Below are 57,671 nucleotides of genomic sequence, written 5' to 3' on the forward strand. Positions count from 1 at the left end.
CGTGAATTCATTTTTCACCTCATCAGTTATGTAATATATAACCTCTGAGCGTGTCTAAAACTATTAAACCACTTCAGTGAGACCCGAACCTGCTGCAGGTTCGAATCGTCTAAATCGTAGATAGCAAAAAGGCGCCTTTAGGGCGCCTTTTTACACTGGTGGGGCGTGCAGGATTCGAACCTGCGACCAATTGATTAAAAGTCAACTGCTCTACCAACTGAGCTAACGCCCCCATATGGGGTTTACTACTTTAATTCTTTTTCAGGAACCCACCTCGATATTGGTGGGGCGTGCAGGATTCGAACCTGCGACCAATTGATTAAAAGTCAACTGCTCTACCAACTGAGCTAACGCCCCATTCGGGTGTTACCTGAAATATTTTACTCGGTTACCAATTTAAAATTGGTGGGTCGTGCAGGATGACTCGGCTTCGCCTCGCCCTACGGGCCGTTGCTGATGCAACGTTATCCTTCACGCTTAACATCTGAGTTCGATGTTAAAATTGGTGGGTCGTGCAGGATTCGAACCTGCGACCAATTGATTAAAAGTCAACTGCTCTACCAACTGAGCTAACGACCCGAGTGGTGGGTGATGACGGGATCGAACCGCCGACCCCCTCCTTGTAAGGGAGGTGCTCTCCCAGCTGAGCTAATCACCCGATACTACGCTGGATACTGCTTACTAACTGATTTAGTGGTGGGTCGTGCAGGATTCGAACCTGCGACCAATTGATTAAAAGTCAACTGCTCTACCAACTGAGCTAACGACCCACTTTTGCGCTGCTTTTGGTTTGTTTGATATCCCGTGGCAACGGCGGCATATATTACTGATTTCAGATTTCAGCGCAACAAAAATTTCGATATAGATCACTCAACTGCTTAGGAATCACACGACACGACCAGAAATAACGCGATTTCTGGTCGCATGGTGTGCATTACATCGCGCTGAGACGTTTTTGCGCTTGTTTCGCGCCATCGGTACCAGGGTATTTCGTGATGACCTGCTGGTAAACGGCTTTGGCTTTTGCTGTATCGCCTTTGTCCTGCATGATGACGCCGACTTTAAACATCGCATCAGCAGCCTTCGGAGACTTCGGATAGTTTTTCACTACCGAGGCAAAATAGAACGCTGCATCATCTTTTTTACCCTTGTTGTAATTCAACTGCCCCAGCCAGTAATTGGCATTCGGCTGGTACGTTGAGTCCGGGTATTGTTTGATGAAGTTCTGAAACGCCACAATCGCGTCGTCCTGACGCGCGTTATCATGCACCAGGGCAATTGCTGCGTTGTAATCCGTATTCGCGTCTCCGCTTGACGCGGGCGCGCCTGACGTTGCTGCTCCAGCATCAGGAGCTGGTGCTGGCGTAGTCGTTGCCGCACCACTTTGATCGCCAGCTGCAGGCTGCGCTGCGGCGCTACCGCTGCTCAGACTGTCTATCTGTAACAGGATCTGCTTCTGACGCTCAACGACCTGATTCAGTTGATACTGGCTTTCCTGAATTTGGCCACGCAGGGAATCAATATCAGTCTGATTATCGGAAAGTTGTTGCTGGAGTTGGGTTAAAAGCTGGCTATGAGCATTAGAAATACGCTCGAGTTGAGTGACGCGGTCTTCGACCGAGCCAGAGCCGACACTACTGATTGGCGCCTGAGCAAAAGCGGCCCAGGGGGCCGCTATGCCAACCAGTAACGACAGACTCAACAGGTGATGTCTGAAGTTACTGCTCATGTCATTCTCTTAGTAAACCAGTACGGCACGACGGTTTTTGGAGTAAGCCGCTTCGTCATGACCCAGTACTGCAGGTTTTTCTTTACCGTAAGAAACGATGGAGATCTGGTCAGCAGAAACGCCTTTACCCTGCAGGTACATTTTCACGGCGTTAGCACGACGTTCGCCCAGGGAGATGTTGTACTCAGGAGTACCACGTTCGTCCGCGTGACCTTCTACGGTGACTTTGTAAGACGGGTTGCTACGCAGGAAGTTTGCGTGCGCATCCAGCATTGCAGCGAAATCAGAACGGATATCGTACTTGTCCAGATCGAAGTAAACGATGTTGTTCTGCTGCAGCTGTTGCATCTGCAGACGCGCTTGCTCTTCGGAGGACATGTTGCCGCTGCCATTAGCATCCATACCAGTGCCAGCACCCATCATGCCTTCGCTGCCGTCATTGCTGGCGTTCTTGTTAGAAGAACATGCCGCGATTGCCATAACAGGCAGAGCGATCATCAGCCCCTTCAGCACTTTGTTCAGTTGCATTTCAATGATTCCTTTATTAATCAATTATTTATTATCACAGATACGGCGACCAGGCAGGGAATTTAACCTGACCATCAGTTGCCGGAAGACGCGCCTTGAAACGCCCATCTGTAGAAACCAAATTCAGCACGGATCCCATCCCCTGAGAAGAGCTGTAGATTACCATAGTGCCGTTAGGTGCCAGACTTGGCGTTTCATCCAGGAACGTTGACGACAGAACTTGTACGCCACCCGCTACCAGATCTTGTTTGGCAATGTGTTGTTGCCCACTATTTGAGCTTACCATTACCATAAATTTACCGTCGCTGCTCACATCAGAATCCTGGTTTTGCGATCCTTCCCAGGTAATACGTTGCGGAGCACCGCCGTTGACATTGACTTTATACACCTGCGGACGACCGGCCTGGTCAGAGGTAAATGCCAGATTCTGGCTGTCCGGGAACCAGGTTGGTTCAGTGTTGTTGCTGCGACCGTCCGTCACCTGGCGGATCTGGCCAGAGCCAATGTCCATTACATACAGGTTCAGACTACCGGTTTTAGACAAAGCAAACGCCAGTTTGCTGCCGTCCGGAGAGAATGCCGGCGCACCGTTGTGACGCGGGAAAGAGGCAACCTGGCGAACCGCACCGTTAGACAGCGTCTGGATGACCAGCGCAGAACGGCCGCTTTCAAAGGTAACGTATGCCAGTTTGGAACCGTCCGGAGACCATGCCGGAGACATCAACGGTTGCGGAGAACGGTGAACCACGAACTGGTTGTAGCCATCGTAGTCCGATACGCGCAGTTCATACGGGAACTGACCGCCATTGGTCTGAACCACATAAGCGATACGGGTACGGAACGCGCCCTTAATACCGGTCAGTTTTTCGAACACTTCGTCACTTGCAGTATGACCAGCATAACGCAGCCACTGCTTGTTCACTTTGTAAGAGTTCTGAGCCAGAACGGTACCCGGTGCACCGCCGGTATCAACCAGTTGATACGCAACGTTGTAAGAACCGTCCGGATTCGGCGTTACCTGGCCGACCACGACAGCGTCAATACCCAGAGCAGACCATGCCGCAGGCTGAACTTCCTGAGCGGTACCCGGCTGCTGAGGCAGACGAGAACGGTCTAGCGGATTAAATTTACCGCTGTTGCGCAGGTCAGCGCCCACGATACCACCGATATCTTCAGGAGCCGCGCCCGGCCCCGCCCACTGGAACGGAACAACGCCAATAGGACGACCGGAATCTACACCACTGTCGATCACAATGCGGACTTCAGCGTGCAGAACCGACGCCCACAGTATGAGAAAACCAAATGCTACTCGTAATGCCTGCTTCATCATATCTCCCTTATCTGGACAGATAGCCCACGATAATTTAGCAGAATGTTAACAAACTCAAATACACAAAACTACCAGAACCCAGCGACAACCGGTGTCTGATGTTGACCGATGTGACGGCCAACATCGCGATTACGGTTTGAAGTCCAATGGTGCGTTTTTGAACACTTCATATACTGCCTGGCTTGGCGGTTTCGGGATCTTCGCAAGTTTAGCTGCTGCAAGCGCAGCCTGACAAAGCGCGGGATCGCCACCTTCAGACTGAATATCCAGTAACATGCCGTCGGAAGCCAGTTTTATGCGCAGCGTACAGGTTTTCCCTGCATAGGACGAAGCGTCATAAAACTTACTTTCAATGGCAGTTTTAATCTGCCCGGCATAGTTGCTGATATCCGCACCTGATGCGCCATTATTTTTAGTATTACCACTTCCGGCAGGGGAAGCATTGCTGCCTTTCGCCCCGCCGCCGGATTTCGGCGCATTCTTACCAGAGCTTAAATCGCCCAGCAGATCGTCGACACCGGAAGCTGCTGCAGCTTTTTCAGCCGCCGCTTTTTTAGCGGCAGCGGCTTTATCTGCTGCTGCTTTCTTATCGGCTGCAGCTTTTTTATCTGCGGCAGCCTTCTCAGCCGCGGCTTTTTTGTCCGCTGCGGCTTTTTCTGCAGCCGCTTTCTTATCGGCTGCGGCTTTTTCAGCCGCGGCAGCTTTCGCAGCAGCTGCTTTTTCAGCTTTCTCAGCGGCAGCCTTCTCTGCCTGTGCTTGCTTAGCAGCTTCTGCCTGTGCTTTTTTCGCAGCATCAGCGGCAGCTTTAGCCGCCATCACCTCGGCGACTTTCTTCGCATCAGCAGCGGCTTTTGCGGCGGCTTCAGCCTCCGCTTTTTTCTGTGCGTCAGCGGCCGCTTTCTTCGCTGCTTCTGCGGCTTGTTTCGCCTGAGCATCCGCCTTGGCCTTCGCGTCGGCAGCTGCTTTCGCCGCCGCTTCCTCAGCCTGCTTCTGTTGCTCCTGCGCTTTCGCCGCTGCGGCTTCAGCCTGTTTTTGCTGCTCCGTCTGCTCACGCACTTTTTCCTGCGCAGCTAAACGTTCTTTCTCAAGTTGCTTCAAACGCTCTTGTTCAGCAGCCTGTTTCTCACGAAGCTCCTCGGCTTGCTGCTGCGCTTGTTTTTCACGCTGTTGCTCAGCACGTTTCGCACTCGCCTGTTGCTGCTGCTGACGATCGTACTGTTGAACAATAGCGCCAGGATCTACCATGACGGCGTCAATGGAAGATCCACCGCCGCCCCCTGCTGATGCCTCAATGTGCTCATCGAACGAACTCCAGATCAGTACCGCAAATAAAATGACATGCAGCACCGCTGAAATAATTATCGCCCGTTTGAGCTTGTCGTTTTGTTCGGTTGCCTTTGACACTCTCGGTTCCCAAAAAACTGTTCGCCTGTTACTCGCTATATTGCAAGCCAGAGGGGCGCAGACTTCAGATTGGCTGCGTCATTAAGCCAACCGATTTCACGCCCGCACTGTGTAACAAGTTCAGCGCTTTAATTATTTCATCGTAAGGCACATCTTTCGCGCCACCGATTAAGAAGACCGTTTTCGGATTGGACTCCAGGCGACTCTTCGCCTCGGCAATAACCTGTTCTGGCGGTAACTGATCCATACGATCTTTTTCAACCACCACGCTGTATTGCCCAATACCGGAAACTTCAATAATGACCGGAGGTTCGTCATTGCTGCTAACGGCCTGCGACTCGGTCGCATCCGGCAGATCGACTTCCACACTCTGGGTAATGATGGGCGCTGTCGCCATAAAGATCAGCAACAGCACCAGCAGAACGTCGAGCAACGGTACAATATTGATTTCGGACTTAAGTTCGCGACGACCTCGTCCACGCGTTCTGGCCATGGCTTACCCCTTGTTGCTTTCGCTACTGGTAAATGCCTGGCGGTGCAGGATCGCGGTGAACTCTTCCATAAAGTTGTCGTAATTCAGTTCCAGTTTGTTCACGCGCTGATTCAGGCGGTTGTAGGCCATAACGGCTGGAATAGCAGCAAACAGACCGATGGCCGTTGCAATCAATGCTTCCGCGATACCTGGTGCAACCATCTGCAGGGTAGCCTGTTTTACCGCGCCCAGCGCGATAAAGGCGTGCATAATCCCCCAGACCGTACCAAACAGACCGATATACGGACTGATGGACCCTACCGTACCGAGGAAGGGAATATGCGTCTCTAATGTTTCCAGTTCACGGTTCATCGAGATACGCATCGCACGTGATGCCCCTTCAACCACCGCTTCTGGCGCATGATTGTTCGCACGATGCAGTCGCACAAACTCTTTGAACCCGCTGTAAAAGATTTGCTCCGAACCGGCCAGGCTATCACGGCGCCCCTGACTTTCCTGGTACAGGCGAGACAGTTCGATTCCGGACCAGAATTTATCTTCGAACGCTTCAGCTTCACGCCCAGCCGCGTTAAGAATACGAGTTCGCTGGATAATGATAGCCCAGGATGCGATCGAAAAACCAATCAAAATCAACATGATAAGTTTAACCAGAAGGCTTGCCTTCAGGAACAAATCAAGGATATTCATGTCAGTCACTGCTTAAACTCCGCGACAATAGACTTGGGAAGCGCACGAGGCTTCATTTTGAGTGGATCAACGCAAACAATCAGAACTTCTGCTTCATTCAGCACAGTGTTCTCTGCGTTGACAATGCGTTGCGTGAATACCAAAGAGGTGCCACGCATTGACGTAATTTCTGTTTGGATTTCGAGCATATCGTCAAGTCGCGCTGGCGCAAAATATTCCAGGGTCATTTTGCGAACCACAAAGGCGACTCGTTCAGCCAGCAACACCTGTTGGCTGAAGTGATGATGGCGCAGCATCTCTGTGCGTGCTCTTTCATAAAAAGCGACGTAACTGGCGTGGTAAACCACACCACCGGCATCGGTGTCTTCATAGTAGACACGAACCGGCCATCGAAATATATACTTATTCATTCCTGCTGCCTCTTTGTTGGCTCTGTCCACTCACTCCAGCCACTGACTCCAGTCAGCGCCTGGTGATTCGCGCACTTGCCGCCACGATGCATCGAGAATGCTGTTGTATATAGCGTTGTATTCACTTTACATCCCGGTAATGCAACAAAAGTTAGAGATTTTAAACGTTGCTACTATACGCGCGCTATTGAGGCTTGGGAATGGGGGGAAGTTAAGGGAGAGTAAAAAATTATGGGCTTATGCAAGCCCATAAATATTTAAGGATGTTTCTTATTCAAATGAAGAAGAAAAACAGACCGGTGATAAGCACAATATCGGCAATCAATGGCGAGAAAAGCCCCTGCCAGTGAACCGCGCGGGGACGGAATCCCACACCGTGAATCACGCCTGCACAGACCGCCCACATCAACAGAAAACCATGCCAGATTTCCAGCTCACTGGTTTTTGCTGCGAAGCGTGATGGGTCCCAGAATATGCAGCCAGCCAACACGATTGCCAGCACAAAGGAAAGCGCCCGCAAGGGGCGCTTATCCATTACCGCATATAACATCGCGATAATGTTGGTCATCAGCTTTCTTCTTGTCCGGCTTTGCCTGCTTCAACGTGCTCAAGCGCCAGCGCTGTGATTATCCCAAATGCACAGGCAAGAAGCGTTCCCAAAATCCATGCGAAATACCACATTTTAAGCTCCTTACTTAGTACAGAGAGTGGCTGTTGCGTTCAATATCTTCTTTGGTGATGCGACCGAACATCTTCCAGTAACACCAGCCGGTGTAGAGCAGGATGATCGGTACAAACACCGCCGCAACCCAGGTCATCAGATTCAATGTTCTCTGGCTGGAGGTGGCATCCCACATCGTCAGACTTGCGTTCATCATCGTGCTGGACGGCATCACAAACGGGAACATTGCAATACCGGCGGTCAGGATGATGCAGGCCAACGTCAGTGAGGAGAAGACGAACGCCCAGGCCCCTTTCTCCATACGAGACGTCAGGATGGTCAACAGTGGCAGAACCACGCCGAGCGCCGGAACCAACCACAGGATAGGTGCATTGTTAAAGTTCACCATCCATGCGCCAGCTTCTCGAGCCACTTCTTTGATCATCGGGTTAGAGGCGGCATGGTGATCCAGTGCGGAAGTCACAACATAACCGTCAATACCGTATATCACCCAGACACCCGCCAGAGCGAAGCAGACCAGAGTCACCAGAGCCGCAACCTGCGATGTTGCACGTGCACGCAGATGGAGTTCACCCACGGTACGCATCTGCAGATAGGTCGCGCCCTGAGTAATGATCATCCCCACGCTCACGATACCTGCCAGCAGACCAAACGGATTCAGCAACTGGAAGAAGTTACCGGTGTAGTACAAACGCATGTACTCATCCATGTGGAACGGAACCCCTTGCAGCAGGTTGCCGAACGCCACGCCAATTACCAGCGGCGGAACGAAGCTACCGATGAAGATGCCCCAGTCCCACATGTTGCGCCAGCGCATGTCTTCGATCTTCGAGCGGTAATCAAAACCGACCGGACGGAAGAACAATGACGCCAGTACAAGGATCATCGCCACATAGAAACCGGAGAACGCAGCGGCATACACCATCGGCCATGCAGCGAATAATGCGCCACCCGCGGTGATCAGCCAAACCTGGTTACCGTCCCAGTGTGGGGCGATGGAGTTAATCATAATTCGACGCTCGGTATCATTACGACCGAGGAAACGGGTGAGCATGCCCACCCCCATGTCGAAGCCATCAGTGACCGCAAAACCAATCAGCAGAATGCCAACCAGCAGCCACCAGATAAAACGCAATACTTCATAATCGATCATTTGACGACTCCTGTCTTAGCGTGCCGGCTGAGAAGTCACAGTGGACTGCTCGTAGTGATAACGACCGGTTTTCAGGCTGCTCGGGCCACGGCGTGCGAACTTGAACATCAGGTACAGTTCAGCCACCAGGAACAGGGTGTACAGGCCGCAAATCAACAGCATCGAGAAGATGAGATCGCCGGCAGTCAGCGAAGAGTTCGCCACGGCTGTCGGTAACACTTCACCAATTGCCCACGGTTGACGACCGTACTCAGCGACGAACCAACCGGACTCAATGGCAATCCACGGCAGCGGAATTGCATACAGCGCCGTGCGCAGCAGCCATTTTTTCTCGCCGATACGGTTGCGAATAACAGTCCAGAAGGAGACCGCGATAATCGCCAGCATCAGAATGCCGCACGCCACCATGATACGGAACGCAAAGTACAGTGGAGCAACGCGAGGTATAGAATCTTTCGTTGCCTGCTGAATTTGCGATTCGGTCGCATCGGTGACCTTATCGGTATAGCGTTTCAGCAACAGACCATATCCCAGGTCTTTCTTCATGCTGTTGAACTGGTCACGAACGGCCTGATCGGTTGAGCCAGCACGCAGTTCTTCCAGCAACTGATACGCTTTCATCCCGTTACGGATACGTTCTTCGTGCTGCACCATCAGGTCTTTCAGACCAATGACCTGCGTATCAACAGAACGGGTGGCAATGATGCCCAGCGCGTAAGGAATTTGAATCGCAAAATGGTTTTCCTGCGCATCCTGGTCCGGAATACCGAACAGCGTAAAGGATGCCGGTGCAGGCTGGGTTTCCCACTCTGCTTCAATAGCGGCGAGTTTGGTTTTCTGCACATCACCCATTTCGTAACCGGATTCATCACCCAGAACGATAACAGAGAGAATGGCAGCCATACCGAAGCTGGCAGCAATGGCAAAAGAGCGTTTAGCGAACGCGAAATCACGGCCGCGCAGCATGTAGTAGGAGCTGATACCCAGAACGAACATCGCGCCACAAACATAACCAGAGGCGACAGTGTGAACAAATTTCACCTGTGCAACCGGGTTAAGCACCAGCTCAGAGAAGCTCAGCATCTCCATGCGCATGGTTTCAAAGTTGAAATCCGCTGCAATTGGGTTCTGCATCCAGCCGTTCGCAACCAGAATCCACAACGCGGAAAGGTTTGAACCCAACGCCACCAACCAGGTGACGCACATATGCTGGACTTTACCCAGGCGGTCCCAACCAAAGAAGAACAGACCTACAAAGGTAGATTCGAGGAAGAAGGCCATCAGACCTTCGATCGCCAGCGGCGCACCGAAGATATCCCCTACATAGTGAGAATAGTAAGACCAGTTAGTCCCGAACTGGAACTCCATGGTCAGACCGGTTGCCACACCCAGAGCGAAGTTGATCCCAAACAACTTGCCCCAGAACTTGGTCATATCTTTATAAATCTGTTTGCCGGAAAGGACGTAGACCGTTTCCATAATGGCCAGCAAAAACGCCATACCGAGCGTCAGTGGCACAAACAGGAAGTGGTACATCGCGGTCAAGGCAAACTGTAAGCGCGACAGTTCGACTATATCTAACATCATGACTCCTTGCTCATCGCATGAAGACTCCGAGAGTGAACCCCGTTAGAAAGGGTCACACGCATGCCCCAATACAAATTTATTTGCGCGCTTTCTTCGTTACTGTTTTGTCGTGAGAGGAAACAGCAACGATGAAAGGTTACAAACATGTTAATAAAAAATTCAAATTGATCCCGCAATTATATTACGCCGCAAAATCCTTACAATAAACAGGTTTTTATTGAGTTAGATTTACGTTTTTCGACAGTGATCAATTTATAGCGAACTTATCACTTTTTCACCAATTTGATCATGGACAATTTATCGCGTTTTAGTGTGCTTTTCCAAGTATTAAACTTTGATTTATATCAAAATCCATAAAATCTGTTAACAATGTGTATTGCTGGTAACTTCAGTAAATTCAATGTTACGCGCATGTATCAAAATTGAAACGCGCGATTACCTAATAGGCGCGCACGCATAAAAAAACCGTAATTTAATTAACGTATCCGTGGGATTAACCCGTTCCCGGACTTAACTTTTTAGCGTAGTCAATTGACGGTTATTTTCCATAACGGAAATTCATTACAAAAAACAATCACAATAATTTTACTTTTGCGCTCATTTTAATTAACACTGAGCCGTTATTATTCTGTTAACAACAAATCTGCACCCGGTATCGCTTTTGTCTGATTGCTTGCTATTCATGCAAGTTATTGGTTGAACACTCATGACTGAGCAGGCAGAAACGCCTCTGCTTCACTTCCCCTCCTCCACTGACGGAACAAATCTGTCCATCCATACGTGTTTCCACACGGCCGATTATCGCTCTGGCAAAAGGAGCCATAGCGTCACAGACCGATTTCAGAAGGACGATACAGACGCAGGAGACGTTCTTCCCTACCCTCCGCCATTTTTAATGCACAGCGCAGGTCACCCTCAGGCGGCGAAGGCAGACGCTTTCCAGGGGCAATCTGCCCGACGACGTCGATGCCGAAGAACGTCTCCCGTGGATTAAAAAAAATGGCAGGGCAATTAGCGATTGCCGTAACGCGTTTAAAACGGACGACGATAAATTTGCTTTGATCACACGCAGAAAACAGCATTAAGTTGTCTCTCACGTGATTATTATCATTGGAGAATGATACATAGCTCGCAAATATAAAATGACAGTGACCACAAACAGTATAATCGATCACAAATCAGATAAAACAAATTATTATCATTTTTATCTTTTTATTAACAATAATCAAAACGCTTAACGCCTCATTGTATTATATTCCGTTATGCACCTCACAATTTCATCTTCACTCATATTTAAGCAACGAAATAATCTCATACACCTCAAATAAGATTTTGATCACAAAGATGACATCCGAGTTAATTAATGGTTTTTGTAATTAAATAAAAACCACATTGAAAAAACAACCATAACACACTGATATTAAACGCTTTATTTAATAACGAAATTCTAAACAATCGTTTTCAGAAGGATATTTTGAAAATAGATCAATTGCTTCATTTTTAGCTTAAACAGACACTCCTGGGCTATTAACAGGTTACGACAACCTGCGTTCTAAATATTAAAAACGAATCTTACTTTTTTACCAACAGCCCTACAGAGGATTACTCATGAAAAAATCTACACTTGTTATTGGCGTCATTGGTGCTGACTGCCATGCGGTAGGCAATAAAGTTTTGGATCGCGTTTTTACTAACCATGATTTTCGCGTAATCAATCTGGGGGTGATGGTAAGCCAGGATGAATATATCGACGCCGCGATCGAAACCGGTGCCGATGCAATTGTGGTGTCATCTATTTACGGTCACGGCGATATCGACTGCCTCGGTTTACGTGAGCGCTGCATCGAACGTGGCATCGGCGAAATTCTGCTCTATGTCGGCGGTAACCTGGTCGTCGGTAAGCACGATTTCTCCGAGGTAGAAGCGAAGTTTAAAGATATGGGCTTTAACCGTGTCTTCGCACCAAGCCACGATCTGGAAGATGTCTGCCAACTGATCACCAATGATATTCAACAGCGCAATGGTGTTGAACAACGTTGTCTCGAAGAGGCTATCTGATGCAAACAGTCTCTGTCGATATCGGATCGACGTGGACCAAGGCCGCCCTCTTCGATTACGAAGGGGACGCGTTAACCCTGGTAAATCACGTCCTGACGCCAACCACCACGCATCATCTGGCAGAAGGTTTTTTTGCCAGCCTGAATCAGGTGCTAAATGTTACCGATGCTCGCCCGTTACTGAAAAGTGGTGAAGTGCAGTTGAAGTATTCCTCATCGGCCAAAGGTGGACTCGCCGTTGCCGCAATGGGGCTTGTACCGTCTATTACGCTGGAATCTGCGAAAGTCACCGCTCACTCTGCGGGGGCAAAAATCGCGCAGTATTACTCGTACAAACTCAACCGGCATGACATCCAGGCACTGGAATCGTCGCCGCCGGACATCCTGCTGTTTTCTGGCGGCACGGATGGTGGCGAAGAAAGCTACGGCCTGGCGAATGCGCGTGCGCTGGCTGAGTCGAATGTCAACTGCGCCATTATTTACGCCGGAAACCGGGATATTCAGGACGAAGTACAGTCTATTTTGGCGCAGAAGGATCTGACCATCGTAGACAACATTCTGCCAGATCTCGATCACCCAAATCCGTATGCCGCCCGTCAGGCCATTTGCGATCTGTTTCTATCACGCATCGTGAAAGGCAAAGGACTGGACGTCATTGTGGACGCGACCGGTGAAGAGCCGATGCCCACGCCCTGGACTGTCTTTGAGTTGGTGAAAGCGATAAGCGATTACGACAGCGCGTGGAAAGAGTTCATGTTGATCGACATGGGCGGCGCCACGACGGATGTCTACTCAGCCAGCGCCAACACGCTCTCCCCTGACACCGTACTGCATGGCGTACCGGAACCTTTCGTCAAGCGTACCGTTGAAGGCGATCTGGGTATGCGCGTCTCTGCCGTCGTGGTGGGTGAAAGTACCCAGGAAATGGTGAATGTCGTATTTGCGCAACAACCGGCACGTCAGGAAGCCTTTTATGGCTATCTGCGTCACCTGGTGGCACACCCGGATTACCTGCCGCACAACGAAGAAGAAAAATACTTCGACACCCTGCTGGCGGGACTCTGTGTAGGTTACGCCGCCGAGCGACACGCCGGAACCAAAAAACAGGTCTGTACCTGCGTGGGAAACGTCGACTTACAGATGGGTCGCGATCTCACCACCGTACGCAAAATCGTCGGTTCTGGCGGATGGCTCTCACGCGCCAGCCAGTTCGATATTCACAACTGGCTTAAATACCGGGAACTGGATGACGACGGCAGAAGGATCCTGTTGCCGAACCAGTTCGAATATTACCGCGATTCCTATGGCCTGCTTCCACTACTGGCTAACGTTGCCAGGTTGTACCCGCAAGCCGCTGCTCGCACCAGCATTCAATGTTTAACCCTATAAAACATAAGGCTACAAAGAATGGAACTCCGAAATAAAAAGTTAACCCATGATGAATTCATGACCGAGCGCGCCGAGGTTATCAAGACCTGGCATACCGGCAAGGACGTCGAAAATTTTGAAGATGGCGTTAAATACCAACAGACTATTCCAGAGAGTAAACGCTTTTCTCACGCACTGCTGAAAGCCGATCAGGAAGGTAAAACCCTGAGTCAGCCGCGCGCGGGCGTTGCGTTAATGGATGAGCACATTGAACTGCTCAAAACATTGCAGCAAGAGTGCGACCTTCTGCCGACCACTATCGATGCGTATACCCGTTTGAATCGCTATGAAGAAGCGGCGATCGGGATTCAAAAATCCATTGAAGCGGGTACGTCAAAACTGAACGGATTACCGGTTGTTAACCACGGGGTTGCAGCCTGCCGTCGTCTGACCGAAACGCTGGAAAAACCACTGCAGATTCGTCACGGTACGCCGGATGCGCGTCTGCTGGGTGAAATCTCCATGGCCAGTGGATTCACCAGCTATGAAGGCGGCGGTATTTCCTACAACATCCCTTACGCCAAGCGCGTCACGCTGGAAAAATCCATCCGCGACTGGCAGTACTGCGACCGCATGATGGGGATGTATGAAGAACACGGTATTCGTATCAACCGTGAACCGTTCGGCCCGCTGACCGGCACCCTGATCCCGCCGTTTATGTCCCACTCAGTGGCGATTATCGAAGGCCTGCTGGCGCTGGAACAGGGCGTTAAATCGATTACCGTCGGTTACGGCCAGGTGGGTAGCCTGACGCAGGATATCGCAGCGATTCAGGCCCTGCGCGAACTGTCCCACGAATACTTCCAGAATTATGGTTTCGACGATTACGAACTGAGTACGGTATTCCACCAGTGGATGGGCGGCTTCCCGGAAGATGAATCCAAAGCGTTCGCCATCATCTCCTGGGGTGCAGCGGTCGCAGGTATGTCCGGTGCCACTAAAGTGATCACCAAGAGCCCGCACGAAGCATGGGGTATCCCGACAGCTGCGGCAAACGCGCAAGGGCTTAAAGCCTCTCGCCAGATGCTCAACATGGTCTACGACCAGAAATTCCCGCAGTGCGCTGCCGTGGAACAGGAAGTGGATCTGATCAAGAGCGAAGTCCGCGCTGTGCTGAAAAAAGTCTTCGAACTGGGCAACGGCGACATAGCGCGCGGCACAGTGCTGGCCTTTGAAGCAGGTGTTCTGGACGTGCCTTTCGCGCCGGCCTCCTGTAACGCAGGCAAAATCCTGCCGGTACGCGATAACTCAGGCGCTATTCGTATCCTCGAAGCCGGTGCGGTTCCGCTGCCGAAAGACATTCTCGCCCTGCACCACGACTACGTCGCAGAGCGTGCGAATTTCGAAGGACGTAAACCTTCCTTCCAGATGGTTATCGATGACATTAACGCCGTATCCCACAGCAAATTAATAGGAAGACCATAATGAAAATTAAACAGGCCCTTTTCACCGCTGGCTACTCCTCATTTTATTTTGACGATCAGCAGGCGATCAAAGATGGTGCAGGTCATGATGGGTTCATTTACACCGGCGATCCGGTAACGCCTGGCTTTACTTCCGTCCGTCAGGCCGGTGAGTGTGTCTCCGTACAGCTGATTCTGGAAAACGGTACAGTCGCCGTCGGTGACTGCGCTGCGGTGCAGTACTCTGGTGCGGGCGGTCGTGACCCTCTGTTCCTGGCGGAAAATTTCATTCCATTCCTGAATGACCACATTAAACCGCTGCTGGAAGGCCGCGATGTGGATGCGTTCCTGCCGAACGCCCGCTTCTTCGACCAGTTACGCATTGACGGCCAACTGCTGCATACCGCAGTACGTTACGGTCTGTCTCAGGCACTGCTGGACGCCACCGCGCTGGCATCCGGTCGCCTGAAAACAGAAGTCGTTTGCGACGAATGGCAGCTGCCATGTGTTCCGGAAGCGATTCCTTTATTTGGTCAGAGCGGCGACGACCGTTATATCGCCGTCGACAAAATGATCCTCAAAGGTGTTGATGTTCTGCCTCATGCGCTGATCAACAACGTCGAAGAGAAACTGGGTCTTGAAGGCGAAAAACTGCGTGAGTACGTGCGCTGGTTGTCTGACCGCATCCTGAGCCTGCGTACCAGCCCGAACTACCACCCGACGCTGCATATCGATGTGTACGGCACGATTGGCCTGATTTTCGATATGGACCCGGTACGCTGCGCTGCGTATATCGCTAGCCTGGAGCAAGAAGCACAGGGCCTGCCGCTGTACATTGAAGGTCCGGTCGATGCGGGTAACAAACCGGATCAGATCCGTCTGTTGACCGAAATCACCAAAGAGCTGACCCGTCTGGGTTCCGGCGTGAAAATTGTGGCCGACGAATGGTGTAACACCTACCAGGATATCGTGGACTTCACCGATGCAGGCAGCTGCCACATGGTGCAGATTAAAACCCCGGATCTGGGCGGTATTCACAACATCGTTGATGCAGTGCTGTACTGCAACAAGCACGGAATGGAAGCCTATCAGGGCGGTACCTGCAACGAAACCGAGATCAGCGCCCGCACCTGTGTGCATGTCGCACTGGCCGCACGCCCAATGCGTATGCTGATCAAACCGGGTATGGGCTTCGATGAAGGTCTCAATATCGTGTTCAACGAAATGAACCGTACCATCGCGTTGTTGCAGACAAAGGATTAAGAAATGGCTCGCACATTTAAGATCTTATCGCCGACGGCTATTCTGGGTTATGGCTTCCCGGAAGAGAGTTTTCGCAAAGCCATGGAAGAGTCACCGGATCTTATTGCTGTTGACGCGGGATCCTCCGATCCAGGCCCTCACTACCTGGGCGCCGGTAAACCGTTTACCGATCGGGCAGGCGTTAAACGCGATCTGCGGTATATGATCACCGCTGGCGTGAAAAACAATATTCCTGTGGTGATTGGTACTGCCGGTGGATCCGGCGCGGCACCGCATCTGGAATGGTGTCGCCAGATAATCCTGGAGATTGCGCAGGAAGAGAAGCTGTCCTTCTCGATGGCGTTAATCCCATCGGATGTTGAAAAAGACGTCGTTCATCAGGCGTTGGATAACGGGAAAATTACCGCCCTCGACTTCGTGCCGGAACTCACTCACGAAGCCATTGACGCGAGCACCTACATCGTCGCGCAAATGGGTGTCGAACCTTTCCAGCGTGCGCTGGAAGCCGGTGCGCAGGTTGTTCTTGGTGGACGGGCATATGACCCGGTCTGCTTCGCCGCCCTGCCCATCATGCAAGGTTTCGATGAAGGGTTGGCTCTGCACTGCGGGAAGATCCTTGAATGTGCTGCCATTGCTGCAACGCCTGGCTCCGGCTCAGACTGTGCGATGGGAATTATCGATGACAACGGTTTCACGCTGAAGACATTTAATCCGAAGCGTAAATTTACCGAAACCTCGGCCGCTGCCCATACCCTGTATGAGAAGTCAGATCCCTACTTCCTGCCAGGTCCCGGCGGCGTGCTGAACCTGAAAGGCTGTAGCTTTAAGGCTGTGAACGAGGGCGAAGTCTACGTCAGCGGCTCACGCCATGAAGAGACACCTTACGCACTGAAACTGGAAGGCGCGCGTCAGGTCGGATTCCGTTGCATGACCATCGCCGGAACACGCGATCCGATCATGATCGCGGGCATTGACACCATTCTTGAAGAAGTGAAAGCCAGCGTGGCGAGCAACCTCTCTCTGAATGATGACAGCATCCGCATCACGTTCCATCTGTACGGTAAAAACGGTGTCATGGGTCTCCATGAACCCATGCAGTCAGCCGGACACGAACTGGGGATCTTGTTGGATGTGGTTGCGCCGACGCAGGACATTGCCAACAGCGTTTGCTCGCTGGTGCGCTCTACCCTGCTGCATTACGGTTATGAAAACCGCATTGCAACGGCGGGCAACCTCGCCTTCCCGTTCTCACCGTCGGATATTCCAAGTGGGCCGGTGTATGAGTTCTCAATTTACCATCTGATTGAGGCAAGCGACGCACTGCGTTTTGATTTCCACATCGAACAGGTGACGCCAGAAGGAATCCAGGCATGAAACAGTCAATTTGTTCACTGGCGCAGGTAATCCGTTCCAAAAACGCCGGACCGTACGAACTGGTTTTAGATATTTTATTTAAAACTCGTGAAGATTATCAGCGTGTAAAAGAATCGGGGCAATTAACACCACAGCTTATCGCTGAGTTATATCACGTTGAGCCTGACTTTATTCATCGCATTGTCTGGTTTGATCCAGCTAACGCGGTAAAAATCGTCATGCCGCGCGATATTATCTCCGGAAATGTGGGGGACAATGATGTTTATGGTGCTCAGCAACATGCGCCATTACTCAGTATCCATTTTGATTTTTAATAAATAACACAACAACAACCATTGAAGTGCTGGATTCTGCTGTATCGCGGCACTTCGCATAATTCATGCGGTTGGTCATAACAGGCGAGCACCTGAGCGTTTTTATGCACTCGGGTGTTTGCTAACCCTACACATTAATTACCAGCCATTTTCCGATGGAGTAAACATGAAGAAAATTAGTTTAACAAAGATGATCATATTAGGCCTGATACTCGGGATGATTACCGGGGTGGCTATAAATAATATGGCATCTGTTGACACAGCAAAGTCGTATTCACAACACATTTCCATTTTCACCACCATATTTTTACGTATGGTGAAAATGATTATCGCTCCTCTGGTTATTTCTACCCTCGTGGTAGGTATTGCCAAAATGGGCGATGCGAAAACACTGGGACGTATATTCTCAAAAACGTTTTTCCTCTTCATTCTCGCGTCCCTGATCTCTATTGCCCTGGGTCTGGTCATTGTTAACATCTTCCAACCCGGTGTCGGCATTAACTTTGTGCCTCATGACGTTGGTGCTGTGGCCGCCGTTAAGTCTGAGCCGTTCACGCTGAAAGTCTTCATCTCACACGCAGTACCTACCAGTATTGTGGATGCGATGGCGCGTAACGAAATCCTGCAGATTGTCGTGTTCTCCATCTTCCTCGGTTGCAGCCTGGCAGCGATCGGAGAAAAAGGTGAGCCGATCGTCAAAGTGCTCGATTCTCTGGTACACGTAATGCTGAAACTGACCGGTTATGTGATGCTGTTTGCGCCACTGACCGTGTTTGCCGCCATCTCCGGACTGATCGCTGAACGCGGTCTGGGCGTGATGGTCAGCGCCGGTATCTTTATGGGTGAGTTCTACCTGACGTTGAGTATGCTGTGGGCGATTCTGATTGGTATGTCGACGATGATTGTTGGTCCGTGCATCGGCCGTCTGACCAAATCTATCCTCGAACCTGCCCTGCTGGCCTTCACCACTTCCAGCTCTGAAGCGGCCTTCCCTGGCACGCTGGATAAACTGGAAAAATTCGGCGTCTCTTCCAAGATTGCCAGTTTCGTTCTGCCTATCGGTTACTCCTTTAACCTGGTCGGCTCCATGGCCTACTGCTCGTTTGCAACCGTATTCATCGCGCAGGCCTGTAACATCGAGCTGAGCATAGGTGAGCAGATCACCATGCTGTTAATCCTGATGCTGACGTCAAAAGGCATGGCTGGCGTACCGCGTGCGTCAATGGTGGTTATTGCCGCAACCCTCAACCAGTTCAACATTCCTGAAGCAGGTTTGATCTTGCTGATGGGTGTCGATCCGTTCCTCGACATGGGCCGTTCCGCGACCAACGTCATGAGTAACGCCATGGGTTCTGCAATCATCAGCCGCTGGGAAGGTGAACACTTCGGTGAAGGTTGCCGTGGTAAAGCCCCAGAACAACGTCCGGTTACTGAACCTGCTCTTTCCTAATTTTTTATAACCAGATGCACTGGGCCGACTCCGGTCGGCCTTTTTTCCAACAACAACACCAACACTAACTTCACCAGGATCCTTTATGAATCTAAAACTTCTTAGCGTCAGTGTGTTTTCGGCAAGCTTACTCTGCAGTGCTGCCGTTTGGGCTCAACCCGCTCCGGATTACGCCCAAATCATAGAGCAAGCGCATCAAAAATATAAAAACAATAACGACGGAAAAGTCGCTGACTACATCCCGGCACTGGCAACCTACAGCCCGAAATTTTACGGTATCGCGATCGCGACCGTAGATGGAAAAATCTACAAAGTCGGTGATTCCAGCAAAGCGTTTCCAATGGAGTCGCTGAGCAAGGTCTTCACAATGGCGTTGGCGATGGAGCAGCATGGAACGCAGGTTGTACTGGATAAACTCGGCGCCAATGCCACCGGTTTACCGTTCAACTCCGGTCTGGCAGTTGAGCTGACGCAGGGCGCACCGGAAAACCCGCTGGTGAACGCGGGCGCCATGAGTACCGTTAGTCTGATTGAAGCAAAAGACAAAACGGAACGCTGGAACAAAATTCTCAATTACATGAATGACTGGGCAGATGCGAAGCTGGTCGTCAACCAACCGGTATTCAAATCGGAAATGGACACCAACCAGCATAACCAGGCGCTGGCGAAATTGATGGAGTCGTACAACAGCTTCTACGGTAACACCGATGAAGCTGTCGAGATTTATACCCGTCAGTGTTCAGTCGATCTCAACGTCGAGCAGCTCGCCAAAATGGGTGCCGTACTTGCTAACAACGGTAAATCACCTTTCAACGGCAAACAGTTGCTGAACGAGAAGTATGTTCCGCAGGTGCTGGCAGAAATGGCCATTGCCGGTCTCTATGATGGCAGCGGCAAGTGGCTGTACACCGTAGGTATTCCGGCGAAAAGCGGTGTCGGCGGCGGTATGGTCGCCGTTGTCCCTGGTGAGTACGCGATTGCCGTTTACTCTCCGCCGCTGGATCAAGCCGGTAACAGCGTTCGCGCACAGAAAACGATCGAAGATGTCGCTCACGCGACGCAGGCCAACGTCTTTTTAGGCCAGTAAGAAAATGCCGGATGGCGACGCTTCGGCGTCTTATCCGGCCTACAACGGATAGCGAACACGTAGGCCGGATAAGGTGCATGCACCGCCATCCGGCAAAATAACCACAAGGTGAGAAGTTAACATGTCTAAACCATTTGTCTGGCAAGAACCGTTTCTTCAACAAAAAGATAATACAGAATACGAATTGCTGAGTAATCAATACATTTCAGTAACGGAGTTAGACGGTGAAGAGGTCATCAAAGTCGCACCAGAGGCGCTAACATTGCTGGCTCAGCAGGCGTTTTATGAAGCCTCTTTTTTCCTGCGCGCCGGACATCTGAAACAAATCGCCAGTATTCTGCATGACCCACAGGCCAGCAGTAATGATAAATACGTTGCTCTGCAGCTGTTACGTAATGCTGAGGTTTCCGCCAAAGGCGTACTGCCTAACTGCCAGGATACTGGCACGGCAACCGTGGTGGCGAGCAAAGGACAAAATGTCTGGACGGGCTGCAATGACGCCGAAGCGTTAAGCAAAGGGGTCTATACCACTTTCACAGAGAATAATTTGCGCTACTCGCAAAATGCCCCGCTGGACATGTACACCGAGGTGAATACCCAGACCAACCTGCCAGCACAAATCGATATTAGCGCGACGCCGGGCAGCGAATACCGTTTCCTTTTCGTCAACAAAGGCGGTGGTTCAGCCAACAAAGCGGCGCTGTACCAAGAAACCAAATCTATTCTGCAACCCGAAAAACTGAAGAACTTCCTGATCGAAAAAATGAAGTCGCTGGGAACGGCTGCTTGCCCGCCGTACCACATCGCGTTTGTGGTGGGTGGATTATCTGCCGACCAGGCGCTGAAGGTCGCGAAACTGGCCTCGACAAAATACTACGATAACCTGCCCACCAGCGGAAACGAGCTGGGTCAGGCATTCCGCGACACCGCGCTGGAAACCACACTGCTCAACGCCAGCCGCGAGTTTGGCATCGGCGCACAGTTTGGCGGCAAATATTTCGCGCATGATATCCGCGTCATTCGTCTTCCACGTCACGGCGGTTCCTGCCCTATCGCAATGGCGCTCTCCTGCTCGGCCGATCGCAACATTAAAGCGAAAATTAACAAACACGGCATCTGGCTGGAAAAACTGGAGCACAATCCGGGCAAATACATTCCTGACTCTCAGCGCGTAGAAAATAGCGCTCAGACCGTTCGCCTTGATCTTAATCGCCCTCTGCGTGAGATCCTGCATGACCTCTCTGCGTTGCCGATTGGTACACGAGTGACCCTGAATGGCCCAATCGTCGTTGCCCGCGATATCGCGCATGCCAAAATTAAAGAACGCCTGGACAACGGCGAACCCATGCCGGAGTACATGAAACACCATATCGTCTACTACGCAGGCCCGGCAAAAACACCAGAGAACAAGGCCTGCGGCTCACTCGGCCCGACGACCGGCGGTCGTATGGATGGCTACGTGGACGCGTTCCAGGCCGCAGGCGGCAGTTTGATTATGTTGTCCAAAGGCAACCGCAGCAAGCAGGTGACTGATGCCTGTCATAAGCATGGCGGATTCAACCTCGGCAGCATCGGCGGCGCGGCAGCCCTGTTGGCGCAGCAGTATGTGAAGAGCTTACGTTGCCTCGAGTATCCTGAACTGGGAATGGAAGCCGTCTGGATGATGGAAGTCGAAAATCTGCCTGCGTTTGTACTGGTAGACGACAAAGGCAATAACTTCTTCAGCCAGTTTGAGCAGCAGCATCGCTGCACAACCTGCCCTGCAGGGCATTAAGGAGCAATAATGGAAGCGCGATCCAATACTGAAAGGCACCGTCAGCGGCAGCAGAAACTGAAAGAACAGGTTGATACCCGCGTGGCAGCAGCAACCGAACAGAAAGGCATCCTGATCGTCTTCACCGGCAACGGCAAAGGCAAATCGACGGCGGCTTTTGGTACGGCAACACGCGCTGTCGGCCATGGAAAAACGGTTGGCATCGCGCAATTTATTAAAGGCCAGTGGGATAATGGCGAATACAACACCCTGCAACCCCTTGGCGTTGAATTCCATATTATGGGTACCGGATTCACCTGGGAAACGCAAAACCGGGAATCTGATATTCAGGCGGCGCAGGGTGTCTGGCAGGAGAGCAAGCGCATGCTGGCCGATGCGCACTACGATCTGGTCGTGCTGGATGAGTTGACCTATATGCTGGCTTATCATTACCTGGATACGCAGGAGGTGATCGCCGCGATTGTGAATCGTCCTGCTCACCAGACCGTCATTGTCACCGGACGCGGCTGCCATAGCCAGTTACTGGAGCTTGCCGATACGGTCAGTGAAGTTCGCCCGGTAAAACACGCGTTCGACAGCGGCATTCAGGCACAAGCTGGAATCGATTGGTAAATGCAGGGGCGGTGCTAGCGCGCCGCCCTTCCAGTGTAGCTACAACGGCGTCAAACTCCCCTCGAAACTACCGACTTTTCTAACAACCAATTGCGGAAGGCCTGCAAATGGCGGGATTCCGCTTTTTCTTCACGCCAGGTCATGATGAAACGGTTCCCCGTGCGCATCGGCACATCACAAGGAATGACCATCTCGCCATTATCGAGGTCGCGCTGAATGGCAAAACGCGGGAGTAGCGCAACACCAAGATTAGAGCGCACCGCGGCGATCAGCATCGACAATAAATCAAAACGTGGACCTTTGTTCACCTGCGCGTTGCTGACATCAGACAGTGCAAACCACTCCTGCCAGCCTTTGATGCGCGTACTTTGGTGCAATAAGGGAAACTCATTAAGCAGGTCGTTCACCGACACTTTTTGGCCTGGCTCCATGAGCAAATGTCGGCTACACACCGGCAAAATTTCCTCTTCAAAAAGATACTCTACCGCAGACCACGGCGAGCAAAAGTCTTCCCGCATGATGGCGGCGTCATACTCGCGGTTGAGAAAATCACCAATATTCGCCAAAGAGTGAATATTTACGATGATATCAGGATTAAGCTTATTGAACTCACGCAAATTCGGGATCAGCCAATGCGTGCTAAATGTCGGGTTTACCGCTAACTCGATAACTTGTACGGTCGGCTGCCAGGTCATTATTGTTGTCGTATCGCGTTCCAGTTTGTTCAGCGTTTCTTTTACGATACTTAAATAGTGTTTACCCGCTGCATTTAAAAAAATACGCTTTTTAGCGTGATTAAAAAGTGAGGTGTTGAGAAAATCCTCCAGTGCGTTCACTTGTCGAAACACGGCGCTCTGGGTTAATGCCAACTCTTCTGCTGCCCGGGTATAACTTTCATGACGTGCCACCACTTCAAAAGTCACCAGTAGCTCAGTTTTCGGTATTTTTCCTCTCATAACGTCTTCCATATGCAGCGTGCAAAAAAAGTTTAAGTTATTAAAACAATGTAATCGCTCCAGATTAATCCCGAGAGTTATATTTTATTTCCATCATTGTTGTCTTTGATCCATTCCATGATTTACTCACACAAATAGCGAATAAATATTCACCAATAATACTCAAGCATACCCATAAACACAATTTAAATGCGGTTAATTCCAGGCAAATAGTGCCAATAACTTCTTAATAATTTTTCAAGACAACTTGTTTATTGAAGAAAAAACTTTGCGAGTTTAATCAATATTATCTCCGCATTAATTCAGGAAAATTGGGCACTATGACTTACAGGCAAACGGCGACTTTTTATCATTCTGCCATTTTAGTCTCCGCCATTTTCTACGTTAGACGTGATAAAGGACACAGTGTGAAAACTTCCGGAAAAGTTTGGCTCGTTGGGGCTGGCCCTGGTGATATATCGTTGCTTACCCTCAAAGCGATGCAGTGCATTCAACACGCCGATGTGGTGATCTACGATCGACTGGTTAACCCAAAAATACTGGAATGGGTCTCTCCTGATTGCCTGCTCATAAATGTTGGCAAAAATCCAGGCTTCCATTGCGTTCCACAGCATGAAATCAATGCGCTGCTTGTCCAGCATGCTGAAACACATGAAAACATTGTCCGTCTTAAGGGCGGCGATCCTTACGTCTTTGGTCGCGGCGCCGAAGAGGTTGAATGTCTGGTCGATGCTGGCATTCCTTTTGAAGTCGTCCCCGGCATCAGCTCGGCGATTGGGGGGCTTGCCTGCGCAGGTATTCCAGTCACGCATCGTGACATGGCTTCCGGTTTTCATGTTGTGACCGGCCACACCCGTGAAGGAAATCAACAGCAAGACTGGCGGCAGCTTGCCAAACTCAACGGAACGTTGGTCATCGTTATGGGCATTGCCAATTTGCCGTTTATTTGTGAAGAATTACTTATGGGTGGCAAATCCCCGGAGACGCCAGCCGCCATTGTGATGTCAGCGACAAGAGAGAATCAGCGTCGGTTAACCTGCACACTGGGTACGTTGCTTAACAAAGCGCAGGAGGCCAATATTGTTCCCCCTGCGCTGATTGTTATTGGCGATGTCGTCACGCTGAGCGATCGATTATCGTTCATTCCCAACAACGTTAAACTGCCGAAAAATCTCTATTGAGAAAACTGCTCGTAACGAAAAGATTGCGGTGAACGTTGATGTACAGCCCGGAAAACACGACAAAAGTAACTGGTTTGCGCGTATTGAAGTTTCCGGGCAATGCTCTCAATTGAATGGCCAGGGTCGCGAAGCAGTTCACTGGCGCGCTGCATTTTCTTCTGATTAACCCAGGTTTTGAAATTAACCCCCTGCTGCTTCTTAAAAAAGCGACTAAAATAATTTGCGCTTAAGCAGACCTGGGAAGCCACAGACTCTAACGTTAGCTCACCATAGAGATTTTCATCAATATAACGCAACGCCGCCGCCAGTTTCCTTTCATGACGTGAAAGCTCAGAGTAAGAAAAAGGAGATTCGCCACAGTGCGATTCGAGAGTCGATGAATATTTACTTTCTGTTAAAGTAATATTATTAACAATGAAATTAAGTAAATTCGCTGATGCAACCAGGTGATTATTATCCATAATAGCAACCTGCCGCCAGGCCTCATTTATTTCAGCATTTTGCGCCCACAACCTTTCATCCTGAATGACAATTGTTTTATATTCCTGAAATTTCGCCCGTACCTGCCCACAAATGATAAAGCCGAGCAAGCTCCCTTCACGAATGAGCGGCATCGAAAATAAGCTCAATCCCGCGTGGCAGCTGAGTATTTTTGGCTTTGATTCCTTAAGCCCTTCATAGGCGCAATATTTTTCGCACTGTTGGCAACCTACCCGGTATTGCTCATGGGCGCGCATCAACGAACAAAAGGAATTAAAATGATGACAACTTGAAAGCGCATTGCCGTGTATATCAACGACCACAGCAGCCAGCCCAGTTGCACTGGAGAAGACATCAGCGAGTGAGTAAAAACGATCTAAGTATTCATCCTGATTATGCACAGTCATGCATTTCCCCAATAGTTATTCTCTGTAAGTGGGTAATATGCAGAATTTGGCGTAATGAAAAAATGATGCTAACCGCAAAAAAATATCTCGTTTACTCAGGAAATTATGATTAAAACGCAAGAAGTTCAATAACGAAAAAGAACAAAAAAGGCCATCATCAGATGGCCAACCATGTCGAAATGGACCAACCCTTCGCCATCCACCTACGGGAAATGAATGGCTTGGGTTGTTTTACTCTTTTAATACTTTACTTAATAACGCTTTTCAGTGCTTCGCCGATATCGGCCAGGCTACGAACGGTTTTCACGCCTGCCGCTTCCAGAGCTGCGAACTTCTCGTCCGCCGTTCCTTTACCGCCTGCGATGATCGCGCCTGCGTGACCCATACGTTTGCCTTTCGGCGCGGTCACACCGGCAATGTAGCCGACAACCGGTTTGGTCACATGATCTTTAATGTACGCTGCGGCTTCTTCTTCCGCGCTACCACCGATTTCACCGATCATCACGATCGCTTCAGTCTGCGGATCTTCCTGGAACAGTTTCAGGATGTCGATAAAGTTAGAGCCTGGGATCGGGTCGCCGCCAATGCCCACACAGGTGGACTGACCGAAACCGTAGTCAGTAGTCTGCTTAACGGCTTCATAAGTCAGCGTACCGGAACGGGAAACGATACCCACTTTACCCGGCTTGTGAATATGACCCGGCATGATGCCGATTTTGCATTCGCCCGGAGTGATAACGCCTGGGCAGTTCGGGCCAATCATGCGTACGCCAGCTTCATCAAGCGCCACTTTCACAGTCAGCATATCCAGTGTCGGGATGCCTTCAGTGATGGTGATTACCAGTTTGATGCCTGCGTCGATTGCTTCCAGAATGGAGTCTTTGCAGAACGGCGCCGGAACATAGATAACCGATGCGGTCGCACCTGTCGCTTCTACAGCTTCACGCACGGTGTTAAAGACCGGCAGACCCAGATGTTCAGTACCGCCTTTACCTGGCGTAACGCCGCCAACCATCTGCGTACCGTAAGCCATTGCCTGCTCAGAGTGGAAAGTCCCCTGGCTACCGGTAAAGCCCTGACAGATAACCTTGGTGTTTTTATCGATTAAAACAGACATTATTTCCCCTCCACTGCGGCAACAACCTGCTGAGCTGCATCCGTCAGACTTTTCGCTGCAATAATATTCAGGCCGCTGTCAGCCAGTTTCTTCGCGCCGAGTTCGGCGTTGTTACCTTCCAGACGCACTACCACCGGAACGTTTACACCCACTTCCGCCACGGCGCCGATGATGCCGTCAGCGATCAGGTCGCAGCGCACGATACCACCGAAGATGTTAACCAGAACGGCTTTTACATTGTCGTCGGAAAGGATGATTTTGAACGCTTCGGTCACGCGCTCTTTGGTTGCGCCGCCGCCAACATCAAGGAAGTTAGCCGGTTCACCGCCGTGCAGTTTAACGATGTCCATGGTGCCCATTGCCAGGCCCGCACCGTTCACCATACAACCGATGTTGCCATCCAGCGCAACGTAGTTCAGTTCCCACTGTGCCGCCTGCGCTTCACGCGGATCTTCCTGAGACTGGTCGCGCATTTCGCGCAGGTCAGCCTGGCGGAACAGTGCGTTACCGTCAGCGCCCAGTTTGCCATCGAGGCAGATCAGATCGCCCTGCTTAGTGATAACCAGCGGGTTGATTTCGATCAGCGCCAGATCGCGCTCCAGGAAGATGGTCGCCAGACCCATGAAGATTTTGGTGAACTGCTGAACCTGTTTACCTTCCAGACCCAGTTTGAACGCCAGCTCACGTCCCTGATACGGCATTGGGCCTGCCAGCGGATCCAGTGCCACTTTGTGAATCAGGTGCGGGGTTTCTTCCGCCACTTTTTCGATTTCCACGCCGCCTTCGGTAGAGGCCATGAAGACCACGCGACGGGAGCTACGGTCAACAACCGCGCCCAGATAGAGTTCTTTATCAATATCAGTGGCAGCTTCAACCAGAATCTGGTTAACCGGCTGACCGTGCGCATCCGTTTGGTAGGTCACCAGACGTTTACCCAACCAGTGCTCAGCAAAAGCGCGAATTTCTTCTTTGCTCTTAACCACTTTCACACCGCCCGCTTTACCGCGGCCGCCAGCGTGAACCTGACATTTGACTACCCACGGACCCGCACCGATTTTAGAAGCGGCTTCTTCTGCTTCACGCGGAGTAGTACAGGCATAACCCACCGGCGCCGGTAAGCCATAGCGGGCAAAAAGTTGTTTTGCCTGATATTCATGTAAGTTCATGTGTTCTGTCCATCCTTCAGTAATCGTTATCTTTAAACCCGTAGACCAGAGCGGTATCTTTGCCGGATGGCGCTACGCTTATCCGGCCTACGGGGCAGGTGATACTCTTGTTTACTATACGTCCAGCAGCAGACGTGTCGGATCTTCCAGCAGCTCTTTAATGGCCACCAGGAAGCCTACTGACTCGCGACCATCGATCAGACGGTGGTCGTAAGACAGCGCAAGGTACATCATCGGCAGGATCTCAACCTTACCATCAACAGCCATCGGTCTGTCTTTGATTGCGTGCATGCCCAGGATTGCGCTCTGCGGCGGGTTGATGATCGGCGTAGACATCAGGGAACCGAACACACCACCGTTGGTGATGGTGAAGTTACCGCCGGTCAGATCTTCAACGGTCAGTTTGCCGTCGCGACCTTTCACTGCCAGTTCTTTAATTTTCTTCTCAACGTCAGCCATACCGAGGGCATCGACATCACGCAGCACCGGTGTTACCAGACCGCGCGGCGTAGATACCGCCATGCTGACATCAAAGTAGTTGTGGTACACCACGTCATCGCCATCAATAGAGGCGTTGACTTCCGGATAACGTTTCAGCGCTTCAACCACCGCTTTCACGTAGAAGGACATAAAGCCCAGACGGATACCGTGACGTTTTTCGAACGCGTCGCCGTACTGCTTACGCAGATCCATAATCGGCTTCATGTTGACTTCGTTGAAGGTCGTCAGCATCGCGGTCGAGTTTTTCGCTTCCAGCAGACGCTCGGCCACGCGCTTACGCAGACGGGTCATCGGAACACGTTTTTCGCTGCGCGCGCCGAGAGCCGGTTGTGCGGCAGGAGCTGCAGCTGGCGCTTTAGACTCGGCTTTTGCAGGTGCTTTCGCCAGATGCTTTTCAACATCTTCACGGGTAATACGCCCGCCGACGCCGGTGCCTTTAATAGCGCTGGCTTCGAGGTTGTGCTCACCGAGCAGGCGACGGATCGCCGGGCTCAGGGCATCATTGTTTTGCTCAGACAGAGAAGCCTGCTGACGCTGCGCCGGGGTAGACGCTTGCTCATCAGACTTGGCGTTGGTTTCTTTCCCTGCGCTGTTGCCTTCACGCAGGCGACCCAGGATCTGGCGAGAAGTCACGGTGGTGCCTTCATCTTCCAGTACTGCATCCAGAATGCCGTCCGCCGATGCCGGTACTTCCAGTACCACTTTGTCAGTTTCGATTTCTACCAGCACTTCGTCGCGAACAACCGCGTCGCCTGGTTTTTTATGCCAGGTTGCAACGGTCGCGTCTGCTACAGACTCAGGCAGGTCGGGAACAAGAATATCTACGCTACTCATTTTGTATCCTTTAATTAATCGACGTTCAGCGCGTCATTGACCAGATCTTGTTGCTGCTTCTGGTGAACGGACATATACCCTACCGCCGGAGAGGCGGAGGCCGGGCGACCTGCATAACGCAGAGCAGACCCAAATGGAATCACTTCACGGAAATGATGCTGGCTGCAATACCATGCGCCCTGGTTGAGCGGCTCTTCCTGGCACCAGACAAAATCATGTACGTGAGCGTACTGTTTTAATACTTCCTGCATCGCCTGATGCGGGAAAGGATAGAGTTGTTCGATGCGCACAATGGCCACATCTTTTTGATTGTTCTTACGGCGCTGTTCCAGCAGGTCGTAGTAAACCTTACCAGAACACATCACCACACGCTTCACGGCTTGCGGATCGAGTTCATCAATCTCACCAATCGCCGGCAGGAAGGTGCCATTTGCCAGTTCATCAAGTGAAGAGACGGCCAGCGGGTGACGCAGCAGCGACTTCGGCGACATCACCACCAGCGGACGGCGCATACCGCGCAGCGCCTGACGACGCAACATGTGGTACACCTGAGCTGGGGTCGACGGGACGCAAACCTGCATGTTCTGCTCAGCGCAGAGTTGCAGATAACGTTCCAGACGCGCGGAGGAGTGCTCCGGACCCTGACCTTCGTAACCGTGCGGCAGTAACATGACCAGACCACACATACGTCCCCACTTCTGCTCACCGGAGGAGATGAACTGGTCGATAACCACCTGCGCGCCGTTGGCGAAGTCGCCGAATTGCGCTTCCCAGATAGTCAGCGTGCGGGGTTCTGCTGTGGCATAACCGTATTCAAATGCCAGTACCGCTTCTTCAGAGAGCACGGAGTCCCAGACACGGAAAGTGCCCTGGCCGTTATGCACGTGCTGCAACGGGGTATAGGTGGAACCGTTGGACTGGTTATGAATCACCGCGTGACGGTGGAAGAACGTACCACGGCCCGCATCTTCACCGGACAGACGCACCGGGATACCTTCATCAACCAGCGTCGCGTACGCCAGCGTTTCCGCGCCGCCCCAGTCGAACAGTTTCTCGCCTGACGCCATCGCCTGACGGTCACCGTAAATTTTGGCTACGCGAGACTGCATCTCAACCGCTTCCGGCACGGTGCTGATACGTTTGGCCAGTTCCTGCAGGCGCTTCATTTCAACCGTATCCGGGTATTTTTCATCCCATTCATGGTTGAGGTACGGCGACCAGGTAAAGGAGTGCATATTCATCGGACGCCACTCTTTCACCACACACTCGCCCGCATCCAGCGCGTCGCGATACAGATTGACCATTTCGGTGGAGTCTTCCTGCGAAGCGACTTTATCCTGCTCGAGTTTGTCGGCGTAGATTTTACGCGGCGTCGGATGTTTTTTGATTTTCTGATACATCAACGGCTGAGTTGCACTCGGCTCATCGGCTTCGTTATGGCCGTGACGACGGTAGCAGAACAGGTCGATGAAGACATCGCGTTTAAAGGTGTTACGGAAGTCCAGCGCCAGACGGGTCACAAACGCGACCGCTTCCGGGTCATCCGCGTTAACGTGGAAGATCGGCGCCTGTACCATTTTACCGATGTCGGTGCAGTACGGGGTAGAACGCGCATCCAGCGGGTTAGAGGTGGTGAAGCCCACCTGGTTGTTGATAACGATGCGAACGGTACCGCCCACTTCGTAACCCCGCGCTTTCGACATGTTCAGGGTTTCCTGAACCACGCCCTGCCCTGTCACTGCCGCGTCACCGTGAATGGTGATTGGCAGGACTTTATTGCTGCTCGGTTCGTCCAGACGATCCAAACGCGCACGCACGGAACCGATAACCACCGGGCTGACGATTTCCAGGTGCGACGGGTTAAACGCCAGCGCCAGGTGAACCAGACCGCCTTCGGTTTCGATATCAGACGAGAAGCCCATGTGGTACTTCACGTCACCGGTGCCGAGATGTTCTTTGTGTTTGCCCGCAAATTCGTCGAACAGATCCTGCGGTTTTTTACCCAGAACGTTAACCAGCACGTTCAGACGACCACGGTGCGCCATACCCAGCACCACTTCACGGGTGCCGCTGTTACCCGCATGACGGATCATCTCTTTGAGCATAGGAATTAACGCATCGCCGCCTTCCAGCGAGAAACGTTTTGCGCCCGGGAATTTCGCGCCCAGATAACGTTCAAGACCTTCCGCTGCGGTCAGTTCGCTCAGGAAGCGTTTCTTCTCTTCAGTGCTAAATGCCGCACGACCCGATTCGATACGCTGTTGCAGCCAGCGTTTCTCTTCGGTGCTGGTGATGTGCATATATTCGGCGCCAATCGGGCCGCAATACGTCTGCTTGAGCGCTGAAAGCAGCTCGCCCAGCTTCATTGTCTCTTTGCCGCCAGCAAAAGAACCTACGTTAAAGCTTTCCTGGAAATCGGCCTCAGTCAGATCGTGGAAAGAAGGATCCAGATCTGCCACGTTTTCTTGCTTCCACAGTCCCAGCGGGTCGAGGTTTGCATGCTGGTGACCGCGGAAACGATAAGCGTTGATAAGCTGCAGGACTTTAACCTGCTTAGCATTGGTGTCAGGGTCGGAAATCGTAGAAGAGTAACGTGAGGCATCCTTCGCCAGACGACGGAAATAATCACGCGTTGTTGAATGGAATTGATCCGGTTTGACTCCGGTGCCAGGTAACTGCTGGAACATAGAACGCCAGTTGGCGTCTACTGAGTCAGGATCGGTTAAGAAGTCTTCATAGAGCTGTTCTATCCAGCTCTGGTTTGCGCCAGAGAGGTAAGAAGAGTCCAACCAGGCTTTCATTGCGCCGTTCTGCATCGTGATCCCTTAAGCATTCTGTATGCTTATTTCGCCGTGGATACTAACCACGCACAACCGGTGTGCGTGCCGGGGTTCACTTGTTGCGGACTGTCGTGTCATCTGCGTCCGCTAAGGAACCTTTAAAAACTGTCTAATAATCGTCGCTGTTCAGGCTGCGACTGCGTTGCAACCGTCCCTCACACCGGTCACATAGTTAACTATGCTCCCGGTGATTCGTTCCGTTCGCGCCTTGTCTCGCGCTGAACATCTCGATTATTGCTATCAATCTGGCAGTTTTTAGAGGTTTCCTGCACTTACTTTCCTGATGTCGCTGCGCTTATCAGGCCTACGGGAGAATGCCCTGTAGGCCGGATAAGACGTCAGTCGCCATCCGGCGTTGACTACTTACGCACTGCGATTCAGCAACATCGATTTAATATGACCAATCGCGCGCGTCGGGTTAAGCCCTTTCGGACAGACACTGACGCAGTTCATGATGCTGTGGCAGCGGAATACACTGAAAGCATCACTCAACCCTTCCAGACGGCTATCGGTTTCAGTATCGCGGCTGTCGATCAGGAAGCGATACGCAGCAAGCAGACCCGCCGGGCCGATAAATTTGTCCGGATTCCACCAGAATGACGGGCAGGATGTTGAGCAGCATGCACACAGAATGCACTCGTACAACCCATCCAGTTTTTCACGCTGCTCAGGCATCTGTAAATGCTCACGAGCGGGTGGATTTTGCCCATTATTCAATAGGTAAGGTTTAATCTTCTCATATTGAGCATAGAATTGCCCCATGTCTACCACCAAATCGCGAACAACCGGTAAGCCAGGCAGGGGACGGATCACAATTTTCTTACCCGGTTGGTGTAACGCCGAAATCGGGGTGATACAGGCCAGACCATTTTTACCGTTCATGTTCAAACCATCGGAGCCACACACCCCTTCACGGCATGAGCGACGGAACGACAAACTTGGGTCTTTTTCTTTCAGCTGGATTAAGGCATCCAGCAGCATCATGTCACGCCCTTCTTCGCCTTCCAGGGTGTAATCCTGCATGCGCGGAGCGTCATCAACATCCGGGTTATAGCGATAAATCGAAAACTCGAGTTTCATTGTCCTGTCTCCGCATTAGTAAGTACGAATCTTCGGCGGGAATGCCGGGCGCAGTTTCGGTTCCATATTGACCTGACGTCGCGTCATGGATTCCGTCTCTGGCAGATACAGGGAATGGCACAGCCAGTTTTCATCATCACGTTCCGGGAAGTCGAAGCGGCTATGCGCGCCACGGCTTTCAGTACGGAAGTTGGCGGATACTGCGGTTGCGTAAGCGGTTTCCATCAGGTTATCCAGCTCCAGGCACTCGACGCGCTGGGTATTGAACTCGCTGGAGGTGTCATCCAGGCGCGCATTTTTCAGACGCTCGCGGATCGCTTTCAACTGCTCAAGCCCTTTCGCCATCGCATCACCTTCGCGGAATACCGAGAAGTTATGCTGCATACATTCCTGCAAGGCTTTACGGATAACCACCGGATCTTCGCCGTCACGGTTGCCGTTCCAGCGGTTCAGACGTTCCAGAGAAGCGTCGATTTCCTCTTCGGTCGCATCCAGCAGGGCACCCTGCTCCGCGATGGATTCTTGCAGATGCAGGCCAACCGCACGGCCAAATACCACCAGGTCGAGCAGCGAGTTGCCGCCCAGACGGTTGGCGCCGTGAACCGATACGCAGGCGATTTCGCCCACCGCAAACAGCCCAGGGATCACCACGTCTTCGCCCTGCGCGTTCACGGTCAGCGCCTGACCGGTCACTTTGGTCGGGATACCGCCCATCATATAGTGGCAGGTTGGGATGACCGGAATCGGCTCTTTCACCGGGTCAACGTGTGCGAAGGTACGGGACAGCTCAAGAATGCCCGGCAGACGGGATTCGAGAACGTCTTTACCCAGATGGTCGAGTTTCAATTTAGCATGCGGGCCCCACGGGCCGTCACAGCCGCGCCCTTCACGGATTTCAATCATGATGGAACGCGCCACCACGTCACGACCCGCCAGGTCTTTCGCATTCGGGGCATAACGCTCCATGAAGCGCTCGCCGTGTTTGTTAAGCAGATAACCACCTTCACCACGGCAGCCTTCTGTCACCAGAACGCCCGCACCGGCGATACCGGTTGGGTGGAACTGCCACATTTCCATATCCTGCACCGGTACACCGGCACGGATAGCCATACCGACGCCGTCACCGGTGTTGATATGCGCGTTAGTGGTGGACTGATAGATACGGCCTGCGCCGCCGGTCGCCAGCACAGTGGCGTTAGCTTTGAAGTAAACCACTTCACCGGTTTCGATACACAGCGCGGTACAACCGACCACGGCGCCATCGGCGTTTTTCACCAGATCCAGCGCATACCACTCAGAGAAAATGGTGGTGTGGTTTTTTAGGTTCTGCTGATACAGCGTGTGCAGCAGTGCGTGACCGGTACGGTCAGCCGCCGCTGCGGTACGTGCCGCCTGCTCGCCGCCGAAGTTTTTCGACTGACCGCCAAACGGACGTTGATAAATAGTGCCATTATCGAGGCGAGAGAACGGAAGCCCCATATGATCCAGCTCCAGAATCGCTTCCGGGCCGGTTTTACACATATATTCAATCGCGTCCTGGTCACCAATATAGTCCGACCCTTTTACGGTGTCGTACATGTGCCATTCCCAGTTATCTTCATGGGTATTACCGAGCGCAACGGTAATACCACCCTGCGCAGACACGGTATGGGAACGGGTTGGGAAGACTTTAGACAGCAGCGCACAGGTCTGGCCGCTCTGGGAAATTTGCAGCGCCGCACGCATACCTGCGCCGCCTGCGCCAATCACTACAGCATCAAATTCTCTTACTGGCAGTTTCATTACACACCCCACACCACAACAAATCCATAAATGACGTAAACCACCAGCGCAACAACAATGGCCAGTTGCAGCACAAGGCGCACAGCCAGCGGTTTAACGTAGTCGGTCAACACCTGCCACATGCCGATCCAGGCATGGATTAAGATGGAAAACAGAGCCAGCAGGGTGAAGACTTTGGTGAATGCCGATGAGAAGAAACCCGTCCAGATTTCCCAGGTCAGCTCGCCGCTTGTGGCGAAAAAGCCGACCATATAGATGATGTATAACGTCAGAACGATAGCGGTAGCACGGACCAGAATGAAGTCATGTACGCCGTTGCGTCCCAATGCGGAGGCGTTGCTTACCATACGAGGACTCCTGCGAGAAGTGAAAGCACGACAGTGATAACAAAAGAGATTTTGGCGGAGCGTTTACCCGCTTCGAATGTTTCTTCCAGATAGCCAAAATCCATCATCATGTGACGAACACCGACCACGACGTGATACGCCAGCGCGGTGAGAATGCCCCACATAATAAATTTAACGAAGAAGCTTCCCATGATGGCGGACGCCTGCTGGAATCCTTCAGGGGAAGAGAGGCTGGTACCCAATAACCACAACAGGATCCCGACCGCCACAAAGGTGATCACTCCGGAAACGCGATGGAGAATGGACGCTATCGCCGTGATTGGGAAGCGGATCGTTTGCAGATCCAAATTGACAGGTCTTTGTTTTTTCACATTTCTTATCATGAATAACGCCCACATGCTGTTCTTATTATTCCCTTTGGACTTCGGGTACAGAGAGGATCCTGTAGCCTGGAAGACGGCGGGATTTCCTTACTCCGGTCTGCGTGCGGGTCAGACAGCGTCCTTATCTATAACTGTGCGTCATGTAAAACACTGCTTCCAGATGCTAAATCGACACGTTACAACGCTGGGTGGCTCGGGATTGCAGGGTATTCCGGAGACCTGGCGGCAGTATAGGACGTTCACAAAATCATTACAATTAACCTACATATAGTTTGTCGGGTTTTATCCCGAACAGTGACATAGGTCACGATACCAACATTTATTTAATTTTTAATCATCTGATTTGACAACCATTAAACAAAGTTGTTACAAACGACACCAGAAAAAGCATATAATGCGTAAAAGTTATGGGGTCACTCTTTCACCTGACATTAAGTTATGTAACAGTGTATAGGTATTGACCGATTCCTTCAGGACAGTTATTAGTGATAAACAGGTTTAATAATTCGGATTGCTAAGTACTTGATTTGCTGCTTATTCGCCATGAATTAACCGTTTTACCTGCAAGCGCCCATAGCTCTGTACCCAGGTCTTCCCCCCTCTTTCCAGAGCGGCGAGCCAAATAACAAACTGGTAACGGTTCATTGATGTACGAAGGCAAATGTGAGTTCCGGCAGTCTTAAGCAATAAGGCGCTAAGGAGACCGTAAATGGCTGATACAAAAGCAAAGCTCACCCTAAATGGTGATGCAGCTATTGAACTGGATGTGCTGAAGGGCACGCTAGGTCAAGACGTTATTGATATTCGTAGCCTTGGTTCAAAAGGTATGTTCACTTTTGACCCAGGTTTTACCTCTACCGCATCCTGCGAATCCAAAATTACGTTCATCGACGGCGATGAAGGTATTTTGCTGCATCGCGGCTTCCCGATCGATCAGTTGGCGACCGAGTCCAACTATCTGGAAGTGTGTTATATCCTGCTGTACGGCGAGAAGCCGAGCCAGGAAGAGTACGACGAGTTCAGAACTACTGTTACCCGCCATACGATGATCCACGAGCAAATTACTCGCCTGTTCCACGCCTTCCGTCGCGATTCTCATCCGATGGCCGTTATGTGTGGGATCACCGGTGCGCTGGCGGCGTTTTATCACGACTCTCTGGACGTGAATAACCCGCGCCACCGTGAAATTGCAGCCTTCCGTCTGCTGTCCAAAATGCCGACCATGGCGGCAATGTGTTACAAGTATTCTATCGGCCAACCGTTCGTTTATCCGCGCAACGACCTCTCCTATGCCGGTAATTTCCTGAACATGATGTTCTCTACGCCGTGTGAAAACTATGAAGTGAACCCGGTGCTGGAACGTGCGATGGACCGTATCCTGATCCTGCACGCCGATCACGAACAGAACGCGTCAACCTCTACCGTGCGTACTGCCGGTTCTTCTGGCGCTAACCCATTTGCCTGCATCGCAGCCGGTATCGCCTCTCTGTGGGGACCTGCGCACGGCGGCGCGAACGAAGCTGCGCTGAAAATGCTGGAAGAAATCAGCTCTGTTCAACACATACCGGAATTTGTTCGCCGCGCGAAAGACAAGAACGACTCTTTCCGCCTGATGGGCTTCGGTCACCGTGTTTACAAAAACTACGATCCGCGTGCGACCGTGATGCGCGAAACCTGCCACGAAGTACTGAAAGAGCTGGGCACCAAAGATGACCTGCTGGAAGTGGCGATGGAGCTGGAACACATTGCACTGAACGACCCGTACTTCATCGAGAAGAAACTCTACCCGAACGTAGACTTCTACTCCGGCATCATTCTGAAAGCGATGGGCATTCCGTCCTCCATGTTTACCGTTATCTTCGCGATGGCGCGTACCGTGGGCTGGATTGCACACTGGAACGAAATGCACACCGACGGCATGAAAATCGCACGTCCTCGTCAGCTGTACACCGGCTACGAACAGCGCGATTTTAAATCCGCGATCAAGCGTTAATTTTCACGCTCAGCAAAACGCGCCTACGGGCGCGTTTTTTTATGTCTTCACCGCCCTGCCCCCGCGTTTTTATTAATTACTGGTATTTTTTTCTCCGCCCGCTTTCTCTATGCTGTATCGATACATCACACAAAAATACCAGGGAGCATGAAATGCCCGTTTTGCAGTGGAGTTCGTTGTTTCTGCTCTCTCTCCTGCTCTCGCTGATTTTTCTCTTCTTGCATCTCCCGGCGGCACTGCTGCTCGGTCCCATGATCGCAGGCATTGTATTCAGTCTGAAAGGCGTCACTCTCCGCCTTCCCCGTTCCGCTTTTCTTGCTGCGCAGGCAATTCTTGGCTGCATGATTGCGCAAAACATGACCGGTTCGATATTGACCACCCTGGCGGTGAACTGGCCGGTTGTGCTGGCCATCCTGTTCGTCACTCTGCTCTCCAGCGCGGCGGTTGGCTGGCTGTTAGTGCGTTACAGCGGATTACCGGGAAATACCGGCGCGTGGGGGTCGTCTCCCGGCGGGGCGGCGGCGATGGTCGCCATGGCCCAGGACTACGGCGCAGATATTCGACTGGTGGCGTTTATGCAATATCTGCGGGTACTGTTCGTTGCAGGCGCAGCGGTCTTAGTCACGCGTATTGCGCTGGGCGACAGCGCCGAAGCGGTCAGCCAACAGATTGAATGGTTCCCGCCGCTCAGCCTGAACCTGTTAACCACCCTGCTGCTTGCCGCTGTCGCGGGAATTGCCGGGCGCGTATTACGCATTCCTTCCGGCACCATGCTGCTGCCGATGCTGGCGGGCGCGGTGCTGCATTCAGGTGGAATTGTTGAAATTGAATTACCGGAATGGCTGCTGGCGGCGGCTTACATGGCGATCGGCTGGCGTATTGGGCTGGGTTTCGACAAACAGGTGTTCTTTATGGCACTGCGCCCGCTGCCGCAAATTCTGGCCTCTATCTTTGCCCTGTTGGCAATTTGCGCAGCAATGGCATGGGGACTCGCCCACTACATGCAGATTGATTTTATGACCGCTTACCTTGCCACCAGCCCCGGAGGGCTGGACACGGTGGCGGTGATCGCCGCAGGCAGCAATGCCAACATGGCGCTAATCATGGCGATGCAGACCCTGAGGCTGTTTAGCATTTTGCTAACCGGTCCCGCCGTGGCCCGGTTTATTTCAGCCCATGCGCCGAAACAGCCTCTGTCATGAAGAGACGTATTAATCCGGAAATTCGGTTTCTGTGACGGTGGTTCCCGCCGTGGCCGACTCCAGTAAAAACTCCGTCGTCCCTCCTGGAAAACTCTGCGTAATATGCAAAATGTTATCCCCTTGCCATTGATATTCCACACGTTCGGTATCGCCCAGTTTTTCAATGGTGAGGTTTTTGCCTGGGGTCAACGTCGGCAGTAGATTTTTGCTATCTGACCGCGCTTTCCGGTGAGCCTCGTAGGCGTCTTTCATCGACATATTAGGGTAAAAACAGCGCGTCATTGCCCCATGTTCATACACGTATTCCATATCCCGTGGCCCCAATTCACATTTACGGGTATCCGGCTTTGTGGACTGTTTATTCTCATCGCGAGTGTAGGTGACGATTTTATCTTCATATAAAAAGGCCAGTTTGCTGCCAAAATCGAGTAACTCAACGCCCGCAACCGGGCACTCTCCCACCGGCGATGCGGTCTCCAGAATGGTGAGTTTTTCAGGAAGTTTCAGACCGACACTGGCAAACAGGGAAGTGTAGAGTTCGACGGTGCTATTGCTGCGATAATACTTCACAGGCGTCTGAACGTAGGAGTTCCAGGACAAACGACACGCAGTGCCGAACATCATCTCATGGCCTTTGAAGGCGATTGGCTTGTCGGTGAATGTCTGTTGGTAAAAGGCGTCAGGGTGGTTTCTATCCCCCATCAGCGATTCCCGACTGACCGACGCATAGTGCCACCGCGTGCCATCAAGCCTTTGCGTCAGTTCCTCAACCGGTGAGTTGATGGGTAACGCGCTGTCGTTGGCAAAAACAGCGGGAATACCGGTCGAGATGAAAAGTAATGCAACACCATAAAAACGCTGAAAATCCATTTTCTCTCCTGCTCAAATTCCAGACCCGCGGTGTGCAAGGGTAACGTGTCGCACTACCGTTGACAATGCGGGCACCAGTAAAACGGTCGTGACGAAAGCATCGTTTTTTCGATAATACCGCCGCAGCGCTCGCAGGCTTCGCCGTCGCGATGAAAGACCTTAAAGCGAAACAGCGCACCATGATGTTTATTGTCATCCGCCTGACCCCGGGTGGTATAAGACAGACGAGGGATGTCGAGCAATGCGTGAGATAACGCCACGCGCTGCGAATCGCTGAGATCTTTCACCTTGTGCTGCCCGGTCAATCCCACCTGCCAGAGGATCTCCACCCGCAGATAGTTTCCCAGTCCGGCGAGAAACGCCTGGTCCAGCAGAAGCCCGGAAAACTGGCGATTGCGAAAACGCGGTGAAAGCAGTCGGGCTTCAACGGCCTGTGGCGTTAAACGTGGATCCAGAACATCCGGCCCAACCCGTTGCAGAAACGAATGCGTAGTCAGCTGTTCAGGAGTCAGTATGTCGATATCGGACGCGCTATACAGCAGGATGGTTTTATCGGCCGTTTGCAACCTGACGCGCAGCACCCGCGAGGTCTGTGGAAGCGTGCCGGTATCGACCACCCGCCACACGCCATAAAGCTGATTGTGGCTGTAGAGGGTAAGTCCTTTGGAGAAGTGGGTCAGCAACGCTTTTCCCCGCGTCTCCATCCGGGTGACGGTTTGCCCAATCAGCGGTGATTGATACGGTTTTAACCGATCAAAAGCAAACCAGACGTCCGTCAGCGGTTTGCCTTTGATCGCCGCCTCCAGGTTATCCGCCGCGCGGCGGATCTCCGGGCCTTCTGGCATGGTTGTGTCCTTACTTAATGGGTTGCGCCGCCCGTAACGGCGATATCATTTTCTACCTGTAGCGCCGTGGTAATGGCGATTTCCAGCGCCTGACGCACCGTTGTCGCCGCCATGCTTGGCGCGCCGGGGTGCGCCGCCGCCTGTTCTGGCAAATAAGGGATATGGATGAATCCCCCCTTCACCTCCGGCCTGGCGTTGAGTTTATGCAGCAGACCGTACATCACGTGATTGCAGACAAACGTCCCCGCCGTTTGCGACACCGAGGCCGGAACGCCCGCTTCGCGCATTGCCGCCACCATCGCTTTGATCGGCAGCGTACTAAACCAGGCCGCTGGCCCCTGCGCCACTATCGGCTCATCAACCGGCTGCTTGCCACGGTTATCCGGGATACGGGCATCATCAATGTTGATCGCCACCCGCTCAAGCGTAATATCCGCACGCCCTCCCGCCTGACCGACGGCCAATACCAGCGAAGGCGACAACGCATCAATGGCAGCGTTCAGTACCGTGAGCGATTCACCAAACACGCACGGCAGTTGACGCGCCACCACGCGACATCCGGCGATGATAGCATTGTCGAGCCGGGAGACCACTTCCCAGGAAGGGTTAACCTGCTCGCCTCCAAAGGGCTCAAATCCGGTGATTAAGACGGTTTTCATGGATTGCGCCCCTCCTTACGGGAACATCAGGAAATACATCAGGAACACGTTTACCAACAGCAGCAGCGCGCCGGTCGGCACCTGCGCTTTGATGACCGCGTTTTTATCCGGCAGTTCCAGCAGCGCTGCCGGTACGATGTTGAAGTTGGCCGCCATCGGCGTCATCAGCGTTCCGCAGTAACCGGAGAACATGCCGATGGCCGCCATCACCGCCGGATTGCCACCGTGCTGCAACACCAGAATCGGAATGCCAATTCCCGCCGTCACAATCGGGAAAGCGGCAAACGCATTGCCCATCACCATGGTCAGCAGCGCCATACCGAGAGTGTAAACCGCGACGGCCACAAAGCGGCTGTCAACGGCAAGGTAGTGCTGGGTGAGATACGAAATCCCGCTGCCGACGCCCGCCGCCGTAAACAACAATCCCAGCGTGGCGAGAATTTGCGGCAGGATGAAGGCCCAGCCAATAGAATCCAGAAGACGGCGCGCCTCCTGAATCGGCTGATGGACACGCTCGTGGGTCATTTTTATCGCCATCCCCAGTCCGATCACTGTCCCTGCTGTCATCGAAAACAGCGTGACCAGCGTGGAGTGATTGCCTGAGCCAAACAGCGCATTCTGTAATCCGGGTATGTGGTTGAACATCAGTACGCCAATGACCGTCACCACCGGGATCGCCAGCGCCGGATAAAACAGACGGTTGCCCAGCCGGGTGGCGCTCTCCTGACGCTGCTCGCGGGTACGCTGGTGATAGCTGCCCAGCTTCACGCCGCCGAAACCGGCAATCAACGCCATCAGCACCACCGCCACGCCGACCGCAATTTGCACCGTACGTTTGTCGCCAACCAGCGAGTATGTCCAGTCGCCCACTAAAAACAGCAGGCCATAAACGCCCCAGAACAATCCAGTCGTTAAACGGCGCGGATTGGCTTTATCCCGCCAGGACATCACGGCAACCAGCAGCAACACCACACCGGCCAGCCAGTAGAGATAGCTTTGCTGAAAATTCATTTCGCTTCTCCTTTGCTGGTCGCGACGGTATTCACTTTCGCCATTTCTCGCTGCAGATAGTTGTCCAGACGCCATAGCCTTGTTGCGTGGATCAGGAAGGCGCATATCGCCGTCGGGATCCCCCACAGGGCAATGTGCAACGGCTCAGTCTGGATCCCTCCCGACTCCAGCATAAAATTGTGCATGAAAATAATGGCGCCAAAGGCCACGAAAATGTCTTCGCCAAAGAACAGCCCAACGTTGTCGGTCGCCGCCGACATCGCCCGCAGGCGGTAACGCACCGCGCCGGGAAGCGCGCCGTGATTTTTTTCTGCCGCCCCTTCCGCCATTGGCGCCAGCAGCGGGCGCACCATTTGCGGATGGCCGCCGAGGCTGGTCAATCCCAGCGCAGCGGTGGCTTCACGAACAAACAGATAAACAATCAGCAGACGTCCCGCCGTGGCGCTGTGGATTTTGGCGATCCACGCCTGGGCGCGCTCTTTCAACCCGTGGCGCTCCAGCAGACCAATAACGGCCAGCGGGATCAGCAGGGTAAACGGTAGATTACGGGTGTTGAGGAAACCTTCCCCCAGTTTTTCAAGGATCGTGGCGATCGGCATATGCGCCGCCAGTCCGGTGACGATCCCGGCAACGATGACCACCAATACCGGGTTAAAGCGTAAGAGAAAGCCAACCACAATGACGGCGATCCCCATCAGTGGCCAGAGTGCGACTGCATCTTCCATAGTCCATTCCTGTCAGTTATGTTGCGTGTTATTTTATTTTTATATTAATGACTTATGCGCCAATCTGAATATTGTATGCGTTGAACGCGGCGCGCAAGCGGCGGGCAAAAGCAAGTGCGTGCTCACCATCCCCGTGAAGACACACCGTTTGCGCCACCACTTTCGCCCACTCGCCGGTAATGCTTTTGACTCGCCCGGACTGCACCATCTCCAGGGTTTGCGCCAGAGACTGTTCTTCGTCATCGATAAGCGCCCCTGGCTGGGTGCGCGGCACCAGACTGCCATCCGCCAGATACCCCCGATCGGCAAACACTTCCTGGCGCGTCGTCAGGCCATAGTGTGCGCCTGCGCGGATCAGTTCACTGCCGGCCAGTCCCACCAGAATCAACGCCGGATCGCAGACATGCACCGCCCTGGCGATAGCATCTGCCAGTTGCGCGTCTTTGGCCGCCTGGTTATACAACATGCCGTGCGGTTTGACGTGGCGCATCACGCCGCCTTCCGCCTTTGCGATCGACGCCAGCGCGCCAATTTGATACAGCGTTTGGGCATACACCGTTTCCGGCGGTAGCGTCATGGCGGTGCGACCAAAGTTTTCCCGATCCGGAAAACTGGGGTGCGCGCCAATCGCTACGCCATTTTTTAGTGCTTCGCGTACGCTGACCAGCATGGTTTGCGCATCGCCCGCGTGAAATCCGCAGGCAATATTGGCAGAGGAGACCAGCGTGAGCAGTTCTCTGTCGCTGGCGCAGCCTTCACCTAAGTCTGCATTGAGGTCAATTTTCATCACTGAGCCGCCATGTGAGCTGTTCCAGGTAACGTTGCTGATCCCGGCGCGCTTTTAGCGCCTCTTCCAGCGAACACTGAACGAAATGAATCGGCTGTCCGAGGGGAATTTGCGCCAGGTGGTACATATCGGCTTCGATAATGCAGGCGATCCGCGGATAGCCGCCCGTTGTCTGAGCATCATTCATCAGGACTATCGGCTGACCGTTATGCGGCACCTGCACGACGCCAGGCAGTAAACCGTGGGACATCAGTTCACGATCCGTGATGCGTGTTAACGGCTGCCCCTGCAAACGATAGCCCATCCGGTTACTTTGCGGGCTGAGTTGCCAGGGCGAGCGCCAGAATGCCTCCTGCGAGGCCGTATCAAATTCATGATATTCCGGGCCAGGCAGCGCGCGGATCCAGTTCCCCCACAGCAGTTGCTTAACCCCCTGCGGGCCGCTGAATTGCCGCGCCGGTTTCCCGGTTGCCAGGCGGTCTCCGTCTTTTAACAGACGCCCCTCCAGGCCGCCGATCCCCACTTTCAGATCGGTGCTGCATGAGCCCATCACCGGTGGGACATCAATCCCGCCCGCGATAGCCAAATAACTGCGCATCCCGTGCTGTGGTCGTTTTAGCGTCAGTCGCTGTCCTGCCTTCATCGGCAACCGCCAGCCTGTCCAGACGGGTTTGTCGTCCAGTCGCGCCTCGCAGCTTGCGCCGGTCAGCGCAAACCAGCCGTCCGCCATAAACTCCACCACCAGTTGCCCCAGCGTCACTTCTAGCGCCGCGGCATTGGCATCATTGCCCACCAGCAGATTGGCGATGTGCAACGCCGGTTTATCCAGCGCACCACAATGGCTAATCCCGGACTGACGAAAACCCTGCCGTCCGCCATCTTGTACGGAGGTGTACAGACCCGCACGAATAATATTCAGCATACGCCCTCCTTCTGCGGCACAAATCGCACACTGTCTCCGGGACGCAGCAGAATCGGTTCATCCCGCATAGGGTCGAACAGTTTTAGCGAGGTATGACCGATCAACTGCCAGCCGCCCGGTGTCGACAAGGGGTAAATCCCCGTTTGCGCGCCGCCGATACCCACGGAACCTGCCGGAACAAGCAGGCGTGGTTCCGCACGTCGCGGGGTATGTAATTGTTCCGGTAAATTCCCAAGATAGGGAAACCCAGGCTGAAAACCTAAAAACCAGACCACGTACTCGACGGACGAATGCAGTTCAACCACCTGTTTCTCACTCAGGCCGCTGTGTCGGGCCACCTCGGCCAGATCCGGTCCCCCAGTACCGCCGTAAGTGACCGGAATTTCAATAAAACGTGAGTCAGGCTCCAGCGCCACACTCTCTTCCCACCAGCGCTGCAGGCGCTCTATGGCATCCAGCGCCAGCGTTTGCGGCTCATGCAAAATAACCGTGATATTGTTCATTCCCGGTATGGCTTCCGCCACATTCGGCATCTCGGCCAGACGCTGTGTCAGCCGCCAGATGCGTTTTTGCGTGGCCAGGGTGACCGGCGGCTCAAGTTCGAGAACCACCGCCGTTTCACCCAACAGATAACAACGCGCTCGTTGCACTTTCATCCCTCTTAGAGTTGTTTAGGCCGGATTGGGAATATCAATAAAGGTAACGTCCAGGCTGGTGTTTTCAGTCAGCCATTCGCTTAGCGCACGAATACCGCCACGCTCGGTCGCGTGATGCCCGGCGGCATAAAAATGCAGTCCCTGTTCACGCGCGGAATGAATCGTCTGTTCAGACACTTCGCCCGTAATAAATGCATCGACGCCAAAACGGGCGGCGCTGTCAATAAAGCTTTGACCGCCACCAGTACACCACGCCACACGCTGAACCGTATCCGGCCCGGTATCCCCGCACCATAATGGTTTACGTCCCAGACGCGCTTCAATCCATGATGCCAGCTCCAGTCCCGGAACCGGCATCGCCAGTTCGCCCCACGGTACTAACGGCTCAATCTCACCCATCACGGTGATCCCGAGCAACGCCGCGAGTTGTGCGTTGTTGCCCAGTTCAGGATGGGCATCCAGCGGCAGGTGCCAGCCGTAGAGGTTAATATCATGGGTCAGCAGGGTTTTCAGGCGGTTACGCTTCATTCCACGAATAACCGGCGATTCCCCTTTCCAGAAGTAACCATGATGAACGATAACCGCATCTGCCTGCAGGCGGACGGCTTCGTCAAGCAACGCCTGGCTTGCCGTTACACCGGTCACGATTTTTTGTACCGTCGTTTTTCCTTCAACCTGCAATCCATTCGGCGCGTAATCACTGATGGCCGCACTGTTTAGTTTTTCGTTGATCAGATGTTCCAGTTCAGTGTTTTTCATCATTGTTCCCTTCTTAATGTATTCATTACGTTAAAATAGCGTTCTCCCGTCAGTTCGTCGATAGCCATTTTTTTGACATATTGATAAACAATAGCGCCGTTTTAAGACGAGATTTTCATGCTGTGCGGCGGGGTGCTGGCCTGGTAGTGATGGGGTTTGCTGAACGGTTTATCGATCCGGTGGCGGTCGAATCCTGACCTCATTCTGCCCGACGCGTAACGCCTGTCGGGCATCGTCCTCTTCTATGCGCCGCCTTTTCGCGCGGCGTCATACGCCGCCAGCGTTTCTAATCGCGCCTGTTTGTGATCCACAATCGGGTGCGGGTAATCCAGCGTAACACCGTCTTTCTGCGCCCACGTCCAGGGGGCGTGGATGGCTTTTCCGGGTACGTTGCGCAATTCCGGCAGCCACCGGCGAATAAAGTCGCCGTCACGGTCAAATTTTTCGCCCTGCGTCGTCGGGTTAAAAATGCGAAAGTACGGCGCGGCATCGGTGCCGGTCGAAGCGGCCCACTGCCAGCCACCGTTGTTGGCGGCAAGATCGCCATCGATAAGCTGCGACATGAAATAGCGCTCCCCTTCCCGCCAGTCGATCAGCAGGTCTTTCACTAAAAAGCTGGCGGTAATCATCCGTAAACGATTGTGCATCCATCCTGTTGCATTGAGCTGGCGCATCGCGGCATCCACGATGGGATAGCCCGTTTTCCCTTCCTGCCACGCCTGAAAATGCGCGTCGTTACGGCTCCACTGCACGCGATCGGTCCAGTGAATGAACGGACGGTGTTGACACAGCCGCGGATAAAAGGTGATCAAATGCCGATAAAATTCACGCCAGATAAGCTCATTCAGCCAGACGCTTCCCGCGCCGCCATCTACGGCCTGGGGCTGCTCCGCCAGTAAGCGATGCAGACACTGACGCGGCGAGAGTCCACCGGTCGCCAGGCTCGCGGATAACCGACTGGTACCGTCAAGGGCCGGAAAGTCCCGTAACTGCTCATAGCTTTTCGCCGTCTGCTGGCAAAACTGACGCAACTGCGCGATGGCCGCCTTTTCCCCGGCAGGGAAAAACGTCGGGTCGAACTCCTGCTGTGGCATAGTCAATGTCAACGGCGTGACGTCGCACGACATTGCCCCACCGTCACGGCGCTCAGGTGCCGCAACACACGCTGGCATCTCCTCTTTAAGTCGCTTTAGCCAGGCGTTTTTAAAGGGGGTAAACACTTTGTACATGTCGTGATTGCCGGTCATCACCGCGCCGGGCGGCAATATCACGCTGTCATCAAATCCTTCACAGACAACATGGCTTAGGGCGCGTTCTACCGCAGCATCACGCTGGCGTTCATTCACTTCATACTGGTAGTTGTAAAACAGATGGCTGACGTCATGTTGCTGGCATACTTCAGCCACCACGCCAACGCTGGCCGCGAAATCATCCACTTCACGAAACAGCAGCGGGATGCCTTTCTCCGCCAGCGCAATTTGCAACGCGTTGAGTTGGGCATTCACCAACGCCGCCTGACGTGGGGACATGTCGTGCGCTGCCCACTGGGCCGGGGTGGAGATGAACATTGCCAGCACCTGCGCCGAACGATCCCGGCAGGCGGCAGCTAAAGCCAGATTATCATGCAGACGTAAATCACGACGAAACCAGACCAGATGGGTGGTCATAACACTCCTGAATCAGTAATACGTTTAGCTTCCGTAGCGCAAACGCAGGGCCTCAGGCCAGGGATCAAAGTAACGTTGCCCACAAAGGTAGGCATCCGGATACTCCGCCATATAGTGTTTGAGTAACGTGATAGGCGCAAGCAGCGGTTGTGTCGCGCGGCGATACCCCTCGATCAGCGCGGTCAGTTCCTGACGTTGACGGGGGTTCAATTGGTTACGGAAATATCCCTGAACATGCATCAGAACATTGGTGTGATTACGCCGGGTGGCGGGGTGCGAGAGCAGCGTCATCAGCCGCAGGCGATACTCTGCAAAATAAACGTCCAGATCCGGCCAGTCGTGAATGGCCGCCACAAAACGCCCCAGTTCCCGATACTCCGGTTGTGAATGCGCCAGCAGCAGCAGTTTGTAGCGGCTGTGATAGCCCAACAGCGCCGCGCGGGTCAGTCCCTGTTGGCGAATGTCATTCAGTTCATGCAGCGCATAGATACGTTCGACAAAGTTTTCACGAAGTTGCGGATCGTGCAGCCGCCCGTCCTCTTCCACCGGCAGCCACGGAAAGGTTTCCATTAAAATCGAGGTGTAGATCCCGCGCCCGGCTTTACGGTTGTTTTTGCTGTCAGCATCGTAGACACGTACGCGCTCCATCCCGCAACTGGGCGATTTGGCGCAAACGATGTATCCGCACAAATGTTCGAATCCGGCAATACGCGCATGGCTGAACGTGGTCATGGCATCGGTCAGATTCCCTTCCCGCTTATCGCTAAAGCGTAACGCGAGGGCACCGTCTTCATCTTTTACCAGTCGCAATGCGGGTCTGGGTACAGGCAGGCCGATCGCCATTTCCGGGCATACCGCTTCAAAATGAACCCAGGGGGATAACGTTTCAACGGCAAACGCCAGTCGTTTATGCCCGCCATCAAAACGAACCGTATCGCCCAATAAACAGGCGCTGATGCCGACAGGGATTTTCTCACTCATCACAGCTCCTTTTTCGTGCCTGAGATAAGTGTAGACATAAGGGACGCTACATTGCGGGGGGAGTGCGGGTCAATTAAGGAATGAGGGAGAACCTTTTACTCTGGCGAAGGGTGACGTTCACCTTATGTCCACGGCTTCTCTGCAATCACCACACCTGTGAACGAGCAAGGGAGGCTCGATAGCCCCCCTTAACCCGTTCACGGGAAATGAGATACCAGAGAAGCGAAGAACGTGAAGTGAACGGAACCCTTCGCAAAACCAGCATCTTGCCTTTTCAGGCGACGATCAATTAATAAAAATCACAGGTGGCTTTTTCAGCCTGATCCATCCACACCGGCTTATCGCTGGTTTTCGACCAGACGCGATGCAGATAGCTATAAAAACGGGCGCGATCTTTCCAGAACAACATCACCGGCAGCGCCAGTACACCAGCCACAACGGCAAAAGTACGGCGTAACAAGACAATGTGTGCAGGATATTCTTTATAGAGTTCCATACTTTTCTCCCCTTTATCTGGCCGGTGAAACGCACCGGAAAAATGAACTTGGTTAACTGATGAAAAGAGTATCGCTTTTCGTGTAATTTTACTACTCATCCGACCACTTATTTTTAGCTATTTAGGCCTTATTTACATTCACCGCCGTAATTAAGTTACAAAAAAGTTAAATTAAAACTAACCATTAGTTAAATAATGGTCTTTTTCATTTTTATACTTTTTTTATACCCGCCCCCCGGATTTTTGCGAAATCTTTGCAACCAAAATCCTACCCTCTGGATATCAAAACAAATGCCACGGGAGGTGCTCTGTGAGTACAGGCTTGATAATCGGCATCGGGCTGGTTTTCTTGTTATTGGTTTATCTGGTGTATGCCTTGATTAATGCGGAGGCATTCTGATGGCCGCTTCAGGATTTTTACTCATTGCCAGCTTTTTACTGGTGCTGTTTGTGGTCGCCAGACCTTTAGGGTCTGGACTGGCCAGGCTTATCAATAATACACCGCTACCGGGCGTCGGCGGCGTCGAACGCCTGCTCTGGCGGGGTCTGGGGATCCCGACTGAAGAGATGAACTGGCAGCGCTATTTGCTGGCTCTCCTCATGCTGAATTTACTGGGGCTGGCGGTGTTGTTTTTGATGCTGCTTGGGCAAAACCTGCTGCCGTTCAACCCACAGCAACTGCCGGGCCTCTCCTGGCATCTGGCGCTGAATACGGCGGTCAGTTTTGTCACCAATACCAACTGGCAGTCTTATAGCGGGGAGACCACCCTGAGCTACTTCAGTCAGATGGTCGGGCTTACGGTACAGAACTTCCTCTCCGCCGCGACCGGTATTGCGGTGATCTTCGCGCTGATCCGCGCCTTTATGCGCCAGAACATCAGCACGCTGGGTAATGCCTGGATGGATCTGGTCCGCATTACATTGTGGATACTGCTGCCTGTTTCGCTGCTCATTGCGCTGTTCTTTGTTCAGCAAGGCGCACTGCAAAACCTTTCCCCTTATCAGCCTTTCGTCACCCTCGAAGGGGCAAAACAGATCCTGCCGATGGGCCCGGTGGCCTCGCAGGAGGCGATAAAAGTGCTCGGCACTAACGGAGGCGGGTTCTTCAATGCCAACTCATCACACCCGTTTGAGAACCCTACGGCGCTGACCAACATGGTACAGATGCTGGCGATCTTTTTGATCCCGACCGCGCTGTGCTTTGCGTTTGGCGATGCCGTGGGCGATCGCCGACAGGGACGCACCCTGCTGTGGGCAATGTCGCTGATTTTTGTGGTCTGCGTGGCGGTGGTGATGTGGGCGGAAGTCCAGGGTAATCCCCATCTGTTGTCGCTGGGCGCTGACAGCAGCATCAACATGGAAGGCAAAGAGAGCCGCTTTGGGGTCCTGGTCAGTAGCCTGTATGCGGTGGTGACGACAGCGGCGTCCTGCGGCGCGGTCATTGCCATGCACGACTCCTTCACCGCACTGGGCGGTATGGTGCCGATGTGGCTGATGCAGATTGGCGAAGTGGTCTTCGGCGGCGTTGGCTCTGGTCTCTACGGCATGCTGCTGTTTGTGCTGCTGGCGGTGTTTATCGCCGGGTTGATGATTGGCCGTACGCCGGAGTATTTGGGTAAGAAAATCGACGTGCGCGAAATGAAAATGACCGCGCTGGCGATTCTGGTCACGCCCGCGCTGGTTCTGCTCGGTACCGCACTCGCCATGATGACGGACGCCGGACGCAGCGGCATGTTAAACCCGGGTCCACACGGTTTCAGCGAAGTGCTGTATGCCGTCTCGTCCGCCGCAAACAATAACGGTAGCGCCTTCGCGGGCCTCAGCGCCAACTCCCCTTTCTGGAACTGCCTGCTGGCGTTCTGCATGTTTGTGGGTCGATTCGGCGTGATTATTCCGGTGATGGCGATTGCCGGATCGCTGGTGAGTAAAAAAATCCAGCCCGCCAGTCCCGGCACATTACCCACGCACGGCGCGTTATTTGTCGGGCTGCTGGTCGGTACGGTGCTGCTGGTCGGCGCGTTGACCTTTATTCCTGCCCTGGCGCTTGGTCCGGTGGCAGAACACCTCTCTTTACGTTGAGCGATGTGGAGCACATTGTTATGAGTCGCAAACAACTGGCGCTGTTCGAACCCTCCCTGGTCGCTCAGGCGCTTCTCGATGCCGTGAAAAAGTTAAATCCTCACGCACAATGGCGCAACCCGGTGATGTTCATCGTCTGGATTGGCAGTCTGTTGACCACTCTGATTACGGTAGCCATCGCAACCGGACATATGCCGGGCAATCCGCTTTTTACGGGCGCTATCAGCCTGTGGCTGTGGGTGACGGTGCTGTTCGCCAATTTCGCCGAGGCGCTGGCAGAAGGACGCAGCAAAGCCCAGGCCAACAGCCTGAAAGGCGTTAAAAAAACGGCATTTGCCCGCAAACTGCGTGAGCCGAAATATGGCGCAAAAATGGACCACGTCCCGGCGGATGAACTGCGTAAAGGCGACATTGTGCTGGTAGAAGCTGGCGATATTATTCCCTGCGACGGCGAGGTTATCGAAGGCGGCGCGTCGGTGGACGAAAGCGCCATCACAGGGGAGTCAGCACCGGTTATCCGTGAGTCTGGCGGCGATTTCGCCTCCGTAACCGGCGGGACGCGTATTCTTTCCGACTGGCTGGTCATCGAATGTAGCGTCAACCCCGGCGAGACGTTCCTCGACCGGATGATCGCCATGGTGGAAGGCGCACAGCGGCGCAAAACGCCCAACGAAATTGCGCTCACTATCCTGCTGATTGCGCTGACCATCGTCTTTTTACTGGCGACGGCTACTCTGTGGCCCTTTACCATCTGGGGCGGAAACGCGGTCAGCGTGACGGTACTGGTCGCCCTGCTGGTGTGCCTGATCCCCACCACCATCGGGGGGCTACTTTCGGCAATCGGGGTGGCGGGGATGAGCCGAATGCTGGGGGCAAACGTGATCGCCACCAGCGGTCGTGCGGTGGAAGCCGCCGGTGACGTGGATGTCTTGCTGCTGGATAAAACCGGCACCATTACCCTCGGCAACCGTCAGGCCTCCGATTTTCTGCCCGCCCAGGGGGTAGACGAAAAAACGCTGGCCGACGCCGCACAGCTTTCTTCTCTGGCGGACGAGACGCCGGAGGGCCGCAGTATCGTCATTCTCGCCAAACAACGCTTTAATTTGCGCGTCCGCGACGTTCAGTCATTGCATGCCACCTTTGTGCCGTTTACCGCCCAAAGCCGCATGAGCGGAATCAATATTGATAACCGGATGATTCGTAAAGGTTCGGTGGATGCTATTCGTCGCCACGTTGAAGCCAACGGCGGTCATTTTCCTGCCGACGTCGAACAGAAAGTGGATAACGTCGCCCGCCTTGGCGCCACGCCGCTGGTGGTCGTCGAAGGCTCCCGCGTGCTCGGCGTGATTGCGCTAAAAGATATCGTCAAAGGGGGAATAAAAGAACGCTTCGCCCAGTTGCGTAAAATGGGCATCAAAACGGTGATGATCACCGGCGACAACCGTCTGACGGCGGCGGCGATTGCGGCGGAAGCCGGTGTTGATGACTTCCTTGCGGAAGCCACGCCGGAAGCAAAACTGGCGCTGATCCGCCAGTACCAGGCGGAAGGTCGTCTGGTGGCGATGACCGGGGATGGCACCAACGATGCCCCCGCGCTGGCCCAGGCCGACGTTGCGGTGGCGATGAACTCGGGCACCCAGGCGGCGAAAGAAGCGGGCAACATGGTGGATCTGGACTCTAACCCCACCAAGCTGATTGAAGTGGTCCACATTGGTAAACAGATGCTGATGACGCGCGGTTCGCTAACCACGTTCAGTATCGCCAATGACGTGGCGAAATATTTCGCGATTATTCCGGCTGCCTTTGCAACGACCTATCCGCAGTTGAATGCCCTGAACGTGATGCACCTGCATTCGCCGGATTCGGCGATCCTCAGTGCGGTCATTTTTAACGCGCTGGTCATTGTGTTTCTGATCCCGCTGGCGCTGAAAGGCGTGAGCTACAAGCCGTTATCCGCGTCAGCCATGCTGCGCCGCAACTTGTGGATTTATGGTCTGGGCGGTCTGGTTGTGCCGTTTATCGGCATCAAGGTGATTGATTTACTGCTGACCCTGCTGGGTCTGGTGTGAGGTTTCTGATGACTGGGTTTCGTCCTGCATTATCCACGTTACTGTTTCTGACTGTTATCACCGGCGGCGTTTATCCGTTGCTGACGACCACCCTGAGCCAGTGGTGGTTCCCTGACCAGGCCAACGGTTCGCTCATTCGCGAGGGCAACAGCGTGCGCGGTTCCGCGCTGATAGGCCAGGCATTTACCCGCGACGGTTATTTTCAGGGACGTCCGTCCGCCACGGCTGAAATGCCCTATAATCCAATGGCTTCGGGTGGTAGCAATCTGGCTGTCAGCAATCCTGAGCTGGATAAGCAACTACAGAGCCGTATTGCCGCGTTGCGCGCCGCTAACCCACAGGCCAGCCCAACGGTGCCGGTGGAACTGGTGACCGCCTCCGCCAGTGGTCTGGACATTAATCTGACGCCCGCCGCAGTGGCGTGGCAGATCCCGCGCGTCGCGAAAGCGCGTCAACTGCCCGTTGAAGAGGTGGCGCAGCTGGTTGCAAAATATACGCAAAAACCGCTGGTCAGCTTTATCGGGCAGCCGGTAGTAAACATTGTTGAACTCAACCTGGCGCTGGATGCGTCACAGGGGCACTAAGCGACATGAATGACGAACCCTTGCGTCCTGACCCGGATCGCCTGCTGGAGCAGACCAGCGCCCCCCACAGGGGAAAGCTGAAAATATTCTTCGGTGCCTGCGCGGGCGTCGGTAAAACATGGGCGATGCTGGCAGAAGCACAGCGGTTACGGGCGCAAGGGCTGGATATCTTGATCGGCGTGGTGGAAACCCACGGGCGCAAAGAGACCGCCGCGCTGCTGGAGGGACTCGCCATCCTCCCGCTCAAACGCCATGCGCATCGTGGACGGCATATCAACGACTTTGATCTCGATGCCGCCCTCGCCCGCCGTCCGGCACTGATACTGATGGATGAACTGGCGCACAGTAACGCGCCTGGCTCACGTCACCCCCGTCGCTGGCAGGATATCGAAGAACTGCTGGAGGCGGGGATCGATGTTTTTACCACCGTGAACGTTCAGCATCTGGAAAGTCTGAACGACGTCGTCAGCGGCGTGACGGGGATTCACGTTCGTGAAACCGTCCCCGACCCGTTCTTTGATGCTGCCGACGAAGTGGTGTTGGTCGACCTTCCTCCCGACGATCTTCGCCAGCGCCTCAACGAAGGTAAAGTCTATATCGCCGGTCAGGCAGAACGGGCTATTGAGCATTTCTTTCGCAAAGGGAACCTGATCGCCCTGCGTGAACTGGCGCTGCGCCGTACCGCCGACCGGGTAGACGACCAGATGCGAGCATGGCGCGACCGCCAGGGTGAAGAAAAGGTCTGGCATACCCGCGATGCCATACTGCTGTGCATCGGGCATAATACCGGCAGCGAAAAACTGGTACGCGCAGCGGCCCGCCTGGCTTCACGACTTGGCAGCATCTGGCACGCGGTATATGTGGAAACGCCCGCGCTGCACCGGTTACCGGAAAAACAACGACGTGCGATCCTCAGCGCGCTGCGACTGGCCCAGGAGCTGGGCGCTGAAACCGCCACGCTTTCCGACCCTTCTGAAGAGAAAGCCGTCGTGCGCTATGCCAGAGAACATAATCTTGGCAAAATCGTCATGGGGCGCCCCACCACACGCCGCTGGTGGCGCAGCGATTCGTTTGCCGAGCGGCTGGCAAAACGCGCGCCGGATCTCGATCAGGTCATTGTTGCGCTGGATGAGCCGCCCACCCGCCCTCTGGCGCACGCCCCCGACACCCGCACCTTTAAAGACAAATGGCGGGTACAAATTCAGGGCTGCATCGTCGCCGCCGCACTTTGTGCCTTCACGACCCTTATCGCCATGCAGTGGCTGGTGGCCTTCGACGCCGCGAACCTGGTGATGCTGTATCTGCTGGGTGTGGTCGTGATCGCCCTTTTTTATGGTCGCTGGCCGTCGGTAGTGGCGACCGTGATTAACGTGGTCAGTTTCGACCTCTTCTTTATTGCTCCCCGCGGTACCCTCGCCGTCTCTGACGTACAGTATCTGTTGACCTTTGCCGTGATGCTAACGGTCGGTTTGGTGATTGGGAATCTGACGGCCGGGGTTCGTTATCAGGCCCGCGTCGCCCGCTACCGGGAACAACGCACCCGCCATCTTTACGAAATGTCGAAAGCGCTGGCAGTCGGGCGTAGCAGGCTGGATATCGCGACCACCAGCGAGCAGTTTATCGCCTCCACATTTCAGGCGCGCAGTCAGCTTTTACTGCCCGATGAAAACGGCAAGCTGAGGCCTCTGACGCAGCAACAGGGCATCACGCCCTGGGATGACGCCATCGCCCAGTGGAGCTTTGATAAGGGCCAGCCTGCCGGTGCGGGGACTGACACCTTGCCCGGCGTGCCGTATCAGATCCTGCCCTTAAAAAGTGCGGATAAAACGCACGGTCTGGTGGTTGTCGAGCCGGACAATCTTCGCCAGTTGATGATCCCGGAACAGCAGCGTCTGCTGGAAACATTCACCCTGCTGGTCGCCAGCGCCCTTGAACGTCTGATGCTCACGGCCAGTGAAGAACTGGCCCGGCTCGCCAGCGAACGCGAAAGCCTGCGTAATGCCCTGCTCGCTGCGCTTTCTCACGATTTACGCACGCCGCTGACCGTGCTGTTTGGTCAGGCGGAAATCCTGACTCTCGATCTGGCGAGCGAAGGATCATCCCATGCCCGCCAGGCCAATGAGATCCGCCAGCATGTGCTCAACACCACGCGGCTGGTCAATAATCTGCTGGATATGGCGCGCATTCAGTCTGGTGGGTTTAATCTTAAGAAGGAGTGGCTGACGCTGGAAGAGGTGGTTGGCAGCGCACTGCAAATGCTGGAGCCGGGATTAGCACATCCGATCAATCTGTCGCTGCCGGAGCCGCTAACGCTTATTCACGTAGACGGCCCGCTGTTTGAACGTGTGCTGATCAATTTGCTGGAAAATGCGGTTAAATACGCTGGTGTACAGGCCACGATCGGCATTGATGCCCATATTGAAGGGGATCACCTGACTCTGGATGTGTGGGACAACGGTGCAGGCATCCCAGAAGGGCAAGAGCACAGCATCTTTGATAAGTTCGCCCGCGGAAATAAAGAGTCTGCGGTACCGGGCGTTGGGCTGGGTCTGGCGATTTGCCAGGCGATTGTCGAGGTGCACGGCGGTACCATCGCGGCGCAGAATCGACCGCAGGGCGGTGCCTGTTTCCGTGTTACACTGCCACAAGAATCTCCCCCTGAACTTGAAGATTTTCATGAGGATATGTGACAAACGTTCTGATTGTTGAAGATGAGCAGGCCATTCGTCGTTTTCTGCGTACCGCGCTGGAAGGCGACGGACTGCGTGTCTATGAAGCCGATACGCTGCAGCGCGGTTTACTGGAAGCCGCAACGCGAAAACCCGACCTTATCATTCTCGATCTTGGTTTACCGGATGGCGACGGCATTGATTTTATTCGCGATCTGCGCCAGTGGAGCGTAATCCCCGTCATCGTGCTCTCTGCCCGCAGTGAAGAGAGCGACAAAATCGCCGCGCTGGATGCCGGTGCCGATGATTATCTGAGTAAACCCTTTGGTATTGGCGAACTGCAGGCGCGTTTACGTGTCGCTTTACGTCGCCATTCCGCCAGCCCTTCTCCCGATCCGGTCGTCTGTTTTTCCGACGTGAAGGTGGATCTGACCTCAAGACTTGTGCATCGCGGCGAAGAAGAGATCCACCTGACCCCGATTGAATTTCGCCTGCTGGCGGTGATGTTAAATAATGCGGGAAAAGTATTAACCCAACGCCAGTTGTTGAATCAGGTTTGGGGGCCGAATGCCGTCGAACATAGCCACTATCTGCGTATTTATATGGGGCATTTACGTCAGAAGCTGGAGCAGGACCCAACCCGTCCTCGTCACTTAATTACCGAGACAGGAATCGGTTATCGGTTTATGCCATGAAAATGGGATGAAAAAAAGGAGCCTTATTGGCTCCTTTCTTCATTTAGGCAATTGTGTGTTTAGGCGTTTTTCAGCACTTCACTAACAATTTCAACGGCTTCTTTCTCGATCTGTTTGCGATGTTCTTCACCGAGGAAACTTTCACAGTAGATCTTGTAAGCGT

Annotated in this window: 54 protein-coding genes and 5 tRNA genes (1 of these 59 running past the window's edge); 20 read left to right on the top strand and 39 right to left on the bottom strand. The window is 53.3% G+C overall.

Going from position 1 to position 57,671, the window contains the following annotated elements:
• Positions 1-156 precede the first annotated feature (156 nt).
• From AC07UY_RS02305 to cydA, 16 genes are all read right to left on the bottom strand, one after another.
• Positions 157-232 (bottom strand) — tRNA-Lys (locus AC07UY_RS02305).
• Between the two features lie 49 nt (positions 233-281).
• Positions 282-357 (bottom strand) — tRNA-Lys (locus tag AC07UY_RS02310).
• 146 nt (positions 358-503) lie between these two features.
• A tRNA-Lys gene (locus AC07UY_RS02315) sits at positions 504-579 on the bottom strand.
• 3 nt (positions 580-582) lie between these two features.
• Positions 583-658: transfer RNA gene (locus AC07UY_RS02320), tRNA-Val, on the bottom strand.
• A 36-nt stretch (positions 659-694) separates the two neighbouring features.
• Positions 695-770: transfer RNA gene (locus tag AC07UY_RS02325), tRNA-Lys, on the bottom strand.
• A gap of 164 nt (positions 771-934) precedes the next feature.
• A complete protein-coding gene (cpoB, locus tag AC07UY_RS02330) occupies positions 935-1,729 on the bottom strand; it encodes a cell division protein CpoB (RefSeq protein ID WP_494659382.1) in 795 nt (264 codons plus the stop codon).
• 9 nt (positions 1,730-1,738) lie between these two features.
• Positions 1,739-2,257: a peptidoglycan-associated lipoprotein Pal gene (pal, locus tag AC07UY_RS02335; RefSeq protein WP_162383422.1), complete on the bottom strand. Its 519-nt coding sequence runs from the start codon at positions 2,255-2,257 to the stop codon at positions 1,739-1,741.
• Between the two features lie 34 nt (positions 2,258-2,291).
• Positions 2,292-3,584 (bottom strand): Tol-Pal system beta propeller repeat protein TolB, encoded by a 1,293-nt coding sequence (gene tolB / locus AC07UY_RS02340; RefSeq protein WP_192611609.1) that lies wholly within the window; start codon positions 3,582-3,584, stop codon positions 2,292-2,294.
• Positions 3,585-3,716: 132 nt separating this feature from the next.
• On the bottom strand, positions 3,717-4,991 hold the full coding sequence (tolA, locus tag AC07UY_RS02345) for a cell envelope integrity protein TolA (RefSeq protein ID WP_203358446.1): 1,275 nt from the start codon (positions 4,989-4,991) through the stop codon (positions 3,717-3,719).
• Positions 4,992-5,055: 64 nt separating this feature from the next.
• Positions 5,056-5,484: a colicin uptake protein TolR gene (gene tolR / locus AC07UY_RS02350; protein ID WP_192611607.1), complete on the bottom strand. Its 429-nt coding sequence runs from the start codon at positions 5,482-5,484 to the stop codon at positions 5,056-5,058.
• A 3-nt stretch (positions 5,485-5,487) separates the two neighbouring features.
• The gene (tolQ, locus tag AC07UY_RS02355; protein WP_203358447.1) at positions 5,488-6,180 is read right to left on the bottom strand and encodes a Tol-Pal system protein TolQ; all 693 of its coding nucleotides are present in this window, start codon (positions 6,178-6,180) and stop codon (positions 5,488-5,490) included.
• Positions 6,177-6,581, bottom strand: coding sequence for a tol-pal system-associated acyl-CoA thioesterase (gene ybgC, locus AC07UY_RS02360; protein ID WP_192611606.1), 405 nt, complete (start codon positions 6,579-6,581; stop codon positions 6,177-6,179). Before ybgC ends, tolQ begins: the two co-directional genes overlap by 4 nt.
• Positions 6,582-6,855: 274 nt before the next feature.
• Positions 6,856-7,149 carry a cyd operon protein YbgE gene (gene ybgE, locus AC07UY_RS02365; protein WP_203358448.1) on the bottom strand — a complete coding sequence of 98 codons (294 nt, stop codon included), beginning with the start codon at positions 7,147-7,149 and terminating at the stop codon, positions 6,856-6,858.
• Positions 7,149-7,262, bottom strand: coding sequence for a cytochrome bd-I oxidase subunit CydX (gene cydX, locus AC07UY_RS02370; RefSeq protein ID WP_071828905.1), 114 nt, complete (start codon positions 7,260-7,262; stop codon positions 7,149-7,151). The genes ybgE and cydX overlap by 1 nt, the downstream gene beginning before the upstream one ends.
• A gap of 14 nt (positions 7,263-7,276) precedes the next feature.
• The gene (gene cydB, locus AC07UY_RS02375; protein ID WP_203358449.1) at positions 7,277-8,416 is read right to left on the bottom strand and encodes a cytochrome d ubiquinol oxidase subunit II; all 1,140 of its coding nucleotides are present in this window, start codon (positions 8,414-8,416) and stop codon (positions 7,277-7,279) included.
• A 15-nt stretch (positions 8,417-8,431) separates the two neighbouring features.
• Positions 8,432-10,000 carry a cytochrome ubiquinol oxidase subunit I gene (gene cydA, locus AC07UY_RS02380; RefSeq protein ID WP_162383430.1) on the bottom strand — a complete coding sequence of 523 codons (1,569 nt, stop codon included), beginning with the start codon at positions 9,998-10,000 and terminating at the stop codon, positions 8,432-8,434.
• Between the two features lie 1,611 nt (positions 10,001-11,611).
• Between cydA and glmS the strand changes: the two genes are divergently transcribed.
• The 10 genes from glmS to cobO all read left to right on the top strand — a co-directional run bounded on the left by glmS (position 11,612) and on the right by cobO (position 22,765).
• Positions 11,612-12,061, top strand: coding sequence for a methylaspartate mutase subunit S (gene glmS / locus AC07UY_RS02385; protein WP_192611603.1), 450 nt, complete (start codon positions 11,612-11,614; stop codon positions 12,059-12,061).
• On the top strand, positions 12,061-13,449 hold the full coding sequence (gene glmL / locus AC07UY_RS02390) for a methylaspartate mutase accessory protein GlmL (protein ID WP_203358450.1): 1,389 nt from the start codon (positions 12,061-12,063) through the stop codon (positions 13,447-13,449). Before glmS ends, glmL begins: the two co-directional genes overlap by 1 nt.
• Before the next feature lie 18 nt (positions 13,450-13,467).
• Complete coding sequence (locus AC07UY_RS02395; protein WP_203358451.1) at positions 13,468-14,913, top strand: methylaspartate mutase subunit E; 1,446 nt, start codon at positions 13,468-13,470, stop codon at positions 14,911-14,913.
• Positions 14,913-16,154 carry a methylaspartate ammonia-lyase gene (locus AC07UY_RS02400; RefSeq protein WP_203358452.1) on the top strand — a complete coding sequence of 414 codons (1,242 nt, stop codon included), beginning with the start codon at positions 14,913-14,915 and terminating at the stop codon, positions 16,152-16,154. Before AC07UY_RS02395 ends, AC07UY_RS02400 begins: the two co-directional genes overlap by 1 nt.
• Before the next feature lie 3 nt (positions 16,155-16,157).
• On the top strand, positions 16,158-17,528 hold the full coding sequence (locus AC07UY_RS02405; RefSeq protein WP_192611599.1) for an acyclic terpene utilization AtuA family protein: 1,371 nt from the start codon (positions 16,158-16,160) through the stop codon (positions 17,526-17,528).
• The gene (locus tag AC07UY_RS02410; RefSeq protein ID WP_162382520.1) at positions 17,525-17,842 is read left to right on the top strand and encodes a DUF4387 domain-containing protein; all 318 of its coding nucleotides are present in this window, start codon (positions 17,525-17,527) and stop codon (positions 17,840-17,842) included. Before AC07UY_RS02405 ends, AC07UY_RS02410 begins: the two co-directional genes overlap by 4 nt.
• Positions 17,843-18,008: 166 nt before the next feature.
• A complete protein-coding gene (locus tag AC07UY_RS02415; RefSeq protein ID WP_494659381.1) occupies positions 18,009-19,292 on the top strand; it encodes a dicarboxylate/amino acid:cation symporter in 1,284 nt (427 codons plus the stop codon).
• Between the two features lie 85 nt (positions 19,293-19,377).
• Positions 19,378-20,379 carry a glutaminase A gene (gene glsA / locus AC07UY_RS02420; protein WP_203358454.1) on the top strand — a complete coding sequence of 334 codons (1,002 nt, stop codon included), beginning with the start codon at positions 19,378-19,380 and terminating at the stop codon, positions 20,377-20,379.
• A 121-nt stretch (positions 20,380-20,500) separates the two neighbouring features.
• Positions 20,501-22,153 carry a class I fumarate hydratase gene (locus AC07UY_RS02425; protein ID WP_494659380.1) on the top strand — a complete coding sequence of 551 codons (1,653 nt, stop codon included), beginning with the start codon at positions 20,501-20,503 and terminating at the stop codon, positions 22,151-22,153.
• Between the two features lie 9 nt (positions 22,154-22,162).
• Positions 22,163-22,765: a cob(I)yrinic acid a,c-diamide adenosyltransferase gene (gene cobO / locus AC07UY_RS02430; protein ID WP_301696344.1), complete on the top strand. Its 603-nt coding sequence runs from the start codon at positions 22,163-22,165 to the stop codon at positions 22,763-22,765.
• Between the two features lie 50 nt (positions 22,766-22,815).
• Here the strand turns inward: cobO and AC07UY_RS02435 are convergent, their stop codons facing one another.
• Positions 22,816-23,721 (bottom strand): LysR substrate-binding domain-containing protein, encoded by a 906-nt coding sequence (locus AC07UY_RS02435; protein ID WP_203358457.1) that lies wholly within the window; start codon positions 23,719-23,721, stop codon positions 22,816-22,818.
• A gap of 407 nt (positions 23,722-24,128) precedes the next feature.
• Between AC07UY_RS02435 and cobA the strand changes: the two genes are divergently transcribed.
• The gene (gene cobA / locus AC07UY_RS02440; protein ID WP_203358458.1) at positions 24,129-24,902 is read left to right on the top strand and encodes a uroporphyrinogen-III C-methyltransferase; all 774 of its coding nucleotides are present in this window, start codon (positions 24,129-24,131) and stop codon (positions 24,900-24,902) included.
• On the opposite strand, the gene AC07UY_RS02445 is transcribed toward cobA, so the two are convergent.
• The 9 genes from AC07UY_RS02445 to sdhC all read right to left on the bottom strand — a co-directional run bounded on the left by AC07UY_RS02445 (position 24,896) and on the right by sdhC (position 35,854).
• Entirely contained in the window at positions 24,896-25,789 is an 894-nt protein-coding gene (locus AC07UY_RS02445; RefSeq protein ID WP_203358459.1) for a PocR ligand-binding domain-containing protein, read from the bottom strand. The genes cobA and AC07UY_RS02445 overlap by 7 nt on opposite strands.
• 247 nt (positions 25,790-26,036) lie before the next feature.
• Positions 26,037-26,906, bottom strand: a complete 870-nt coding sequence (sucD, locus tag AC07UY_RS02450; RefSeq protein WP_494700795.1) for a succinate--CoA ligase subunit alpha — start codon at positions 26,904-26,906, stop codon at positions 26,037-26,039.
• Positions 26,906-28,072: an ADP-forming succinate--CoA ligase subunit beta gene (gene sucC / locus AC07UY_RS02455; RefSeq protein ID WP_162382511.1), complete on the bottom strand. Its 1,167-nt coding sequence runs from the start codon at positions 28,070-28,072 to the stop codon at positions 26,906-26,908. The genes sucD and sucC overlap by 1 nt, the downstream gene beginning before the upstream one ends.
• A gap of 114 nt (positions 28,073-28,186) precedes the next feature.
• A complete protein-coding gene (odhB, locus tag AC07UY_RS02460) occupies positions 28,187-29,407 on the bottom strand; it encodes a 2-oxoglutarate dehydrogenase complex dihydrolipoyllysine-residue succinyltransferase (protein ID WP_494659378.1) in 1,221 nt (406 codons plus the stop codon).
• Positions 29,408-29,421: 14 nt separating this feature from the next.
• A complete protein-coding gene (gene sucA / locus AC07UY_RS02465) occupies positions 29,422-32,223 on the bottom strand; it encodes a 2-oxoglutarate dehydrogenase E1 component (RefSeq protein ID WP_494659377.1) in 2,802 nt (933 codons plus the stop codon).
• Between the two features lie 387 nt (positions 32,224-32,610).
• Positions 32,611-33,327 carry a succinate dehydrogenase iron-sulfur subunit SdhB gene (gene sdhB, locus AC07UY_RS02470; protein ID WP_203358463.1) on the bottom strand — a complete coding sequence of 239 codons (717 nt, stop codon included), beginning with the start codon at positions 33,325-33,327 and terminating at the stop codon, positions 32,611-32,613.
• Between the two features lie 15 nt (positions 33,328-33,342).
• Entirely contained in the window at positions 33,343-35,109 is a 1,767-nt protein-coding gene (gene sdhA / locus AC07UY_RS02475) for a succinate dehydrogenase flavoprotein subunit (RefSeq protein WP_203358464.1), read from the bottom strand.
• Positions 35,109-35,456: a succinate dehydrogenase membrane anchor subunit gene (gene sdhD / locus AC07UY_RS02480; protein WP_276292384.1), complete on the bottom strand. Its 348-nt coding sequence runs from the start codon at positions 35,454-35,456 to the stop codon at positions 35,109-35,111. The genes sdhA and sdhD overlap by 1 nt, the downstream gene beginning before the upstream one ends.
• Positions 35,450-35,854, bottom strand: coding sequence for a succinate dehydrogenase cytochrome b556 subunit (sdhC, locus tag AC07UY_RS02485; protein ID WP_043001371.1), 405 nt, complete (start codon positions 35,852-35,854; stop codon positions 35,450-35,452). Before sdhC ends, sdhD begins: the two co-directional genes overlap by 7 nt.
• 379 nt (positions 35,855-36,233) lie before the next feature.
• Here sdhC and AC07UY_RS02490 point away from each other — a divergent pair, with 379 nt between their 5' ends.
• The 3 genes from AC07UY_RS02490 to AC07UY_RS02500 all read left to right on the top strand — a co-directional run bounded on the left by AC07UY_RS02490 (position 36,234) and on the right by AC07UY_RS02500 (position 39,034).
• Positions 36,234-36,293: a hypothetical protein gene (locus AC07UY_RS02490; RefSeq protein ID WP_442870729.1), complete on the top strand. Its 60-nt coding sequence runs from the start codon at positions 36,234-36,236 to the stop codon at positions 36,291-36,293.
• A 255-nt stretch (positions 36,294-36,548) separates the two neighbouring features.
• Positions 36,549-37,832, top strand: a complete 1,284-nt coding sequence (locus AC07UY_RS02495; protein WP_203358465.1) for a citrate synthase — start codon at positions 36,549-36,551, stop codon at positions 37,830-37,832.
• Positions 37,833-37,984: 152 nt separating this feature from the next.
• Positions 37,985-39,034 carry an AbrB family transcriptional regulator gene (locus tag AC07UY_RS02500; RefSeq protein ID WP_494700794.1) on the top strand — a complete coding sequence of 350 codons (1,050 nt, stop codon included), beginning with the start codon at positions 37,985-37,987 and terminating at the stop codon, positions 39,032-39,034.
• Between the two features lie 9 nt (positions 39,035-39,043).
• Here the strand turns inward: AC07UY_RS02500 and AC07UY_RS02505 are convergent, their stop codons facing one another.
• The 12 genes from AC07UY_RS02505 to AC07UY_RS02560 form a co-directional block, all read right to left on the bottom strand.
• Positions 39,044-39,904, bottom strand: a complete 861-nt coding sequence (locus AC07UY_RS02505) for a hypothetical protein (protein WP_494700793.1) — start codon at positions 39,902-39,904, stop codon at positions 39,044-39,046.
• 53 nt (positions 39,905-39,957) lie between these two features.
• Positions 39,958-40,749 carry an endonuclease VIII gene (gene nei / locus AC07UY_RS02510; RefSeq protein WP_494659374.1) on the bottom strand — a complete coding sequence of 264 codons (792 nt, stop codon included), beginning with the start codon at positions 40,747-40,749 and terminating at the stop codon, positions 39,958-39,960.
• 14 nt (positions 40,750-40,763) lie between these two features.
• On the bottom strand, positions 40,764-41,408 hold the full coding sequence (pcp, locus tag AC07UY_RS02515; protein WP_494659373.1) for a pyroglutamyl-peptidase I: 645 nt from the start codon (positions 41,406-41,408) through the stop codon (positions 40,764-40,766).
• Between the two features lie 15 nt (positions 41,409-41,423).
• Complete coding sequence (locus AC07UY_RS02520) at positions 41,424-42,419, bottom strand: DUF979 domain-containing protein (RefSeq protein ID WP_494659372.1); 996 nt, start codon at positions 42,417-42,419, stop codon at positions 41,424-41,426.
• The gene (locus AC07UY_RS02525; protein ID WP_494659371.1) at positions 42,416-43,144 is read right to left on the bottom strand and encodes a DUF969 domain-containing protein; all 729 of its coding nucleotides are present in this window, start codon (positions 43,142-43,144) and stop codon (positions 42,416-42,418) included. Before AC07UY_RS02525 ends, AC07UY_RS02520 begins: the two co-directional genes overlap by 4 nt.
• Positions 43,145-43,196: 52 nt before the next feature.
• Positions 43,197-43,931 carry a 5-oxoprolinase subunit PxpA gene (pxpA, locus tag AC07UY_RS02530; protein ID WP_494659554.1) on the bottom strand — a complete coding sequence of 245 codons (735 nt, stop codon included), beginning with the start codon at positions 43,929-43,931 and terminating at the stop codon, positions 43,197-43,199.
• Positions 43,921-44,853, bottom strand: coding sequence for a 5-oxoprolinase subunit PxpC (gene pxpC, locus AC07UY_RS02535; RefSeq protein WP_494659370.1), 933 nt, complete (start codon positions 44,851-44,853; stop codon positions 43,921-43,923). Before pxpC ends, pxpA begins: the two co-directional genes overlap by 11 nt.
• Positions 44,847-45,503, bottom strand: coding sequence for a 5-oxoprolinase subunit PxpB (gene pxpB / locus AC07UY_RS02540; RefSeq protein ID WP_203358473.1), 657 nt, complete (start codon positions 45,501-45,503; stop codon positions 44,847-44,849). The genes pxpC and pxpB overlap by 7 nt, the downstream gene beginning before the upstream one ends.
• Before the next feature lie 21 nt (positions 45,504-45,524).
• On the bottom strand, positions 45,525-46,268 hold the full coding sequence (gene ybgI, locus AC07UY_RS02545; RefSeq protein ID WP_494659553.1) for a radiation resistance protein YbgI: 744 nt from the start codon (positions 46,266-46,268) through the stop codon (positions 45,525-45,527).
• 242 nt (positions 46,269-46,510) lie between these two features.
• The gene (gene phrB, locus AC07UY_RS02550; protein WP_494700792.1) at positions 46,511-47,935 is read right to left on the bottom strand and encodes a deoxyribodipyrimidine photo-lyase; all 1,425 of its coding nucleotides are present in this window, start codon (positions 47,933-47,935) and stop codon (positions 46,511-46,513) included.
• Between the two features lie 24 nt (positions 47,936-47,959).
• Positions 47,960-48,916 (bottom strand): YbgA family protein, encoded by a 957-nt coding sequence (locus tag AC07UY_RS02555; protein WP_494700791.1) that lies wholly within the window; start codon positions 48,914-48,916, stop codon positions 47,960-47,962.
• A 289-nt stretch (positions 48,917-49,205) separates the two neighbouring features.
• Entirely contained in the window at positions 49,206-49,412 is a 207-nt protein-coding gene (locus tag AC07UY_RS02560) for a YbfA family protein (protein ID WP_162382539.1), read from the bottom strand.
• Between the two features lie 310 nt (positions 49,413-49,722).
• Between AC07UY_RS02560 and AC07UY_RS02565 the strand changes: the two genes are divergently transcribed.
• From AC07UY_RS02565 to kdpE, 6 genes are read left to right on the top strand one after another with little or no spacing between them, the layout of a single operon-like run.
• Positions 49,723-49,812 (top strand): potassium-transporting ATPase subunit F, encoded by a 90-nt coding sequence (locus AC07UY_RS02565; RefSeq protein WP_494659367.1) that lies wholly within the window; start codon positions 49,723-49,725, stop codon positions 49,810-49,812.
• The gene (gene kdpA / locus AC07UY_RS02570) at positions 49,812-51,491 is read left to right on the top strand and encodes a potassium-transporting ATPase subunit KdpA (protein WP_494659366.1); all 1,680 of its coding nucleotides are present in this window, start codon (positions 49,812-49,814) and stop codon (positions 51,489-51,491) included. The genes AC07UY_RS02565 and kdpA overlap by 1 nt, the downstream gene beginning before the upstream one ends.
• A gap of 20 nt (positions 51,492-51,511) precedes the next feature.
• Complete coding sequence (gene kdpB, locus AC07UY_RS02575; protein WP_494659365.1) at positions 51,512-53,560, top strand: potassium-transporting ATPase subunit KdpB; 2,049 nt, start codon at positions 51,512-51,514, stop codon at positions 53,558-53,560.
• Between the two features lie 8 nt (positions 53,561-53,568).
• Complete coding sequence (gene kdpC / locus AC07UY_RS02580; protein WP_494700790.1) at positions 53,569-54,144, top strand: potassium-transporting ATPase subunit KdpC; 576 nt, start codon at positions 53,569-53,571, stop codon at positions 54,142-54,144.
• 5 nt (positions 54,145-54,149) lie between these two features.
• Complete coding sequence (gene kdpD, locus AC07UY_RS02585; RefSeq protein WP_494659363.1) at positions 54,150-56,834, top strand: two-component system sensor histidine kinase KdpD; 2,685 nt, start codon at positions 54,150-54,152, stop codon at positions 56,832-56,834.
• Positions 56,831-57,508, top strand: a complete 678-nt coding sequence (kdpE, locus tag AC07UY_RS02590) for a two-component system response regulator KdpE (protein ID WP_203358480.1) — start codon at positions 56,831-56,833, stop codon at positions 57,506-57,508. The genes kdpD and kdpE overlap by 4 nt, the downstream gene beginning before the upstream one ends.
• A 59-nt stretch (positions 57,509-57,567) precedes the next feature.
• Here the strand turns inward: kdpE and pgm are convergent, their stop codons facing one another.
• Positions 57,568-57,671, bottom strand: partial view of a phosphoglucomutase (alpha-D-glucose-1,6-bisphosphate-dependent) gene (pgm, locus tag AC07UY_RS02595; protein WP_203358481.1) — the 3' end only. 1,537 nt of this gene lie beyond the right edge of the window; the window shows 104 of its 1,641 coding nt (coding positions 1,538-1,641); its start codon lies beyond the right edge, outside the window; it ends in the stop codon at positions 57,568-57,570.

The sequence above is a fragment of the Citrobacter sp. GW821-FHT02E08 genome, from assembly GCF_059421685.1.

Coding starts and splice junctions, on each gene's coding strand:
- sucD (WP_494700795.1), bottom strand. CDS start 26,906: ATGTCTGTTTTAATCGATAAAAACACCAAGGTTATCTGTCAGGGCTTT.
- glsA (WP_203358454.1), top strand. CDS start 19,378: ATGAATCTAAAACTTCTTAGCGTCAGTGTGTTTTCGGCAAGCTTACTC.
- AC07UY_RS02505 (WP_494700793.1), bottom strand. CDS start 39,904: ATGGATTTTCAGCGTTTTTATGGTGTTGCATTACTTTTCATCTCGACC.
- pcp (WP_494659373.1), bottom strand. CDS start 41,408: ATGAAAACCGTCTTAATCACCGGATTTGAGCCCTTTGGAGGCGAGCAG.
- pxpC (WP_494659370.1), bottom strand. CDS start 44,853: ATGCTGAATATTATTCGTGCGGGTCTGTACACCTCCGTACAAGATGGC.
- AC07UY_RS02395 (WP_203358451.1), top strand. CDS start 13,468: ATGGAACTCCGAAATAAAAAGTTAACCCATGATGAATTCATGACCGAG.
- sdhA (WP_203358464.1), bottom strand. CDS start 35,109: ATGAAACTGCCAGTAAGAGAATTTGATGCTGTAGTGATTGGCGCAGGC.
- ybgE (WP_203358448.1), bottom strand. CDS start 7,149: ATGACCAACATTATCGCGATGTTATATGCGGTAATGGATAAGCGCCCC.
- kdpD (WP_494659363.1), top strand. CDS start 54,150: ATGAATGACGAACCCTTGCGTCCTGACCCGGATCGCCTGCTGGAGCAG.
- sucA (WP_494659377.1), bottom strand. CDS start 32,223: ATGCAGAACGGCGCAATGAAAGCCTGGTTGGACTCTTCTTACCTCTCT.
- cydA (WP_162383430.1), bottom strand. CDS start 10,000: ATGTTAGATATAGTCGAACTGTCGCGCTTACAGTTTGCCTTGACCGCG.
- AC07UY_RS02525 (WP_494659371.1), bottom strand. CDS start 43,144: ATGGAAGATGCAGTCGCACTCTGGCCACTGATGGGGATCGCCGTCATT.
- sdhD (WP_276292384.1), bottom strand. CDS start 35,456: ATGGTAAGCAACGCCTCCGCATTGGGACGCAACGGCGTACATGACTTC.
- AC07UY_RS02495 (WP_203358465.1), top strand. CDS start 36,549: ATGGCTGATACAAAAGCAAAGCTCACCCTAAATGGTGATGCAGCTATT.
- AC07UY_RS02410 (WP_162382520.1), top strand. CDS start 17,525: ATGAAACAGTCAATTTGTTCACTGGCGCAGGTAATCCGTTCCAAAAAC.
- kdpC (WP_494700790.1), top strand. CDS start 53,569: ATGACTGGGTTTCGTCCTGCATTATCCACGTTACTGTTTCTGACTGTT.
- cobO (WP_301696344.1), top strand. CDS start 22,163: ATGGAAGCGCGATCCAATACTGAAAGGCACCGTCAGCGGCAGCAGAAA.
- sdhB (WP_203358463.1), bottom strand. CDS start 33,327: ATGAAACTCGAGTTTTCGATTTATCGCTATAACCCGGATGTTGATGAC.
- AC07UY_RS02435 (WP_203358457.1), bottom strand. CDS start 23,721: ATGAGAGGAAAAATACCGAAAACTGAGCTACTGGTGACTTTTGAAGTG.
- AC07UY_RS02415 (WP_494659381.1), top strand. CDS start 18,009: ATGAAGAAAATTAGTTTAACAAAGATGATCATATTAGGCCTGATACTC.
- AC07UY_RS02445 (WP_203358459.1), bottom strand. CDS start 25,789: ATGACTGTGCATAATCAGGATGAATACTTAGATCGTTTTTACTCACTC.
- cydB (WP_203358449.1), bottom strand. CDS start 8,416: ATGATCGATTATGAAGTATTGCGTTTTATCTGGTGGCTGCTGGTTGGC.
- sucC (WP_162382511.1), bottom strand. CDS start 28,072: ATGAACTTACATGAATATCAGGCAAAACAACTTTTTGCCCGCTATGGC.
- odhB (WP_494659378.1), bottom strand. CDS start 29,407: ATGAGTAGCGTAGATATTCTTGTTCCCGACCTGCCTGAGTCTGTAGCA.
- phrB (WP_494700792.1), bottom strand. CDS start 47,935: ATGACCACCCATCTGGTCTGGTTTCGTCGTGATTTACGTCTGCATGAT.
- sdhC (WP_043001371.1), bottom strand. CDS start 35,854: ATGTGGGCGTTATTCATGATAAGAAATGTGAAAAAACAAAGACCTGTC.
- pal (WP_162383422.1), bottom strand. CDS start 2,257: ATGCAACTGAACAAAGTGCTGAAGGGGCTGATGATCGCTCTGCCTGTT.
- AC07UY_RS02500 (WP_494700794.1), top strand. CDS start 37,985: ATGCCCGTTTTGCAGTGGAGTTCGTTGTTTCTGCTCTCTCTCCTGCTC.
- AC07UY_RS02560 (WP_162382539.1), bottom strand. CDS start 49,412: ATGGAACTCTATAAAGAATATCCTGCACACATTGTCTTGTTACGCCGT.
- AC07UY_RS02405 (WP_192611599.1), top strand. CDS start 16,158: ATGGCTCGCACATTTAAGATCTTATCGCCGACGGCTATTCTGGGTTAT.
- ybgI (WP_494659553.1), bottom strand. CDS start 46,268: ATGAAAAACACTGAACTGGAACATCTGATCAACGAAAAACTAAACAGT.
- cydX (WP_071828905.1), bottom strand. CDS start 7,262: ATGTGGTATTTCGCATGGATTTTGGGAACGCTTCTTGCCTGTGCATTT.
- AC07UY_RS02425 (WP_494659380.1), top strand. CDS start 20,501: ATGTCTAAACCATTTGTCTGGCAAGAACCGTTTCTTCAACAAAAAGAT.
- tolB (WP_192611609.1), bottom strand. CDS start 3,584: ATGAAGCAGGCATTACGAGTAGCATTTGGTTTTCTCATACTGTGGGCG.
- pxpA (WP_494659554.1), bottom strand. CDS start 43,931: ATGAAAATTGACCTCAATGCAGACTTAGGTGAAGGCTGCGCCAGCGAC.
- nei (WP_494659374.1), bottom strand. CDS start 40,749: ATGCCAGAAGGCCCGGAGATCCGCCGCGCGGCGGATAACCTGGAGGCG.
- glmL (WP_203358450.1), top strand. CDS start 12,061: ATGCAAACAGTCTCTGTCGATATCGGATCGACGTGGACCAAGGCCGCC.
- AC07UY_RS02555 (WP_494700791.1), bottom strand. CDS start 48,916: ATGAGTGAGAAAATCCCTGTCGGCATCAGCGCCTGTTTATTGGGCGAT.
- glmS (WP_192611603.1), top strand. CDS start 11,612: ATGAAAAAATCTACACTTGTTATTGGCGTCATTGGTGCTGACTGCCAT.
- tolR (WP_192611607.1), bottom strand. CDS start 5,484: ATGGCCAGAACGCGTGGACGAGGTCGTCGCGAACTTAAGTCCGAAATC.
- AC07UY_RS02520 (WP_494659372.1), bottom strand. CDS start 42,419: ATGAATTTTCAGCAAAGCTATCTCTACTGGCTGGCCGGTGTGGTGTTG.
- kdpB (WP_494659365.1), top strand. CDS start 51,512: ATGAGTCGCAAACAACTGGCGCTGTTCGAACCCTCCCTGGTCGCTCAG.
- AC07UY_RS02400 (WP_203358452.1), top strand. CDS start 14,913: ATGAAAATTAAACAGGCCCTTTTCACCGCTGGCTACTCCTCATTTTAT.
- cpoB (WP_494659382.1), bottom strand. CDS start 1,729: ATGAGCAGTAACTTCAGACATCACCTGTTGAGTCTGTCGTTACTGGTT.
- kdpA (WP_494659366.1), top strand. CDS start 49,812: ATGGCCGCTTCAGGATTTTTACTCATTGCCAGCTTTTTACTGGTGCTG.
- ybgC (WP_192611606.1), bottom strand. CDS start 6,581: ATGAATAAGTATATATTTCGATGGCCGGTTCGTGTCTACTATGAAGAC.